At 55.4% G+C, this 57,671-nt stretch carries 44 protein-coding genes and 1 pseudogene (1 of these 45 running past the window's edge); 36 read left to right on the top strand and 9 right to left on the bottom strand.

All coding sequences use genetic code 11. The features are described 5' to 3' along the window. Window positions 1-989, top strand: the 3' portion of a protein-coding gene (locus tag BR04_RS05225; protein ID WP_496354946.1) for an efflux transporter outer membrane subunit. 445 nt of this gene lie to the left of the window's left edge; only the last 989 of its 1,434 coding nucleotides appear in the window; its start codon lies off the left edge, out of view; it ends in the stop codon at window positions 987-989. Window positions 990-1,482: 493 nt separating this feature from the next. Here the strand turns inward: BR04_RS05225 and BR04_RS05220 are convergent, their stop codons facing one another. Then, window positions 1,483-1,632, bottom strand: coding sequence for a hypothetical protein (locus BR04_RS05220; protein ID WP_496354945.1), 150 nt, complete (start codon window positions 1,630-1,632; stop codon window positions 1,483-1,485). A 260-nt stretch (window positions 1,633-1,892) separates the two neighbouring features. Between BR04_RS05220 and BR04_RS05215 the strand changes: the two genes are divergently transcribed. Then, on the top strand, window positions 1,893-3,779 hold the full coding sequence (locus BR04_RS05215) for a TonB-dependent receptor plug domain-containing protein (RefSeq protein WP_496354944.1): 1,887 nt from the start codon (window positions 1,893-1,895) through the stop codon (window positions 3,777-3,779). A gap of 126 nt (window positions 3,780-3,905) precedes the next feature. Then, window positions 3,906-4,526: a DUF4405 domain-containing protein gene (locus BR04_RS05210; RefSeq protein ID WP_496354943.1), complete on the top strand. Its 621-nt coding sequence runs from the start codon at window positions 3,906-3,908 to the stop codon at window positions 4,524-4,526. A gap of 413 nt (window positions 4,527-4,939) precedes the next feature. On the opposite strand, the gene serC is transcribed toward BR04_RS05210, so the two are convergent. Continuing rightward, window positions 4,940-6,028: a 3-phosphoserine/phosphohydroxythreonine transaminase gene (gene serC / locus BR04_RS05205; RefSeq protein WP_496354942.1), complete on the bottom strand. Its 1,089-nt coding sequence runs from the start codon at window positions 6,026-6,028 to the stop codon at window positions 4,940-4,942. Between the two features lie 312 nt (window positions 6,029-6,340). Between serC and hisD the strand changes: the two genes are divergently transcribed. The 3 genes from hisD (at window position 6,341) to prmA (ending at window position 10,522) form a co-directional block, all read left to right on the top strand. After that, window positions 6,341-7,684 carry a histidinol dehydrogenase gene (gene hisD / locus BR04_RS05200; RefSeq protein WP_496354941.1) on the top strand — a complete coding sequence of 448 codons (1,344 nt, stop codon included), beginning with the start codon at window positions 6,341-6,343 and terminating at the stop codon, window positions 7,682-7,684. Window positions 7,685-8,079: 395 nt separating this feature from the next. After that, on the top strand, window positions 8,080-9,261 hold the full coding sequence (locus BR04_RS05195; protein WP_496354940.1) for an MFS transporter: 1,182 nt from the start codon (window positions 8,080-8,082) through the stop codon (window positions 9,259-9,261). Window positions 9,262-9,604: 343 nt separating this feature from the next. Next, a complete protein-coding gene (gene prmA, locus BR04_RS05190; protein ID WP_496354939.1) occupies window positions 9,605-10,522 on the top strand; it encodes a 50S ribosomal protein L11 methyltransferase in 918 nt (305 codons plus the stop codon). A gap of 76 nt (window positions 10,523-10,598) precedes the next feature. Here prmA and BR04_RS05185 read toward each other — a convergent pair whose 3' ends face one another. Next, window positions 10,599-11,942 carry a trypsin-like peptidase domain-containing protein gene (locus BR04_RS05185; RefSeq protein ID WP_496354938.1) on the bottom strand — a complete coding sequence of 448 codons (1,344 nt, stop codon included), beginning with the start codon at window positions 11,940-11,942 and terminating at the stop codon, window positions 10,599-10,601. Window positions 11,943-12,116: 174 nt separating this feature from the next. On the opposite strand from BR04_RS05185, the gene BR04_RS05180 reads away from it, so the two are divergent. The 8 genes from BR04_RS05180 (at window position 12,117) to mnmE (ending at window position 21,888) form a co-directional block, all read left to right on the top strand. Beyond that, the gene (locus BR04_RS05180; RefSeq protein WP_496354937.1) at window positions 12,117-14,645 is read left to right on the top strand and encodes a TIGR03960 family B12-binding radical SAM protein; all 2,529 of its coding nucleotides are present in this window, start codon (window positions 12,117-12,119) and stop codon (window positions 14,643-14,645) included. A gap of 8 nt (window positions 14,646-14,653) precedes the next feature. After that, entirely contained in the window at window positions 14,654-16,186 is a 1,533-nt protein-coding gene (locus BR04_RS05175; protein ID WP_496354936.1) for an Rne/Rng family ribonuclease, read from the top strand. A 133-nt stretch (window positions 16,187-16,319) separates the two neighbouring features. Beyond that, complete coding sequence (gene rpmH, locus BR04_RS05170; RefSeq protein ID WP_496354935.1) at window positions 16,320-16,454, top strand: 50S ribosomal protein L34; 135 nt, start codon at window positions 16,320-16,322, stop codon at window positions 16,452-16,454. Window positions 16,455-16,584: 130 nt separating this feature from the next. After that, window positions 16,585-17,121: a ribonuclease P protein component gene (rnpA, locus tag BR04_RS05165; protein WP_496354934.1), complete on the top strand. Its 537-nt coding sequence runs from the start codon at window positions 16,585-16,587 to the stop codon at window positions 17,119-17,121. Continuing rightward, complete coding sequence (gene yidD / locus BR04_RS05160) at window positions 17,118-17,330, top strand: membrane protein insertion efficiency factor YidD (RefSeq protein WP_496354933.1); 213 nt, start codon at window positions 17,118-17,120, stop codon at window positions 17,328-17,330. The genes rnpA and yidD overlap by 4 nt, the downstream gene beginning before the upstream one ends. 133 nt (window positions 17,331-17,463) lie before the next feature. After that, window positions 17,464-19,113 carry a membrane protein insertase YidC gene (gene yidC / locus BR04_RS05155; protein ID WP_496354932.1) on the top strand — a complete coding sequence of 550 codons (1,650 nt, stop codon included), beginning with the start codon at window positions 17,464-17,466 and terminating at the stop codon, window positions 19,111-19,113. A 12-nt stretch (window positions 19,114-19,125) separates the two neighbouring features. Then, entirely contained in the window at window positions 19,126-20,391 is a 1,266-nt protein-coding gene (jag, locus tag BR04_RS05150; protein WP_496354931.1) for an RNA-binding cell elongation regulator Jag/EloR, read from the top strand. Between the two features lie 102 nt (window positions 20,392-20,493). Then, entirely contained in the window at window positions 20,494-21,888 is a 1,395-nt protein-coding gene (gene mnmE / locus BR04_RS05145) for a tRNA uridine-5-carboxymethylaminomethyl(34) synthesis GTPase MnmE (protein ID WP_496354930.1), read from the top strand. A 150-nt stretch (window positions 21,889-22,038) separates the two neighbouring features. Here the strand turns inward: mnmE and BR04_RS05140 are convergent, their stop codons facing one another. Continuing rightward, window positions 22,039-23,676 (bottom strand): NAD+ synthase, encoded by a 1,638-nt coding sequence (locus tag BR04_RS05140; protein ID WP_496354929.1) that lies wholly within the window; start codon window positions 23,674-23,676, stop codon window positions 22,039-22,041. A 238-nt stretch (window positions 23,677-23,914) separates the two neighbouring features. Between BR04_RS05140 and BR04_RS05135 the strand changes: the two genes are divergently transcribed. The 3 genes from BR04_RS05135 to BR04_RS05125 are packed head-to-tail and all read left to right on the top strand — an operon-like array spanning window position 23,915 to window position 30,518. After that, window positions 23,915-26,338, top strand: a complete 2,424-nt coding sequence (locus BR04_RS05135; RefSeq protein WP_496354928.1) for a TolC family protein — start codon at window positions 23,915-23,917, stop codon at window positions 26,336-26,338. Further along, entirely contained in the window at window positions 26,335-27,456 is a 1,122-nt protein-coding gene (locus tag BR04_RS05130) for an efflux RND transporter periplasmic adaptor subunit (protein WP_496354927.1), read from the top strand. Before BR04_RS05135 ends, BR04_RS05130 begins: the two co-directional genes overlap by 4 nt. Further along, window positions 27,453-30,518 (top strand): efflux RND transporter permease subunit, encoded by a 3,066-nt coding sequence (locus BR04_RS05125; RefSeq protein ID WP_496354926.1) that lies wholly within the window; start codon window positions 27,453-27,455, stop codon window positions 30,516-30,518. Before BR04_RS05130 ends, BR04_RS05125 begins: the two co-directional genes overlap by 4 nt. A 90-nt stretch (window positions 30,519-30,608) precedes the next feature. On the opposite strand, the gene BR04_RS05120 is transcribed toward BR04_RS05125, so the two are convergent. Next, the gene (locus BR04_RS05120) at window positions 30,609-31,958 is read right to left on the bottom strand and encodes an acetyl-CoA hydrolase/transferase family protein (protein ID WP_496354925.1); all 1,350 of its coding nucleotides are present in this window, start codon (window positions 31,956-31,958) and stop codon (window positions 30,609-30,611) included. Window positions 31,959-32,564: 606 nt separating this feature from the next. On the opposite strand from BR04_RS05120, the gene BR04_RS05115 reads away from it, so the two are divergent. Next, window positions 32,565-34,754 carry an acetyl-CoA hydrolase/transferase C-terminal domain-containing protein gene (locus BR04_RS05115; protein ID WP_496354924.1) on the top strand — a complete coding sequence of 730 codons (2,190 nt, stop codon included), beginning with the start codon at window positions 32,565-32,567 and terminating at the stop codon, window positions 34,752-34,754. A gap of 130 nt (window positions 34,755-34,884) precedes the next feature. Here the strand turns inward: BR04_RS05115 and BR04_RS05110 are convergent, their stop codons facing one another. The 3 genes from BR04_RS05110 to BR04_RS05100 all read right to left on the bottom strand — a co-directional run bounded on the left by BR04_RS05110 (window position 34,885) and on the right by BR04_RS05100 (window position 38,145). Continuing rightward, window positions 34,885-36,150: a diaminopimelate decarboxylase gene (locus BR04_RS05110; protein ID WP_496354923.1), complete on the bottom strand. Its 1,266-nt coding sequence runs from the start codon at window positions 36,148-36,150 to the stop codon at window positions 34,885-34,887. A gap of 23 nt (window positions 36,151-36,173) precedes the next feature. Further along, window positions 36,174-36,650 carry an Lrp/AsnC family transcriptional regulator gene (locus BR04_RS05105; RefSeq protein WP_496354922.1) on the bottom strand — a complete coding sequence of 159 codons (477 nt, stop codon included), beginning with the start codon at window positions 36,648-36,650 and terminating at the stop codon, window positions 36,174-36,176. Between the two features lie 70 nt (window positions 36,651-36,720). After that, entirely contained in the window at window positions 36,721-38,145 is a 1,425-nt protein-coding gene (locus tag BR04_RS05100) for a DEAD/DEAH box helicase (RefSeq protein ID WP_496354921.1), read from the bottom strand. Between the two features lie 226 nt (window positions 38,146-38,371). Between BR04_RS05100 and BR04_RS05095 the strand changes: the two genes are divergently transcribed. The 16 genes from BR04_RS05095 to BR04_RS05020 all read left to right on the top strand — a co-directional run bounded on the left by BR04_RS05095 (window position 38,372) and on the right by BR04_RS05020 (window position 54,526). Next, window positions 38,372-39,979, top strand: coding sequence for an HD domain-containing phosphohydrolase (locus BR04_RS05095; protein ID WP_496354920.1), 1,608 nt, complete (start codon window positions 38,372-38,374; stop codon window positions 39,977-39,979). A gap of 61 nt (window positions 39,980-40,040) precedes the next feature. Continuing rightward, entirely contained in the window at window positions 40,041-40,397 is a 357-nt protein-coding gene (locus BR04_RS05090) for a PilZ domain-containing protein (protein ID WP_496354919.1), read from the top strand. A gap of 81 nt (window positions 40,398-40,478) precedes the next feature. Further along, complete coding sequence (locus tag BR04_RS05085; RefSeq protein ID WP_496354918.1) at window positions 40,479-40,940, top strand: chemotaxis protein CheX; 462 nt, start codon at window positions 40,479-40,481, stop codon at window positions 40,938-40,940. 133 nt (window positions 40,941-41,073) lie between these two features. Continuing rightward, window positions 41,074-41,451, top strand: a complete 378-nt coding sequence (locus tag BR04_RS05080; RefSeq protein ID WP_496354917.1) for a chemotaxis response regulator CheY — start codon at window positions 41,074-41,076, stop codon at window positions 41,449-41,451. 217 nt (window positions 41,452-41,668) lie between these two features. Next, entirely contained in the window at window positions 41,669-42,655 is a 987-nt protein-coding gene (locus BR04_RS05075) for a sigma-54 interaction domain-containing protein (protein ID WP_496354916.1), read from the top strand. A gap of 333 nt (window positions 42,656-42,988) precedes the next feature. Further along, window positions 42,989-45,478 carry a tetratricopeptide repeat protein gene (locus tag BR04_RS05070; RefSeq protein ID WP_496354915.1) on the top strand — a complete coding sequence of 830 codons (2,490 nt, stop codon included), beginning with the start codon at window positions 42,989-42,991 and terminating at the stop codon, window positions 45,476-45,478. 86 nt (window positions 45,479-45,564) lie between these two features. Beyond that, window positions 45,565-46,920, top strand: a complete 1,356-nt coding sequence (locus BR04_RS05065) for a sigma-54-dependent transcriptional regulator (protein ID WP_496354914.1) — start codon at window positions 45,565-45,567, stop codon at window positions 46,918-46,920. 201 nt (window positions 46,921-47,121) lie between these two features. Then, window positions 47,122-47,529 (top strand): flagellar basal body rod protein FlgB, encoded by a 408-nt coding sequence (gene flgB / locus BR04_RS05060; protein WP_496354913.1) that lies wholly within the window; start codon window positions 47,122-47,124, stop codon window positions 47,527-47,529. A 2-nt stretch (window positions 47,530-47,531) separates the two neighbouring features. After that, a complete protein-coding gene (gene flgC, locus BR04_RS05055) occupies window positions 47,532-48,029 on the top strand; it encodes a flagellar basal body rod protein FlgC (RefSeq protein WP_496355056.1) in 498 nt (165 codons plus the stop codon). 50 nt (window positions 48,030-48,079) lie between these two features. Then, entirely contained in the window at window positions 48,080-48,388 is a 309-nt protein-coding gene (gene fliE / locus BR04_RS05050) for a flagellar hook-basal body complex protein FliE (protein ID WP_496354912.1), read from the top strand. A gap of 113 nt (window positions 48,389-48,501) precedes the next feature. Then, window positions 48,502-50,103 (top strand): flagellar basal-body MS-ring/collar protein FliF, encoded by a 1,602-nt coding sequence (gene fliF / locus BR04_RS05045; RefSeq protein WP_496354911.1) that lies wholly within the window; start codon window positions 48,502-48,504, stop codon window positions 50,101-50,103. 31 nt (window positions 50,104-50,134) lie between these two features. Next, window positions 50,135-51,160: a flagellar motor switch protein FliG gene (gene fliG, locus BR04_RS05040; RefSeq protein ID WP_496354910.1), complete on the top strand. Its 1,026-nt coding sequence runs from the start codon at window positions 50,135-50,137 to the stop codon at window positions 51,158-51,160. Next, a complete protein-coding gene (locus BR04_RS05035; RefSeq protein WP_496354909.1) occupies window positions 51,147-52,136 on the top strand; it encodes a FliH/SctL family protein in 990 nt (329 codons plus the stop codon). The genes fliG and BR04_RS05035 overlap by 14 nt, the downstream gene beginning before the upstream one ends. A 1-nt stretch (window position 52,137) precedes the next feature. Further along, complete coding sequence (locus BR04_RS05030; protein ID WP_496354908.1) at window positions 52,138-53,481, top strand: FliI/YscN family ATPase; 1,344 nt, start codon at window positions 52,138-52,140, stop codon at window positions 53,479-53,481. Beyond that, window positions 53,478-53,927, top strand: coding sequence for a flagellar export protein FliJ (locus BR04_RS05025; protein ID WP_496354907.1), 450 nt, complete (start codon window positions 53,478-53,480; stop codon window positions 53,925-53,927). The genes BR04_RS05030 and BR04_RS05025 overlap by 4 nt, the downstream gene beginning before the upstream one ends. Then, window positions 53,924-54,526 carry a MotE family protein gene (locus BR04_RS05020; RefSeq protein WP_496354906.1) on the top strand — a complete coding sequence of 201 codons (603 nt, stop codon included), beginning with the start codon at window positions 53,924-53,926 and terminating at the stop codon, window positions 54,524-54,526. Before BR04_RS05025 ends, BR04_RS05020 begins: the two co-directional genes overlap by 4 nt. 97 nt (window positions 54,527-54,623) lie before the next feature. On the opposite strand, the gene BR04_RS05015 is transcribed toward BR04_RS05020, so the two are convergent. Next, the gene (locus BR04_RS05015; protein WP_496354905.1) at window positions 54,624-56,420 is read right to left on the bottom strand and encodes an Ig-like domain-containing protein; all 1,797 of its coding nucleotides are present in this window, start codon (window positions 56,418-56,420) and stop codon (window positions 54,624-54,626) included. A 180-nt stretch (window positions 56,421-56,600) separates the two neighbouring features. On the opposite strand from BR04_RS05015, the gene BR04_RS05010 reads away from it, so the two are divergent. Continuing rightward, the gene (locus BR04_RS05010; protein ID WP_496354904.1) at window positions 56,601-57,056 is read left to right on the top strand and encodes a helix-turn-helix domain-containing protein; all 456 of its coding nucleotides are present in this window, start codon (window positions 56,601-56,603) and stop codon (window positions 57,054-57,056) included. 11 nt (window positions 57,057-57,067) lie between these two features. After that, a pseudogene (locus BR04_RS05005) lies at window positions 57,068-57,664 on the top strand (IS630 family transposase); the annotation flags it as partial. Between the last annotated feature and the right edge of the window lie 7 nt (window positions 57,665-57,671).

The raw sequence follows: 57,671 nt of genomic DNA, 5'->3' as shown, positions 1-57,671 counted from the left end.
TGGCTGCGGATGTGCGGGCTGCGGATGCCCTTTTCAGCGCTGCTGCCTTTGATGGGGAGGCTGTGCGTCTCAGTCTGATGACAGGTGTTGCGGCGGGGTACTTTCAGGTGCTTGCCCTTGAAAAGCGCCTGGAGATTGCCCGGAACAACCTTGAGATCGCTGGAAGGGTGCTGGACGTTGTGACCTCCCGCCACCGCCACGGCAGCGCCACGGAGCTGGATCTGCGGCGTCAGGAGTCCGCCGTTCTGGCCCAGAAAGCCTCCCTTCTTTCCCTTGAAGAACAGCGCCGCCAGCAGCTTTCCGCCCTGGCCATTCTGGTGGGCCGTGCCCCCCAGACCTTTCGGCTTCCTTCCGAAACCTTCGGAAAACTTACGATTCCCGAAGTGGGGGCCTTTCTTCCTTCCGACCTTCTTGTGCGCAGGCCGGATATCGCCAGGGCGGAGGCCCAGATCGCCGCATCCGAGGCCAGTGTCACCGTGGCGCGAACCGCATTTCTGCCTACCTTCCAGCTTTCCGGTTCCGGAGGTCTGGCCAGTACAACCCTGCTGTCCCTCTCCAATCCCCAGAGCAGTCTTGGCCTTTCCGCAGCCATCGTCCAGACCCTTTTTGATGGCGGACGCAGAAAAAATCAGATTCTTGTTGCGGAATCCCAGCTCCGGGAACAGGTGGAAAGCTACCGTAAAACCATTCTCACGGCCTTGAAAGAGGTGGAGGATGCGCTGAACCGGACGGATTTTTCCGCCCGCCAGATGGCATTGCAGGAGGATGTTGTGGAAAAGACCTCCCGCAGTCTTTTCCTTGCGGAACTGCGCTACAGGGAGGGAGCCGATGACCTCCTGACCCTTCTGGAAGCCCAGCGCAGCCTGTTTCAGGCCGAAGATCAGGCGGTGCAGCTCAGACTTGGCCGTCTCCATGCGGCTCTGGATCTGTATCGGGTGTTGGGCGGGGGGTGGCAAAGGGATGGAGGAGAGGAATATGCTCCTTTATAGGGCGGTATACTTTATACTCCGCACGGTCACTTTTGAGATACTGGCCCAAATTGGAACTGCATTTTTCAAAAAACAGCAAATGGCTTTGTGCGGTTTAAAAATTTTCCTGATTACCATCTTGCTTCAGTTATCGTTCCCATGCTCCAGCGTCGGAACGCTGGGCTCAATGCTGTATGGGTCAAATGAACGGCTGTTCTCACCTTTCAGGAAAAGGGCATGGAGGCAAAGGCAAGACCTGATGCGGCATGGCTGAGCCAGGAGAGTAAGCAGAAAAATTTTGCGACAAAGCCATGAACATTGTGGTTGTTTATTTCTTTCTCCCCTCACCCCCGGCCCCTCTCCCACTCATCTTTACCCAGTTGGTTTTCAGAATTTTTGCTTTGGAATAAATGGCGTACGCTGAGGCTCTGCCTCTGTTTTTTTGCCTACTCCCCGGTTTCCGTCCTGCCCTGCCTTCTCTGATTCCGGATATTTTTGGTCATTTCCGCCTCTGTCATCCCTTTTTCTGTATGGCTGTGATGGGGGCCATTTTTCGGATGCTTTCCGGATATTGCTGCTCTTTGGTACTGAGGCCTGCGGGGAGGATCAGGCAGATCAGCAGACCTGTGAGGATTTTCAGATTCCGTACGCTGGAAGTTTTCATTTCATATTCCTTTCGCTTTCCAATCTGTTTTTTTAGTCCTTTTTAAAAATTTGGCCCCCACCTATCTTTGAATATTTCCAAAATCAAATGTCTCAGTATGTTTTTTTAGGCTTAGCGTAATTTGTATTGACAGTATAAGTCTGCCGAACTATCAAAACCCCCATAATGAGGCATATCCCTGAACCCTTTCAGGTTTTTTTAAAAAAATCATGGGTGACGGGTTTATTCAATTTTCAGGAATGTAAAAAGGAGAAGAGACCATGAAGGGAACAGGCTTAACATCCGGCATCCTGTGCCTTGTTTTTCTGCTGGCCGCAGGTGGACTTCAGGCCAGGGAGTCAGGGGATACGGAACTGGGTCAGGTGGTGGTCAGTGCCAGCCGTACGGAGCAGCGCCTTTCGGATACGCCCCGGCCCACCTATGTGATCACCGCAGAGGAGATTGCCGCACGCCAGCCCCAGAATATTCAGGTGCTTTTAAGGGAAATTCCCGGTTTGCAGGTGGTGGAGCGCACGGGGTCGTGGGGTGGAGGCGGCAGTGTGCGGCTCATGGGGCTGGATGCCCATCATACCCTGGTGCTGGTGGACGGGCAGCGATTCATCGGTGGCAATGACGTGGTGGATATTGCCAGCATTCCCGTGGAAGCCATAGAGCGCATCGAGGTTGTAAAGGGGCCGGGTTCCGCCCTTTACGGCAGTGATGCCCTGGGCGGTGTGGTGCAGATTTTCACCAAAAGGGCAAAGGAGGGCACAGCCCTTCGCGCGGGGGTGGCCGCAGGCAGCAGCAATCGTTTCCGGGGACATGTTGGTGCGGATTACGGAACAGAAAACTCCGGTATCCGTATGGACTATACCCACCGTAAGGATGACGGCATCACCCAGCCCAAGGATGAGAGTCGCTGGGAGGCCCTTTCCGCAACCCTTCACCACAAGCCTTCCGATACCCTTCAGCTCAGTCTGACGCCCCTTTTTACCCGTCAGGTCTCGACGGATGATTCGCAAAAAAAAAGTGGCCAGACCGTCATTCAGGAAAGAATTCAGGAGCGAAGCGCCATCAACGCCAGGGCGGATTTCAGCCCCAGCCCTTTAACACGGATGCATACCCGGGCCAGCTACATCGCCCACGACCACCGCAGGGAAGACGGCTCCCTGGAACAGCTGGCCCAGTCCATGGAATTTGAGGCCGGGGTATCGGGGATGTTCAGCCTCCATACCCTGAGTGCGGGCTATGCCTATCTGGGGGAAAAGGTGGAAGACAAGGCCACCCATATTCCGGCAAAAGAGAAGACCCACAGCATCCCCGGTGATTCTGCGGATCAGCAAACGCACAGTCTGTACCTTCAGGATGAAATGGATTTTGGCCGCACCCTCCTTACCCTCGGGGGCCGGGTCAGCCATCATGAGGACTGGGATACGGAATTCAATCCCCAGGCAGGTCTTGTGTTCCGGGCCACAGACACCCTGCATCTGCGGGCATCCCTGGGAACGGCCTTTGCCGCACCCTCCCTTCAGAAAAGATATGCCGAAATGCCCCGGAACAAGCGTCAGTTCATTGTGCAGCCCAATGCGGATTTAAAGCCGGAAAAGTCCCTCTCCTGGCAGGCGGGGCTGGACTGGGAAGCCACCTCCAGTCTTCTGTTCCGGGCCTCCTTTTTCCGCAACGAGATTGAGGATCTCATTGCAACGATCCCCGTGGATTACAAAAAGACTCCCAAGCTTGAGACCTATGCCAATATCGGTGAAGCCCTCACCCAGGGCGTGGAGTGGAGTGCCTCCTGGCGGGCTTTTCAGGGATTCAGGGCCACCTTGAGCCACAGCTACACCGAAACCGAAGACAAAAGCACAGGAAAGCGGCTTCTTGAAAGGCCGGAGCATCGGGCGGGTCTGGATCTCGACTATCACCTTTCCCGTCCGGATCTGCGTTTTCGCCTTACGGGTTCCTGGATCGGAGAGCGGGACATGATGGACGGCAACAAGCGAAAAACCCTTTCCGACTATGGCACCCTGGATCTTGCCGTAACCTGGCAGGCCAGTCCGCAGATGGAGGTTTTTACCCGTATTGAAAATCTTACTGATGAAAAGGCCAGGGAGGATGAATGGCGGCTTGACGGTGTGGCCTGGATGGCGGGGATGAAGTTTACGTTCTGAAAACAGATTTTATCCACAGGCCCTGGCAGAAGATAAAAAAACAACACACCAGGAAAGAACCTGAAGGCTGGTCTGAACACGAGACTTCAGGTTCTTTCACGTACTGTTTTCTTTCCGGAGAGATCCATGACGCATTTCAGTTTTAAAAAATGGATCAGCCTGACCCTCTTTTTCGCCTTCATCACCGCCAGCATCAGCGGGGTTGTGCTCTGTATCATGCCACCGGGCAGAATCGCCTACTGGCTGAACTGGAAATTCATGGGGCTGACCAGGGAGGGATGGGAAACCCTCTATCTGCCCTTCGCCATCTTCATTCTGATTCTGGGAACCCTGCACCTTTTTGCGTACAACTGGAAGCTTTTTGTCTCCTATTTCAAAAAAAGGGACAAGATGGAGGGTGACTCCGGAAAGGGGCTTTCCAGGGAGTTTTACGGAGCCTTTGTACTGACACTCTTTTTCTTATTCTCGTCTCTGAGCCATACCCCGCCCGTATCCTGGCTCATGAATGGGGTGGAACAGGTCAAGGATGCCTGGATTACGGAGGACAGACTGCCTCTCTTTCCCAGGGCGGACAGCGTAAGCTTAAGGGAAATCTGCCAGAGGGAGGGAATTCCCCTGGAAACGGCTCTGGAGAGAATAAGGGAGAGAGGGCTTTCCCTGCGTAAACCGGATCAGACCCTTGCTGCCATTGCCAGGATCAATGGGCTGAACCCAAGGGATGTCTATCTTGTACTGAAGGGGGAATGAGGTCTGGCCCGAAGTATTGGCACTGGGTTCACACCATTCCAGTATACAACATAGTGTGCTTTGAATTGTTAATAAACTACCACATATTGTTAATTTTTGTAGTTTGGAACGGTGTGAACTCAGTACCGGGCTGCACGGCAGGGCTTTATTGTCCGGGCAGGTGGCGCAAGGCCTGGCTCTGCAATTTGGGAAAAATCTCCCGGATCTTAATTTTAAAGAACCGGGAGAATGGGGGGGGAAGATTTTGAAAAAAAGGCCTGGTGATGACCAGGTGTTCGGGAAAATGTATTCAGGGCAGGATGGGGAAAGCTCCGATTCAGGAGCCCCACTGATCCGGAACCCCCAGGATTCTTCCGGCCTGATCCGGCCGCAGCTAGAGACGCAGGCCACTTTTCATGGCCATCCACCTGTTCTCAGCCCATGCGTTTTTCAAAATCCTGCATAAAGGCAACAAGGCTTTCCACGGCATCCATGCCGGTGGCGTTGTAAAGGGAAGCCCGGCATCCGCCCACACTTTTATGCCCTTTGAGTCCGCCAAGCCCTGCGGCCAGGGCCTCTTTGATGAAGAGGGGCTCCAGATCGTGATTTCTGAGGCGGAAGGTCACGTTCATCAGGGAACGGTCTTCTTTCGCCGCCGTGCCTTCATAGAACTCCGTGGCGTCCAGGGTTCCGTAGAGACGATCCGCCTTGGCCCGGTTCAGGGCCTCCATGTTTTCAAGACCGCCGATGTCCTTTTCCAGCCAGGCCAGCACCTTTTCCGCCACATAGATGCCGAAACAGGGTGGGGTGTTGTACATGGAATAATGATCCGAATAGGTCTTGTACCGCAGCAGGGTGGGCATGACGGCATCCGGATTCCAGTCCAGAAGATCTTCCCGGATGATGACCAGGGTCAGCCCCGCAGGCCCCATGTTTTTCTGGGCACCGGCGTAGATCAGTCCGAATTTTTCCACGGGAACGGGGCGGCTGAAAATGTCTGAGCACATGTCGCAGACCAGGGGCACGCCATGGGTATCCGGATAGGTCTGCCACTGGGTGCCCCGGATGGTGTTGTTGGAGGTGAGGTGCACATAACGGGCGTTTGGGTCAAAATCTGCGGTTTTGGGGATAAAGGAAAAGGCCTTGTCTTTGGAAGAGGCGGCGTAGCGGACCTTTTTACCCAGAAGGGTGGCCTGTTCAAAGGCCTTGGTGGCCCAGGTGCCGGTGTTGATGTAATCGGCGCTGTCCTTTTCGTCCAGAAGGTTCAGGGGAGCCATGGCGAACTGAAGGCTGGCCCCGCCCTGGATGAAAAGCACGCGGTAGTTGTCGGGCAGGCCGAAAAGCCGTCTGGCCCGGTTGCGGGTTTCGGTCAGCACTTCACCGAAAAGATCGGATCTGTGGCTGATTTCCAGAATGGACATGCCCGATCCCCTGAAGTCCAGCATTTCCGCCTGTACTTCCTCCAGTACGGACAGGGGCAGGGCCGCAGGGCCGGGGTTGAAATTGTGGATGCGTCTGGTCATGGCAAACCCCCTTTCGGGATGGAAAACTGTTTTGAAGGATGGCGGTCTTGGGATGGGGTTTGAAGCGGTGCGGAGTCTTTATGCCATATCCGCAGAAATCGAAAACGGTTATCTACGCAAGGGGAAATCTTGTCAATATCCAGCCGGGTCAATATCCGGCCTGGATTGATGGGGGGGCGGATCTCATCCGATGCACAACGGGGTGCTCAGAGATCTCGACTGGATCTGAAGAGGAAAAAAATGCCCTGTGCTTACACAAAAACCATTGTTGTGGTATGAAGGGCCTCGTTTGATCGGATTTGAGGAAGGCAGATGACAGACCAAAAACCAACCCATCCAGGTGAGATGATTCCTATGGACATGTTGAAATATCCCTCAAAAGAGGCAGAAGCCCGACTTCAGGCCATTGTGGCCAGAGGGCTTGGTGAAACGGAAGACATGACGGCCCAGGTGGCCCGGATTCTTGAAGAGGTTCGAACCCGTGGAGATGCGGCGGTTCTGGAATATACCCGCCGTTTTGATGCCCCGGATCTGGCGGAAGATGCCCTTGCCGTGAGCGCGGCGGAGATGGATGCCGCGGAAAAGGCCGTCAGCCCCGATTTTATGAAGGCCCTGGATCGGGCCGTGGAACAGATTGCCTCCTTCCACAGAAGGCAGGTGCAGAATTCCTGGATTGACACCCCGAGGGACGGGGTGATGCTGGGTCAGCTTGTGAAACCCGTGGATGCGGCGGGGGTGTATGTTCCCGGCGCCACCGGCGGCATGACCCCCCTTGTGTCTTCCGTACTCATGGGGGGGATCCCGGCCCGCATCGCAGGGGTGAAAAAGGTCATCATGACCACGCCTCCCATGGCGGACGGCTCCGTGAACCCGCATCTGCTGGTGGCGGCCCGGAAGGTGGGCATCGACACGGTGATCCGGGCGGGCAGCGCCTGGGGGATTGCGGCCATGGCCTGGGGGACGGCCCAGGTGCCCAGGGTGGATGTCATTGTGGGGCCGGGCAATATCTGGGTGACCCTGGCCAAGAAGCTGGTATCCGGCACCGTGGGCATTGACATGATTGCAGGGCCTTCGGAGATTCTGGTCATCAGCGATGGCTCTGCCCCTGCGACCTATGCGGCGGCGGATCTTCTGTCCCAGGCCGAGCACGATACCCTGGCTTCTGCCATTCTGGTTACGCCGGATGCGGATTTTGCCCAGAAAGTGAAGGCCGAGCTGGAGATCCAGGTGGCCCGTCTGCCGCGACGGGAAATTGCCGAGGCGTCTTTGCGGGATTTCGGAGCCATTCTGGTGGTGGATACCCTGGAGCAGGCCTTTGAAGTGTCCAACCGCCTTGCGCCGGAGCATCTGGAGCTGCTCATGGAAGAGCCTCTCTCCTGGATCGGAAAGGTGCGCAACGCAGGAGCCATTTTCTGCGGCAGCCATACGCCGGAACCCATGGGCGACTATATCGCAGGGCCCAACCATGTGCTGCCCACCGCAGGCACGGCCCGTTTTGCCTCGGCTCTGGGTGTGGATCATTTTGTGAAGAAGACCAGCCTCATTTCCTATACGCGGGAGGCTTTTCTGAAGGAGGCTTCCGACGTCATGCACCTTGCGGGCATTGAAGGGCTTGAGGCTCATGCCCATTCCGTTCGGGTACGGCTCGAAAATTAGGGGCGTGGTGAAGAAAAAGAGTCCTTCGGATGGTATGTGTGCAGGCTGTGTCCCAACGGGGGCTGAAAACGGAAAAATTTTATAGCAGTCTGATAAAAAAAGATTCCACCGGCAGGTGTTTTGTTGAAGCACAGGTTCGTTCTCTGCCGTCATCGGGGAATTCATAAAACCACAGGGCGTATTACAATGTTCCTATCCGCCGTACAGCTTCTTCCTCCTCCATCTCTGGAACCCGCTGTTTAACAGGGTTCTGTCAGGGGATAGCCGGAATACATCCTTTCTGAGGTGAGTACACGTCAGGAAAAAGGTGCTTTGCGTCCTGAGTGATGGTTCCGGTTTTCCTTGTCCTGAACAGAAGAAAAATTTCTTCTCTGAAGGTCACGGAGGAATAGGATATGGAGCGTTTTAAAACGGTGGTCATGCTGAACGGCTGTGTGTTTTTTCTGATGATGGGCATCGGAGCCACGGTAGCCCTGCTGCCCGCGAAGGTGCTTTGTTTGTCGGGTTCGTTTATGGAGGTGGGGCTTTTGGCATCCGCCTTTGCACTGCCCTTTGTTGTTTTTCAGCTTCCCGTCGGCTGGTTTGCGGACAGGTACGGATTTCGGTGGTTTCTGGCAGCGGGGTATGCATGCTGTTGTCTGGCGGGGCTTCTGTATGCCTTTGCCGGAACCCCCGCACTGATTCTGACGGGCAGACTGCTTCAGGGGATGGGTGAAGTTCCCGTATGGGCTTTGGCTCCGGCGATGCTGTCGGCTCTGTATGAGGACGGGAGAGGAACTGCGACCGGGGTCTACAATGCCTCAATCCATCTGGGGCTTACGGCAGGTGCTGTTCTGGGCATTGCTGTACCTGAAGCCTCGGGTGGCACCGGAGCCTTCGCGCTTCTTTTTCTGGGAGGATTCTGTGGGGCACTGGTGACGGGAATGTGCATTCAGGAGCCCCGTCAGGCCCCTGTTCTGAAAAATTCTCAGGGGAGCATCCTGTTTCTTGTGACACAGTACAGGGTCGGAGGGATTCTCATGGGAGTGGTCTTGTACGGGTGGGGCTATGGGCTGTTTCTGACCCTTATTCCTGCGGTTATGCTCCCTGCTCAGGGACCGGAGGCGATTTCCGTAAGTGTTTTTTTTGTTTTATTTTATGTTGCGGTGGGGCTTTCCCAGATCCTGGGAGGTCGCCTGTCGGACGGGATCGGAAGTTTACGGACAATGTTGCATGGTATTCTCCTCGCTGCGGTGGGCATGCTCCTTGCCTCGGTGTTGACACATATCTGGGTTTATGTTTTTTTGGCCCTGGCAGCCTTCGGGCTGGGGATATTTTGTGTGGCATCCATGGTTTTTCTGGGGACATCTCTCCCTACAGATCTGAAGGGAACGGTTTCTGCCACTTTCTATCTGTTCTGGGGGCTGGGTTTCTTTGCAGGCCCCATACTTTCAGGAAAACTGGCGGATTCTGGTCATTTTTACATGGGCATCCGGTGTTTTGCCGCACTTCTTGCCCTTGAGGCTGTCTGGGTTGGAAGTTTCAGGTTCTGGCCGTCCCGGTCAGGTGAACCGGTGACGGACTTTTTGCGGGAATAAAGAAGTACGCTGAAGAGAGCCTTCGTATGCTGGTATGTGGAACCTCCCTGATGTCAGGGAGGTTCTTTTATGTGGGGTATCGCTGGTTTTGAGGAACAGGGAGCCAGAGGATCCGTCTGTCGCGGCTGAATATTCGTACAGGGGCTGCCTGTGGGGCTTCCGTGTATTCTTGGGCTTGATTTTTTGAAGCCTCTTTTCCGTACGGGTGTGGCTTGAAAAACAGGGCGGAGGTTTTTGGCTGAGGAAGCCGTTTCCCGGTTCTGTGGGGCACGGGTAAGGATTGTAATGGCAGGGGAAGGATGCTCCTCCCCGTTTCAGAGAGGCCCTGTATGGAGGATGGCGTATGAAGTGGATTGCCTTAAAAATTGTCTTTGAAGGTGAAAACCCAGCCCAGATGGAAGATCTTCTGGCCGCAGTCTTTGCCAGCCACGGAATTGCCGGGGTGAGCATTGACCAGCCGGATCTGGAGCCGGAAGAGGGCTGGGGGGACGATGCCCTGCCCAGACCGGAATTTCCTGCGGTGACGGGCTATCTTCCGAAAAATGAAGACGCGGCGGGCCGGATGGAGGCCATCGGGCAGGAGGCGGAGCGTCTGGCGGTGGAATGGGGTTTTCGTCTGCGTATCCTTCCTGTGGAAATTGATGAGGAAGACTGGGCCGAAAGCTGGAAGGCCTTTTTCTGGCCGGAGAAGATCGGGCAGCGCATTGTGGTGAAACCCACCTGGCGCAGTTATGTGGCTGAGGAGAAGGATATCGTACTGGAAATTGATCCGGGTATGGCCTTTGGAACGGGAACCCATCCCACAACGGCCCTCTGTATCCGGGCCATTGAGACCTGGATGCAGCCGGGAGATGCGGTACTGGATGTGGGCACAGGCTCGGGTATTTTGCTCATGACCGCAGGAGTTCTGGGTGCAGGGCGTCTTGTGGGGGTGGACAATGACGGGGTTGCCATTGAGGTGGCAGGCCAGAATCTTTCTTTAAACGGATTTGGCCCGGACCGGCGGGAACTTTTCGTCGGCAATCTGGCCGATGCGGTGACAGGGCCTTTTGATCTGGTGGTGGCGAATATCCTCGCAGAGGTGGTGGTGCAGCTCATTCCGGATATCCGGCGGGTGCTGCGGCCCGGTGGGCGGGTGATTCTTTCCGGCATTATTGAGGAAAAACTTCCCATGGTCAGGGAAGCCCTGGCGTCCCATGATTTTACTGCAAAGGAAAACCGGGTGGACAGGGGCTGGGCCGTGTGTGTGGCAGAGGCCTGATCCAGGATCTGAGCTGTTGTCCGGAGGGAAAAGTTCAGAGCTTCAGTCATGGCGGCGTTAAGCCGCCATTTCCGCGTCAGGAACCCAGGGGGATGGTGAGGGTATAGGCCCGGTTTCCTCGCTGGATACGGATACCGGTTTCCCTGTCCATATGATGGCGGACAAGGGCCATTTTCAAGTCTCCCAGATTCCGGATTTCCCGGTTTCCCAGGCTGCGGATGCGGTCTCCGGGCTGGGCACCGATACGTTCCAGGTTGCTCCCTTTGTGCACCCTGGTGATGAGAACCCCTTCTCTGCCCTGGGGATCCTCTGCCACCTCAATCCCCAGAAGGGTTCCGGGAAGGGCAGGCACCTTCTCCATGGGGAAGGTCTCTACGGTGAGGGAAAGGGTAAGGGGCTTTTCTTTGCGCATCAGGCGGAAGGGAACCGGGCTTCCGGCCGGAATCATTTCCAGCTGCTCCCTGTAGTCGGAAAGCCTCTGGAGGGGCTGGTCGCCCATGGTCAGCAGCAGATCTCCGGGCCGTATTCCCGCCCTGGCTGCGGGAGAGTCTTTTTCCACATGGCGGACGAGAAGACCGTCGCCTTCTTCCTTGCCCATATAGGTGGCCAGGCCCCTGTCCATTTCCTGCACGCCCAGCCCTGTCCACATGGGCACCACCATGCCATGGCGGATCAGGTCTGTGGCAATTTTCCGGGCCAGGTCAACGGGAATGGCAAAGCCGATCCCCTGGGCTTTGGCGTGGATGGCAGTGTTGATGCCGATCACCTCGCCGAGAATGTTGAGCAGGGGGCCGCCGGAGTTGCCCGGATTGATGGAGGCATCGGTCTGGATGAAGCGTTTGAAAAGCTGGTGTTCACTGCGGACATGGCGGTTGACGGCACTGACCACACCCGTGGTCACGGTATGGGAATAGCCGAAGGGGTTGCCGATGGCAATGACACTTTCGCCGATCATGAGATCGGTGCTGCTGCCAAGGACAGCCTGGGGCAGGGGCTCGGGACTGTCGATGCGCAGCACGGCAAGGTCGCTTTCCGTGTCCGATCCCACAAGGCCTGCGGGAAGTTCCCGGCCATTCTCCAGGGTGACGGTGATGCTTTCTCCCCTGGCCACCACATGGGCGTTGGTGAGCACATAGCCCTTTTTGCCGTCTATGATGACACCGGAGCCGAGGCTGCTGCGCTGCTGCCGTCTTCCGGGGGTGCCTTCGAAAAAATCCCTGAAAAATTCTTCGAAAAAGGGGTCACTGAATCCCGTTCTGTGGCGGGTTTCCGTGTAGGTGGTGCTGATGTTCACCACCGCAGGGGCCACACTGCGCACGGCCCGTACCACGGGGGTTTCCCGTTGGGAGAGGCTGGCATAGGCCCTGATGGAAAAAAGAAAAAGTATGCAAAAAAGAATCCATTTGCCCTTGGGTATCACTTCTGGTATCCTCACTTTTTTATATTGTACTGATTTTGTGGTGTTCTGGTTTGCGCGCTCCGGAAGAGATTGATTCGGTCAGGCCTGTCCATGGTTTCCTTGCCCTGAAAGCCTTTTCCCTCCTTGATTTTCTGCCACCGGGCCCTTTTTACGACCCTTGAATCCGGTAATATCATGTCCTCATACAGCCTTCAATTTGAATCCCTGCTTGGCAGGGTGGAAAAACCCAGCCGTTATCTTGGAACTGAAGTGAACAGCATCCGCAAGGAAGGTTCCCGATTTTTCCGTGTGGGCCTTGCCTTTCCCGATATGTATGAAATCGGGGCTTCCCATTTCGGTCTTCAGATTCTCTATGACATCCTGAACAGGGAAGCGGAGATGGCAGCGGAGCGGATTTACGTGCCCGCACCGGATATGGCCGCTGCCCTCAGGGAGGCGGGGCTTCCCCTGCTGACCCTGGAAACCCGTACCCCCCTGGGAACTCTGGATATCCTGGGGTTCAGCCTGCTCTATGAGCTGAACTATACGGGGGTTCTGGAAATTCTGGATCTTGCCGGTCTGCCCTTTTACAGTCATGAAAGGGACGACAGCCATCCCTTGATCATTGCGGGCGGCCCCTGTGTCTGCAATCCGGAACCCATGGCTCCCTTTTTTGACGCCATGCTCATGGGAGACGGGGAGGAACAGCTCCTGGATCTCTGCCGCCTGGTGCAGGCATGGAAAAAAGAGGGGGAAGGGGATCGCAGAGTCCTTCTTAAAAAACTGGCCGAACTTGACGGGGTCTATGTCCCCGCCTTCTTTACCCCTTCCTGGGATGAAACCGGTGTGCAGCATCTCACGCCGGAAAAGGGACAGGCTGCCGTCATCGTCAAGGCGGTTTTGCCCTCCCTGGAATCCGCAGCCGTTCCTTTAAGGCCCGTTCTGCCCTTTACCAATCCTGTGCATGACAGGCTGCGTCTTGAAATTGCCAGGGGCTGTACCCGGGGCTGCCGTTTCTGTCAGGCGGGGATGCTGTACCGGCCCGTGCGGGAGCGTTCCGTGGAAAGACTGATGCAGATCACGGAAGTGGCACTGGCGGCAACGGGCTATGACGAAATGTCCCTCCTCTCCCTGTCTACGGGAGATTATGGCTGCCTTGCGGATCTCATGGAGCATCTCATGGATCGCTATGCGGGGGAGCAGCGGGCCATCAGTCTGCCGTCCATTCGTGCGGGCCGCTTGACGCCCAATCTGATGGAACAGATTAAAAAGGTGCGCAAGACAGGGTTTACCATTGCACCGGAGGCGGGCAGTCAGCGGCTCCGGGATGTCATCAATAAAAATATTACGGAAGAAGAGATCATCACCACGGTGCGGGATGCCATTTCCCTGGGCTGGAATCAGATCAAGCTTTACTTTATGGTGGGACTTCCCACGGAAACCCAGGAGGATCTGGAGGCCATCTGTGAGCTTGCCGACAAACTGCGCCGTTTCCGGACACCCCAGGGAAAATGGGGGCAGGTGACGGTGAGTGTGGGAACCTTTATTCCCAAACCCCATGCCCCCTTTCAGTGGGCGGGGATGATTCCACTGGATCAGGCCAGGGAGAAATTTCGTTTTCTGAAGGATCGCCTGAAAATGCCCGGAGTGCAGCTCAAGTGGCAGGACCCGAAGATGAGCCGTCTGGAAGCCCTTTTTTCCCGTGGAGACCGGCGTATGGCCTCCCTTCTGGTACGGGCATGGGAAAAGGGCTGTGTTCTGGATGGCTGGTCGGACTATTTCAGGGAAGATCTCTGGAACGCGGCCATTCAGGAAGAGGCGCTGGATGTGGATTTTTATGTGTTCCGCGAGCGTCCCCTGGAGGAAGCACTGCCCTGGGATGTGATGGATATCCGGGTCTCCAGGGATTTTCTTAAAGAGGAATGGCGGAAGGCTTTTCTGGGGGAAAGCACGCCGGATTGTCGTGATGGGGCCTGTTCCGCCTGTGGGGTCTGCGATTTTGATACCATTGCCCCCCAGCTTTTTCCCGTATCCCGACAGGAAAAGGCAGCTCCGCCCAGACGGCCCCAGCACTTCAGAAGCCTGCATGCAGATTTTGAAAAAACAGGGCCTGCCCGTTTTTTCGGGCATCTTGAAATGATACAGATTTTTTTGAAAGCCCTGCGGATGGCGGGCATTTCCATGAAATTTTCCATCGGTTTTAATCCAAAGCCGGAAATCCGTTTCGGCGATACCCTCCCTCTGGGCATGGCCAGCCTCTGCGAATCCTTTACGGTGAGCGTGGGGGCGGAGGTTTCCGCATCCACCTTTGCGGCACTTGTGAATCCCTGTCTTCCAGAGGGGCTGCGCATTACCCATTGCCGGGAAGCCCTTTCCGGAGAAAAGGAGGCTCCCGTGCTGCATTATACGGTGCACAGTCCTGTGGCCCTGGATGGGGAAAGGCTGCTTGCCTTTGAGGGTGCGGAGGAGTGGATGCTGGAAAAAACGGGGAAAAAGGGAAAGACGGTTCTTCTGGATGTGAAAAAATTTGTCCGGAAAATAGTCCTTGCAGATGAAAAAATGCTTTGCCTTTCCCTGGGATCCTGGGAGGAGAGAACCCTGCGGCCTGCCCAGGTTCTCACGGCTGTCTGGGGGCTGGATAGCGCTCAGATTCTGGATCTGGATATTCTGAAGGTCAGTGCCGATGATGGGGAGGAAAGAGGGGGAGGGTGCGAAAGGAGCTGATTGTTAATGTGGCCCCAGGGGAAACCCGTGTGGCGCTTCTTGAAAACGGAAGCCTTGCGGAATTTTTTGTGGAGCGGGGCGATGAGGAAAATGTTACGGGAAGCATCTATAAGGGCCGGGTGCAGCGGGTACTTCCGGGTATGCAGGCGGCCTTTGTGGATATCGGTCTGAAACAGGCCGCGTTTCTGTATGTGGATGATGTCATGTCCGATTCCGCTTCCCTGGAGCTGCTGGATGCTGAAGAGGAAGGGGAGGACGCTCCCCTGTACAGAAAAAATGGCCGTGAGAACCGGCACCGTATTGAGACTCTGCTCAGGGAAGGGCAGGATATCATGGTGCAGGTGATCAAGGCACCCGTCAGCACCAAGGGCGCCAGGGTGAGTACCCAGGTGTCCCTGCCCGGCCGTTTTCTTGTACTCATGCCCACGGTGCCCCATCTGGGTGTTTCCAGAAAAATCCTTTGTGATACGGAAAGACAGCGTCTCAAGGATCTCATGGAAGCTCTGAGAAAACCGGGACACGGGTATATCCTGCGTACTGCGGCAGAGGGGGTGGATGAAGAGGCTGTGACCCGGGAAATTGCCGTGCTGGACAGGCTCTGGGATCTGATTCAACAGCGGTATAAGAATCAGAAGGCTCCGTCCCTGATTCACCGGGATCTTTCCGTTACCTTCCGTTCCTTACGGGATCTTCTGACCCACGATGATACCCGGCGGCTGGTGATTGATTCCAGGGAAGGCTGCAATGCCGTACGCCATTTTCTGACCCGCACCATGCCGGATCTGGAAGTGGACGTGGCCCACTATCAGGGCAGGGAACCCATCTTCGATGTCTACAATATTGAGGCGGAAATCCAGCGGGCCATGCGGAAAAAGGTCTGGTTGAAATCCGGTGGGTATATTGTCATCGAGCAGACCGAAGCCCTTGTGGCCATTGATGTGAATACGGGCCGGTATGTGGGCAAGGAAAATTTTGAGGAAACCATCCTTCTCACCAACCTGGAGGCGGTGCGGGAAATTGCCTGTCAGATTCGCCTGAGAAATCTTTGTGGGATTATCATTGTGGATTTTATTGACATGGCCCGTCCCGTGAACCAGGAAAGGGTTTACCAGGCTTTCCGGGATGCGGTGCAGGGAGATCGGATCAAGACCAATATTCTGCCCATGAGTGAGCTGGGACTGGTGCAGATGACCCGGAAAAGAACCCGTAAATCCCTTTCCCGTATCCTCTGTACCCCTTGTCCCTGTTGTGAGGGGAGGGGGCATGTGGCCTCACCGGAAACCCTCTGTCTTCAGATTTATCGGGATCTGATGCGGTATGCCCAGGATCTGGCGGGGAATGCCTTTAAGGTATGCTGCCATCCGGAAATTGCAGAGCAGCTTCTGGGGGCTTCCAGGGCCATTGTCGAGCGGGTGGAAAAGAAGACCGGGGTACCGGTGCATGTGATTCCCGATCCGGCCTACCATCCGGAGCAGTTTGATATTGTTGAAAGTATACGGAAGCCTCGGGAGAATCCGGTTGACAGTCCTGGGGAAATATGATTCCCTGACGCGATTTGTCCGGAGCAGAAGGCATGCTTCGGAAGATGCCAGTACAAGAGCCGCCCCCCGGAGGGGCGGGATTTGTTGGAGCATAACACAACAACAGACCAATATGATGTAAGGGATTAGGATCATGAAAAGAACATTTCAGCCAAGCCGTATCAAGCGGGCAAGAACCCATGGATTCCGCAAAAGAATGTCCACCGTTGCCGGTCGTCGTATCCTGAAGGCCAGAAGGGCCAGAGGCCGCCAGCGTCTTTCTGCATGAGAATTCTTTTTTCTTGGTACCGCTGCCCGAACGAAGACTTCTGCTTCCATGCCCGAGAGTCCGCTTTGTTTTTGGCTTCTTTCATGGTAAGTGCTTGAAAATTTGGGCTCTTGCGTGTTTTCGATCCTGTATGCTTTTTTATTTTTTCGCCTGCCTGGGCATTCTGTCGGACAGAAAGTCCCCTTTGATATGTGCACGCCCCCGATACCGGTGTTGTTGTGGTGTCCCGGACTTTTCAGAGCCGGATCGGGGGAAAAGGGCGTTTCTTTCGGATGGAAAGGGGGGAAGTTTGCAGGCACAGCGTTTCAGTAAGGCAGATCGTTTACAAAAGCGAGGAAGCTTTGTTCGGCTTTCAAAAACAGGAAAAAAGGTTCATTCCCGGTATTTTCTCGTGCTTTTTTCTCAAAATGACCTGTCCCGTATCCGCATAGGGATAACCGCATCCAGAAAAGTAGGAAATGCCGTACAGCGTAACCGTATCAAGCGTCTTGTGCGGGAATTTTTCCGCACCCGGGGGAAGTTTTTTACCCTTGGGGCCCTGGATCTGAATATCATTGTCAAGCGTGAGGCTGTGGAACAGGCTTCGGATCATATTTTTGCCTCCCTTGACGATCTCTTTGCCAAGCTTGCGGGAAGATCCGGCAGGGAAGATCGGGTGCTTAAGTGATTCAACGTCTGCTTCTTTTGCTGATTCGGGTATACCAGCTTTTTGTTTCCCCTTTTTTAGGGCCCGTGTGCCGTTTTTACCCCTCCTGCTCCGCCTACGCCTATGAGGCGGTGCAGCGTCATGGCGTTGTCCGGGGTGGATTTCTGGCCGTCAGGCGTATTTTAAAGTGCCATCCGTTCCATCCGGGCGGTGTGGATCCTGTCCCCTGAAGGGAAGTATCCTCCCGCCCTTTGTCTTTTGAACGGAAAGGAAGATTGCTACGGCCTGTGCCGGTTTCGACTTTTCCAGCCCGTGTCCGGATAGCGGGCATCCGCGCACCCATGTGAGTTTTAGGAGCCATTCATGGAGCAGCTTCGTTTTCTCGCAGCCATCGTGTTGTCGTTTCTTGTTTTTATCGTGTGGAATTATTTTTTTATGCCCACGCCCCCTCCGCTTCCCGTGGAAAAACCGGCAAACCTGGCCTTTGCCCCGGATTCTGCTGTTGTGCCGGATGAAACTCCCGCCACAGCAGGGGAGAGGATGGCGGTACCGCCTCCGGTCTCTTCCGTTCTGCAAGGAAAGGTCGCCCGACTGTATACGGTGGAAACACCCTTGTATACGGCCGTTATTTCCGGAACGGGTGCCGCTTTCAAGGGAGTTTCCCTGAAAAAGTACCGGGAAGAACGCACGCCGGACAGTCCGGAAAAGGAGGTTCTCCCTTCAGATCTCGGTCTGAATTTTGTCCTGTCCACGGAAGGCGGCAGTATACCCGATCTGGAAACGGCTGTGTTCAGCGGGCCGGAGCAGGAGAAACAGGTTCTTCGGGAGGGAGCGGCGACCCTGGTCTTTTCCTGGATGTCTCCCACGGGCATTGCGGTGGAAAAGCATTACACCTTCCAGCCGGAAAGTTACCTCATCACCTGCGAAGTCCGTATTCGGAATACGGGTAGCGGTATGATTGCGGATCGTCTGGGTTTTTCCCTCATTTCCACCCTGCCGGGAAGCAAGACCATTGGTTTTGAAGGGCCGACGGCATTTATCGGCAAGGAAGTGGAACAGATCACGATCAAGGATATCCGTAAAAAAGACCGTTATATCGGGGATATCCGCTGGGTGGCCATACAGAGCCACTATTTTGCCACGGCGTTGGTACCCTCCGGCGAGGAGCCTGGGATACTGCGCCTGGGGCTGGAAGGCGAGCGTGCGGTTCGCGCCACGTATTATACGGAAACCTTCCAGCTGGGAGCCGGAGCGCAGATCCGCAAGGAAATGCAGTTTTTTGCAGGCCCGAAAAGTGTTGGGATTCTTAAGGAAACGGGGCATGGCCTTCAGGCTCTGGTCGATTTTGGCTGGTTCGACATTCTGGCCCAGCCCTGTCTCTGGCTTCTGAACCAGATTTACAAACTGATTCCCAACTACGGCGTGGCCATTATTCTGCTGACCCTGCTTATCAAGATCGTTTTCTGGCCTCTGGGCAACAAGAGCTACAGGGCGATGAACGAGATGAAAAAACTGCAGCCCCTTATGACGGAACTGCGGGAAAAGTATGGTCACGACAAGCAGCAGATGAACCAGGAAATCATGAATCTGTACCGTACCTACAAGGTCAACCCCATGAGTGGCTGCCTTCCCCTTCTGGTGCAGATGCCTTTTTTTATTGCCCTGTACCGCATGCTCTATGAGTCCATTGAGCTGCGCCACGCTCCCTTCATGGGATGGATACAGGATCTTTCCGCACCGGATCGGCTTTTTGATTTCGGATTTGCCATTCCCTTCATGCAGGAGCCTTACGGTATTCCCGTTCTGACCATTATCATGGGTGCCACCATGTTTTTGCAGCAGAAAATGTCTCCTCCTGCGGGCGATCCCATGCAGGCAAAGATCATGCTTTTCCTGCCGCTGGTCTTTACGGTGATTTTCATTAATTTTCCGGCAGGTCTTGTACTGTACTGGCTTGTGAACAACGTCTTGTCCATCTCGCAGCAGTATTACATCATGAAGACAACGCACTAATGGGGAGGGGGCATGAATACCACCGTGGAATATGAAGGCAAAAGCGTGGAAGAGGCCCTGGAAAGCGCCAGCAGGAATCTGAAGCTTCCCAAGGATAAACTTCAGTATGACGTGATCTCCTATGGATCTACGGGGATTTTCGGTCTTGTGGGTGTCAAGAAGGCAAAAATCCGGGTGAACCTTTCCCAGGGAAAACAGAAAGAAGGGGAACGCAAGGTCAGTGCCCTTTCTCTGGTGGATGAGGCCTTCGGTGCCCTGGATGCGGACAGTGCTTCCGGGAAAAAGCCGAGAAACGGGGAAAAGCCTCCCGGTCGCAATGGCGCAAAACCGCGTCCTGAAGAGCGCAGACCCGCTGTCCGTGAAGGGGGAAAGGGGGAAAGGGCCGTAAAACCGAAGCCCGCTCCTGGGCTGGAAGAAAAGAAGCCTGCTGTACCCGGAAAAGAAGAGGTACTGCTCCAGAAGGATGCCCTTGCTGCAAGTCCGTCCGTGGGGGATGCTTCCCTTGAAACGGCCTCCCTTCCTCAGCCGGCGGTAGCGGAATCCCCGGAGGAAAAAAAGGAAACTCGGGGCAAAAGGCCCGCTTCCCGAGGCCGCTCCCGATCCCGGAACAGCCGGGGAGGTGGACGGAAACCTGCCGTATCCCCTCCGCCTTCAGAGGAAGAGAACACGCTGCCTCTTCCGGATGGGGACGGGGCTGGGGAGACGGATGCCGAGACCCTGGAGGAAATTGGTTTTGCGGACCCGGAAGACACCCCGCCTGAAAACCTGCCTCCCGTGGAAGTGACGCCGGAGATGGTGGCCAGGGGCCGGGAAGTTTTGGAAAAAATTCTGATTCATATCAGTGAGGGGGTCACGATACGGGAAGAGGTTTCTCCCGGACGCATTCTCTACAATCTGGATGGCGGTAATCCCGCCATCATCATCGGTAAACGGGGGCAGACGCTGGAAGCCATTCAGTATGTGGTGGACAAGATTGTCAACCGGGATGCCGAGGGCCGTGTCCGTATTCAGATGGATGTGGAAGGCTACATTGAAACCCGGAAGGAGCATCTCCAGCAGCTGGCCCTGAAGCAGGCGGAAAAGGCCAGACGCACGGGCAAGCCCGCCACCATCGGCCAGATGAATGCCCATGACCGCAGAATCATCCATCTGGCCCTGAAGGACGACAAGGCTGTGCGAACCCAGAGTGTGGGGGAGGGCTACTACCGGCGTCTGGTGATTTTCCCCAAAAGGGTGCGTCGCCGCAGAGCCGATGGAAACGGGAGCGAGGACGCCTGATCCGGGTCTTCTGACAGGAAAGAAACGCTGAAAAAGGCACCGTTTCTCTTTGGGAGGACGGTGTTTTTTTTATGGGGATGCACCATGCAGGAAAGGGTACCCATGTTCCCACAGGATACGGACACCATCGCCGCCATTGCCACGCCTCCGGGGGCCGGGGGGATTGGTATTGTCAGAATTTCAGGGCCCCGGGCATTTTTTCAGGCCTGCGCTCTTTTTCGTAAAGGAAAGGCTCTGAAGCCGCTACGGCCTGAAGAGCTCGTTTCCCATCGCCTGACCCTGGGGGGGCTTCAGAATCCGGATACGGGGGAGGTGGTGGATGAGGTGCTGCTGGTAGCCATGCGGGCACCCCGTTCCTTTACCGGAGAGGATGTGGTGGAGATTCAGGCCCACGGAGGGCCTTATCTGCTCCGCAGTATTTTGGCCCTTGTATTGGGACAGGGCGCGCGTCTGGCTGAGCCGGGAGAATTTACCCGCAGGGCCTTTCTGGCCGGACGTATGGATCTGACCCAGGCGGAAGGGGTGATGGATCTCATTGCTGCCCGAACCGATGCTGCCCGGAAAATGGGATCTGCTCTGCTCCGGGGAGAGCTGGGAAAGGCTGTGCGCAGGATGCGGGAGAGTCTTCTGGATCTGGCCACGCGCATGGCCGCAGAAATTGATTTTCCCGAAGATGTGGGGGAGCTGGTGGACAGCGGGGACATGCGGGCCCAGATTCACAAGGCCTGCCTGCCTGAACTGCGGCGGTGGATCCGGATGGGAGAAGAGGGTATCCGTCTCCGGGAAGGGCTGCGTCTTGTCATTGCAGGGCCTCCCAATGTGGGGAAATCTTCCCTCATGAACCGCCTGCTGGCCCAGGAACGCTCCATTGTCACGGATATTCCCGGCACCACCCGGGATCTGGTGGAAGAATCCCTCAACCTTGCGGGCCTGCCCTTTGTCCTTACGGATACGGCGGGGATCCGGGAGGCTTCCGATCCTGTGGAGGCCCTGGGGATAGAGCGGGCCAGGGCCAGAATCCGGGAGGCGGACAGGGTGCTGCTGGTGCTGGATGCTTCCAGGGGAGCCGATGCCGAGAGCTGTCTGCTGGAGGCGGAAATCCGTGAAACCCCCTATGTGGTGGTGCTGAACAAGAAGGATCTTGTGGAAGATGCTGCGGCCCTTGTCCTGCCCGCCTCCTGGCGGCCCGAAGCCCGGGTGGCCCTTTGCGCCAAAACGGGAGAGGGGCTGGAGATGCTGAAAAAGGTACTGACAGACCTTGCCACTGTTGCGGAAACGGGCCATGCCGCTTTGCCCAATCTGCGGCACAAGGAGGCCTTTGAGCGGGCGGAGGAAGCCCTTCTCAGGGTGGATGAGGGGCTTGAAAACGGCCATTTCTGGGATCTGCTTGCTGTGGATCTTGACGCCGCCATCCGGGAGCTGGGCAGGGTGCTGGGGGAGAATCCGGAACCGGATCTTCTGGACAGGATTTTTTCGGATTTCTGTATCGGCAAATAGAAAAGTCCTGAAGGCCTGCTCCAGAGAGGTCGGTGCTTCCGGTACGGTCTTCCCCCATTGTGAGGAGTTTTTCCCCATGCAGTGATAAGGGCGGGGGAAGATATGTCAGATGCGAATCTTCCTCCACCGTTTCCAGACGGGCCACGGGCTTCAGAGCTTGACTTTGCATGCCATGGGGTAGCGTCTGCCATAGCCGAAATTCTTGGAGGTGATGCGGATTACGGGAGCGGCCTGCTGGCGTTTGTATTCATTGTACTGAATTCTCCGGAGAACATCCCGTACAAAGGCTTCCGGATATCCCCGTGCGATGATGGCATCGGCATCCTCAAATTCTTCCACATGATGGGCCACAATGGCATCCACCACCTCGTAGGGCGGCAGGTCATCCTGATCCTTCTGATCCGGTTTCAGTTCCGCGCTGGGCGCTTTTGCGATGATGCGTTCCGGAATCAGGGGAAATCCGGTCTTTTCATTGATCCGTCGGGCCAGCGCCCAGACCCGGGTCTTGGACACATCCCCTAGCACGGCCAGTCCGCCATTCATATCTCCGTAGAGGGTGCTGTAGCCTACGGCCATTTCCGCCTTGTTGCCCGTGGGCAGGGCCATGGCATTGTAGCGGTTGGCATAGGCCATGAGAAAGGTTCCCCGGATGCGGGCCTGGAGGTTCTGCTCGGTGATGCCGTGGCTTTTGAGATCAAAGATGGGGCTCGCGGCTGCCATGGTCGCCATGCTTTCTTCTATGGGCAGCACATCCAGGCGGATCTTGAGATTTTCCGCAAGCCTTTCTGTATCCTCAAAGTTTTCCTGAGCCGTGTAGGGTCCTGGCATGAAGATGCTGATGACGTTTTCCGCTCCCAGGGCTTCCACGGCAAGGGCCAGTACCAGGGCGGAGTCAATACCGCCGGAAGACCCCACCACAGCCTTTGAAAAGCCGCATTTGTGGAGATAATCCCGGATGCCCGTGACCAGTGCCCGATGGATCTGATCCAGGCCGTCTGCGGGGATGGGACGGATTTCTCCACTCTTCTTTTCCATATCCACCAGCACGAGATCCTCTTCAAAGGCAGCGGCCCTCGCAAGAATTTCCCCCCTGGCATCATAGGCTGTGCTCAGTCCGTCAAAGACCAGGGTGTCATTGGCTCCGGCCTGGTTCACTTCCAGAACGGGGAGGCTGTATTGCTTTGCAATGCCGGAAAAAAGCCGGTCACGGAGTATCCCCTTGTCCACATGAAAGGGGGACGCGGAAAGGTTGAGCAGGATGTCACAGTGGGGAGCGATGGCGGCCACGGGATCGGCGGCATAGCGGTTTGCCGGGGTGACGTGGCCCGTATTCCAGGCATCTTCACACAGGGTGACCCCCAGGCGCAGTCCCTGATACAGGACAGGGGCTGCGGGGCTTCCCGGTGCAAAGTAGCGGCACTCGTCAAAAACATCGTACTGGGGCAGGAGGGTTTTGCGGAATTCCCCCAGAATACGTCCATCCCGGGCCAGAACAGCGGCGTTTTGAAGCCGGGGGCCTTCCGGAGACGGATTTTCCGCCACATAGCCGAAAAGCAGGGCGATCCCCTGGATGTCCTGGATGAGCTGATCCCGCGCTGTGAGATTGGCCTGGATAAAGGCCCTTCTTTCCAGAAGATCCAAAGGAGGGTAGCCCGTGAGCACAAGCTCGGAGAAGAGTACGAGATCTGCCCCCAGTTTTCGGGCCTTTTCACTTGCCTGTCTGATTTTTGCCGCATTGCCCTGGAGGTCGCCCACCAGGGGATTGAGCTGGGCCATGGCGATTTTCATGGATACCTGTGTCTGCTTGGGTTTCAGGGAGGCGCCGGGGGCGCTTTTTCCGGTTTCTGGATGTAGCAGAATATGACAGCCGGGGCAAAGAATCTCTGAACTGGGGAGAGGTGAGTGTTATTTACCTCTTCTTGACAGCCCTGATGAATGGGTGCATGCTACAGACTTCATTCCTGCTGTCAACGAATCGGAAACGGTGTTCTGTTTACGGATGCATGACCTGAAATACGGGGGGAAGATGCTGCGTAAGATGTTTTTATTGCTTGTGCTGGGGCTCTGGATTCCGGGGATTCCGGTGTGGGCGGGCCTGCCTGTGGTGCGTATCGCCATTGTGGAGGACGGGCCCAGCCTGCGCTATGACGGCCTCATGGAGCTGAAAAGGGAAGTTCTGGATCTTGCGGGCAGGGAGTTTGATATCCGTTTTCCCGAGACCCTGCATTTTACGGGAAACTGGGAGGTGGCGGAAATTCGCAGGCAGGTGGAAAAGGCCCTGGAGCGCAGGGATGCGGATCTGGTTATTGGTGCGGGGGTGATCGCCTCTCACCTGCTCTGCCGTATGGGGGATCTGCCCAAGCCTGCCATTGCCGCTGTGGTCATTGCCGCAGATCTCCAGAATCTTCCGGAAAAACAGGGGGTCTCCGGTGTAAAAAATCTGAACTATATCAAATCCTTTCAAAATTTTAACCGGGATATGGCCGCCTTTCGCAAGATGGTGCCCTTTAAGCGGCTGGCCATTATCGGAGATAGCAGCATCGAAGAGGGCATACCGGATCTGAGACGGAGAACCCGGATCTTCGGGGATACCCAGGGCCTTGTCATTGACTTTATTCCGGCAAAGGGGGATGCGGCAGAGGTGCTGGCCCTTCTGGCTCCGGAAACGGACGCCGTTTTTATTACGCCCCTGCAACGCTTTTCTCCGGCAGCCTTTCAGCGTCTAAACGAAGGGCTCATAGAGCGGAAAATTCCTTCTTTTTCCCTGTGGGGGCGGGATGAGGTGGCTGAGGGTGTCTTGGCCGGAATGGCCCCTTCGGATCGGATCTCCCGGCTTTCCCGGCGGGTGGCCCTCCATGTGCAGCAGATTCTTCTGGGAAAGGATGCGGGCAGTCTCGCTGTGGGCTTTCATCCGGAAACGGATTTTACGGTGAACATGGAAACGGCCCGTCGCATTGGCCTGTATCCGGACTGGGATGTGCTGCTGGATGCGGATATTCTCTATGAGGATCCCCTCCCCGAAGGCCCTCCCCTTGCCATCAACACCGTCGTTCAGGAGGCCATGACCGCCAATCTGGAACTGAAAATTGCGGAAAGGGAAAGAAGGATTACCGAAGCGCAGGCCCTCGGCAAACGGGCCCCTTTAAAGCCCCAGGCCCTTGTGGATCTCAGTGCCAGGGTGCTGGACCGGGACAATGCGGCAAAAAGTCTGGGGCGTCAGGCGGAGGAAGAGGTCTGGCTGGAGCTTCTCTTGCGTCAGACCCTTTTTTCTGAAAAAGACCGCAGCCTTCGGGATGTGGCGGATATAGAGGTGAAAAGCCGCAGGCTGATGGAGCGGCAGGTGGGGCTGGATATTGCCGAGTCCGCAGCCCTTGCCTTTCTGGATCTGCTTCGGGCTTCGCGTCAGGCCCAGATCCGTAAAGATGATCTGGATCTGACCCGTTCCAATCTGGAACGGGCCGAGAACCGCAGGGAGGTGGGCTATGCCGGGCCTTCGGAAGTGTATCGCTGGCAGAGCCGTCTGGCATCGTCGCGAAAGGCCCTTCTCGAAGCCAGAGCCCAGGTGCGTCAGGCGGAGATCCAGCTGAACCGGATCGTGAACCGTCCCCTGGATCAGCCTTTGTACCTGGAAGACACCCGCCTTTCCGACTCCCTCTTTTTTGTCAGTGATCCCCGTATCCGCTGGTTTTCGGAAAATCCCAGAAGGATTCGGCATTTCCATGATTTTGTGGTTGCGGAAGCCCGGGATCAGGCTCCGGAGCTGGAACGTCTCTCCCTTGCCATGGAAGCGGCCCAGAGGGGAATTCTTGCGGCAAAACGATCCTACTATCTTCCCGATGTACTGGCCGAAGGCGGTATGCGCCAGCGGCTTGTGTCCGAAGGGGAGGGCAGTGGTAGCGTGGCACTGAGCCTGATGCCGGGGATGCCACCCGTCCATCTTCCGGAAAGTGAGGATTTTGGCTGGCAGGTGGGTCTCAAGGTACGTTACCCCCTTTTTACGGGTGGGGCACGGCCTGCGCTTCTGGATGAGGGCCTGGAGCGTCTGGAATCATTACGCAGTCAGAGGCAGAGGGTCGCCGAAGGGCTGGAGGCCCGGATGCGGGCAGCCCTGCACAGAACCACAGCCTCCTGGCCGGGTATTCGTCTTGCCGGGGATGCGGCGGTGGCGGCCAGAAAAAACCTGGAACTGGTGACGGATGCCTATGAACGGGGCGTGATTTCCGCCATGGAGCTTCTGGATGCCCAGCATGCGTCCCTGGTGGCGGAGCAGGTCTCCGCAGCCAGTGTCTATGATTTTTTAAAGGATCTGATGGTGATTCAGCGGCTTCTCGGGAATGTAGATTTTTCCGCCACCCTGGAAGGCCGGGATGCCATGTTCCGGCGCTTGAAGCAGCATTTTGAGGATGCGGGCATTGCAGTGCCTGTACTGGAGAAAGGGGGGGAGAAATGACAAGCAGGGGGAAACGGCCCTGGCTGCCGGGTCTGCTGATTCTGGTCTGTACCGCACTGGGGATTTTCGGGGGCTGCCGGGAAAAAGTGAAGGAGGTGGCTCCGGAGGTGCTGCGGCCTGTTCGTTTTATGGAAGTGCAGCCCGATACCGGTGTCCGGGTGCGGACATTTACGGGCCTGACCCGTGCGGGCATGGCTTCCCGCATGAGCTTCCGGGTTCCCGGAACCTTGCAGAAGCTCCATGTACGTGTGGGGGACAGTGTGGATACGGGCCGTCTCATTGCCGAGCTGGAAAGGGGAGACTATCAGCTTCGGGTGCAGGAGGCGGAGGCTGCCCTGAGCCGTTCCCAGGCCGAAGCCCGGAATGCCGAAGCCGTGTATGGTCGTGTGCAGGCCCTGTATGAGCGCCGCAATGCTTCCCGCAATGAGCTGGATACGGCCAGAGCCGCCTTTGAATCCACCCAGGCGGCGGTGCGTTCCATTGAAAACCGTCTGGAGCTGGCCCGGCGTCAGCTGGAGTATACCCGTCTTGTGGCACCGGATCGTTGTGCTGTTGCGGCCATTCCCGTGGAAGAAAACGAAAATGTGGCCGCAGGTCAGGCTGTGGTGCTGGTAAACTGCGGTACCCGCGTGGATGTGCGTATTGGTGTGCCTGCCACCCATATTTCCGGGGTTCGGGAGGGCATGGAGGTGCGGGTACGGGTGGATGCCCTGGGGAGCGGGGCGTTTCCCGGTGTGGTCAGTGAGGTGGGGGTGGCCTCTGTGGGGCTTGAAACCACCTTTCCCGTGACGGTAAGGCTTCAGTCCCCGGACGAGCGCATTCTGCCCGGTATGGCTGCCGAAGTGGAGATCCCCATGGAAAAGGACACGCTTGCCCGTATCCGTGTGCCTTTTCGCAGTGTGGGTGAGGATGGGGGAGGGCGTTTTGTCTATTGTCTGGAACGTTTATCTGGAGATATGGCCCTTGTGAAGCGGCGGGAGGTGGTCGTGGGAGGGATCGCCACAGAGGGGCTTGAGGTGAAGGCGGGGCTGGAAGCCGGAGATCTGGTGGTCACCGCAGGCATCGCCCACATCGGTGACGGCCTGAAGGTCCGGCTCTGGCGGGAGGGGAAGCCATGAATCTGGCCCGTCTTGCCATCGAAAAGAACCGCATTTCCATTGTTTTTCTTCTCATCATTCTTGTGGGCGGACTGCTGGCTTACCGGGATCTTCCCAGAGACTATGATCCGGGGTTTGTGCTGAGGGTGGCGCGGGTGGTCACCTATTTTCCCGGAGCGTCTCCGGAGCGGGTGGAGCAGCTGGTTACGGACAAGCTGGAAAAGGTCATTCAGGAAATTCCGCAGCTGGACTATGTGAAGAGCCAGTCCAAGACCGGGGTGTCCATCATTGATGTCTGGGTGAAGGAACGTTACCGGAACATGCGTCCCATCTGGGACAACCTGAGACGCAAGGTGGATCGGGCGGCAGCGGATCTTCCCGAAGGCGTTTACCGCCCCATCGTCAATGATGAATTTTCCGATGTTTTTGGAACGCTTATCGCCATTACGGGGGAGGATTACACCTACAGGGAACTGAAGAGTGTGGCGGATGAGGTACGGGATGCGCTCCTCATGCTGGATGAAGTCGCCAAGGTGGATTTTTACGGTGTTCAGGATGAACGGATCTTTGTGGAGTACAGCAATGCCCGTTTATCGGAAATGGGTATTTCTCCCCATCAGCTCATGGCTATTCTCAAGTCAAGAAACATCATCATTCCCGGCGGGGCCATCAATGTGGAGGATGAGCGCATTGTTCTGGAGCCTTCGGGAAATTTTGATTCTCTGGAGGACCTCCGCCAGACCGTGGTGCAGGTTCCCGGACGTACGGAGATGCTGTTTCTGGGGGATATGGTGGACATCCGGCGGGGCTATGCCGACCCCGCATCCAGCAAGATGCGCGCCAATGGCCTGCCTGCCATCGGCCTTGCCGTATCCATGCGGGAGGGAGGCAATCTCATCCGCCTCGGGGAAGCGGTGACGGGCCTGTTGGGACAGGTGCATGCCCATTATCCCTATGGTATTGAATTTGATCTGGTTAATTTTTCGCCCGGCGAAGTAAAGGAAAAGGTCTCTGTTTTTCAGGAAAATCTTATTCAGTCCGTTTTGCTGGTGCTGGCTGTCACCCTGGTATCTCTGGGCCTGCGGACAGGCTTTGTGGTGGCCACCCTCATTCCCATGACCATGCTCATGGCGCTGATGGTTATGGCGTTTTTCGGGATCGGTATAGACCAGATGAGTCTGGCTTCTCTGGTGATTTCTCTCGGGATGCTGGTGGACAATGCCATCGTTATGGCGGAATCCATCATGGTGCGCATGGAGGAGGGGGAGGAACCTGTGGCTGCGGCCATTGCCTCGGCCCGGGAACTGACAGTACCCCTTCTCACGTCTTCCCTGGGAACGGCGGCCTCCTTTCTGCCCATTTTTCTGGCCAAATCCACCACCAGTGAATACACGGCTCCCCTGTTCAAGGTGGTGACCATTACCCTCGTTGCCTCCTGGTTGATTTCCCTGACCCTCATTCCCCTGCTGGCGACACGGATTCTGAAGGTGAAGCAGGGCCGGATTGGGCAGAAGGTCTATGATACGGGGTTTTATCGTTTTTACCGTAAGACCCTGGGGCTGTCCCTGCGTTACAGAATCTCAAGCATGGTACTGGTTTTTCTGGTTTTTATCGGTGTGATGGCCACGTTCCGCTATTTGCCCGTGATTTTTTTCCCTCCTTCGGATCGTCTTTTTTTCACAGCAGAACTGGAGTTGCCCGCAGGCAGTACCATTGAAAGTACCGAAGCCATGGTAAAGGATGTGGAAGCCTATATGAACCGGAATTTCAGGACTGGGCCGGAACGCGACGAGGGCATCCGGAGCTGGGTGACCCATATCGGGCAGGGAGGGCCGCGTTATCTGCTCACCCACATGCCGGAGCAGGGGGTTCCCCATTATGCCCTGATGATCATCAACATCACGGATCTGAATCTGATCCCCCTTATCAAAGAGGGCATGGAAGCCTATGTGAAGGAAAACTACCTGGATGCCAGCATTGAGCTGCGAAAAATCCAGAACGGCCCGCCCGTACAGGATCCTGTACAGATCCGTCTTTCCGGAAGGGACTCAGACCGGCTCTTTGCCATTGTGGAGAAGGTAAAGGAAAGGCTGGCGAAAGAGGCGGGTGTGCGGAATATTTCCGATGACTGGGGGCGGCGGATCAAGAAATTCGTGGTGCATGTGAACCAGCCGAGGGCACGCATGGCGGGGGTTTCCAGCCAGGATATCGCCGTGAGCCTTCAGACCGGACTTTCGGGCTTTACCCTTACGGAATTCCGGGAAGGCGACAAGATCATTCCCGTCAGCCTGCGCAGTGTGGCCGCAGACCGTAAGGATCTCGGCAAGCTGGAAACCATCCAGGTCTATGCCCAGGCCACGGGGCGTTCCGTGCCCTTAAGCCAGGTGGCGGATATCGAGATTGTCTGGCAGCCTTCGGAGGTTCTGCGCCGGGACAGGCTGCGTACCGTGACCGTGAGTTCCGGTCTTTTGCCGGGATACACGGCTGAAGAGGTGATTCGCAGTCTTCAGCCCTGGCTGGACAGTCAGACACCTTCCTGGGGCATGGGATACCGGTACGCCTTTGGGGGTGAGCGGGAAAAATCCACCCAGGCCAATGCGGCCATTATGGGGCAGGTACCCGTGGGAGCCTTTATCATCCTCATGCTCCTCATGCTGCAGTTCAATTCCTTCCGCAAGACCTTCATCATCATGACCACCATTCCTCTCGGCCTCATCGGCGTGGTGCTGGGTCTGCATCTTACGGGACTGTATTTTGGTTTCATGACCCTTCTGGGGATTATTTCCCTTTCCGGGATTGTGGTGAACAATGCCATTGTCCTGATTGACCGCATCCGCATTGAAATGGTGGAGTGCGGGCGCAGTCCCCAGGAGGCCATTGTGGAAGCGGCCTGTCGTCGTATGCGGCCTATTTTTTTAAGTACAGCCACAACCGCCGTGGGCATGGTTCCCCTGCTCTGGGGCGGAGGTCCTATCTGGGCACCCATGGCTGTGGGGATCATTTTTGGTCTGATTCTTTCCACGGCCCTGACCCTGGGGGTGGTGCCGGTGCTGTATGCCCTTTTTTTCCGGGTAAAATTTTAAAAAGGCTGGTCGTATAAAGAAAAAGAGGGGACGGGTGTGAAACCCGTTCCCTCTTTTTTTGGGATGAAACCGGATGGCACAGCTCTGGGGCTATGCCACTTTTTTATTGGAACGCTTCCAGATTTTCTGGGCTTCGGCTTTCCGGATCAGTTCTTCCCGGAAATCCGGGTGGGCCAGATTGACCATCATTTCCGCCCTTTCCCAGGTGGAACGGGCCCGTACTTCGGCCACACCGTATTCCGTGACAATGGTGTCCACCTGCTGACGGGGGATGGTGGTGATGGAGCAGGGATCAAAGTGGGGAACAATGCGGGAGACCAGCTTGCCATCCTTGCTGGTCACGGTGGAGGCCAGGCAGATGAGGCTTTTGCCGCCCTTGGACCACTGGGCACCAATGACAAAGTCCCACATGCCACCGTTACCGGAAATCTGGTGGATGCCGGAGCTTTCCGCATTCACCTGGGTGTAGAGATCCACTTCCACGGCATTGTTGATGGAAATGAAATTGTCGATATCTGCGATGATTCTGGGGTTGTTGGTGTAATGGGCCGGGTAGGAAGCCACAGCCGGATTGTTGTGAATGAAGTCATAAAGCCGTTTGGGGCCCAGGGCAAAGGTGTAGGGGACACGGCATTTGTCAAAGGGCTTGTGGATCCCCGTCATGCGACCGGATTCAATCATGTCCACGTAGGCTTCGGAGAGCATCTCCGTGTGGCCGCCCAGGTTTTTGAGGTCGGATGCAGCGATCATTTTGCCCACGGCATCGGGCATACCGCCGATACCGAGCTGGATGCAGCAGCCGTCATGGACATAGCGCATGACATTTTCGGCAATTTTACGATCCACATCCGACGGTTCTGCGGCAGGTGCCTCAAAAACCGCCGTGTCGGAGGGCAGCTCCACAATATAATCCACTTCGGAAATGTGGATGGACTCTTCCGAGCCGCCCAGCGCCATGGGCAGATTGGGGTTCACTTCCACAATGACCTTGTGGCAGTGCTGGGCATTGGCCAGACTGGCGGAGTTGGTCAGGGAGAGGTTGAAATACCCATGGGCATCCATGGGGCATACCTGGGCGATATAGACATGGTGCTGGTTGGCTATGTTTTTGCGGAACCAGTTTGCCGCATCGTGGTAGAGGATGGGAAAATAATAGCAGAGGTTGAAATCCCGCTGGATAATGCGGCTCACCTTGCTGAAGTGCAGATCATGGTAAATGAAACTCTGGGGATGTTTTACCACTTCCGGAATGGGCAGGACGGTGATGGCGCCATAAATTTCCACATCCCGCAGCTCTTCATGGCGGGCGGCCAGGGCGGCATCACAGGCGATGGGCTTGGTGGTCATGAAACTGTAATCCACGCGGTCTCCGGATTTGACACACTTGACAGCTTCTTCTGCGGAGACGCGTTTCTGCTGATATTCTTTCTGGTAGTTCATGGCTTTTTCCTTTTCTTAAGATCAAGGATCCGTTTTTTCGTTGGTGGCAGAAAATAACTTCACAAGTTATTTTTGGGTATCCTCGAATTGCTTTTATGATGCTGTTACTGTTTTATGGCTGTAAACGGGGTTATCCAGAATAAACACTTGAAAATATAAGACATATTTCATAAAGCTTGTGTGTCATATAAATAGGGGCTTTATCCTGTCAAGGATAAACTGTGTTTTTCAATGTGGGCGCTGGATTCTTTTCCGGAAGGGTTTAAGGCAACTTTTCAGGTAATTTCAGTTGTTTTCTTTATTTTATGCGTTTTTTTTACCGGAAACCGCCGCATGGTAAGGATGCTGTTTCAGGTTGACGGAGATCTGCATTCCAGAACGGGCTGCCCATGGGAAAACGGGAGAGCAGGGAAATACGGATTTTGAATCGGTACTTACCTGGTCTGGGAATGTTGACTTTTATAGTGGGTGTCACTATAAGGTAATTTCGATTTTTCAAATGAATGGTGTTTTGCCAAAAGAAAGAGGGTTGCCTCAGGCCGCTCTCGGGCAAATGTGTTGTATGCAAACTTCATAACAAACAAGAAAGATCTGCGGGGGGATAGCATGAAGAAACCTGTGATATTTCAAGATCCTGAAAAGATGGTGGATTACATCATTGAAAACGTTGGCAAGGATCTTGTTTTCGGTACACAGCTGGGACTGGGCAAACCCAACAATATTTTGAATGCCGTTTACAGAAGGGCGCAGCAGGATCCCAGTCTGAATCTGCGTATTATTACGGCACTCTCCCTGGAACCCCCCGTACCGGGAAGTGAGCTGGAACGTCGATTTCTGGGGCCCTTGGTGGAGCGTATCTGGGGCGGATACATTCCCCTGGATTATGCCCGGGATGTCCGCCTGAAAAAACTCCCCCCCAATGTGCAGGTGAGTGAATTTTTTTACAAGGCCGGGGCCTTTATGAACAATCCCCATATGCAGCAGAACTATATCAGCTGTAACTATACCCATGCAGCCAGAGATGTGAATGGCAATGGCATGAATGTGGCCGGTGCCCTTCTGGGTAAAAAGGAGATCAATGGCGAGCTCAAGTATTCCGTGGGCTGCAATGCGGATACAGCCATAGATGCTGTTGATATCATGAGAAAAAAAGGTGAAAAGGGCTTTAAGGGCTTTGCTGTGGGAGAGGTGAACAACAACCTGCCCTTTATGTTTGGGGATGCCATAACCGAGCCGGAAATTTTTGATGCTATTCTGGAAAGCCCCCAGAGTGACTACAAGCTCTTTGGCGCGCCCAAGGAATCCATCAACACCACCGATTATATGATTGGTCTTCATGCCAGTACCCTGATCCCCGATGACGGTACCCTGCAGATTGGTATCGGTTCTCTGGGGGATGCCATTACCTATGGTCTGACCGTACGCCATACCCATAACGATCAGTACAGAAAACTGCTCAACGAGACGGGGATTCTGGAAAAATATAAGGGCATGATTGATACCTGGGGAGGGGTGGATCCTTTCAAGAAAGGTCTGTATGGCTCTACGGAAATGCTGGTGGACACCTTTGTGGATCTGTACAAAACCGGTATCATGAACCGCAGGGTCTACGATGATATCCGTATCCAGCGTGTGGTCAGTGCAGGGCTTTGCCCCGATGACCGCAAGGTGACACCGGAAGCCTTCCGTCAGTTGCTGGTAGACGGAGCCGTACACCGTGTCCTGACAGCGGAGGATGTGGTTTTCCTCAAGCGCTATGGGGTGTTGAAGGAGAGTGTGCTTTTCCAGGATGGGAAGCTGGTGGACGGCGGTCATGCCGTGGGTGTTGATATGGGGGATGTGGAAAACCTCAAGGTGGTTGCGGGAACCATGCTGGGGGACACCCTGAAGGAAGGGTTCTGGGCCCATGCAGGGTTTTATCTCGGGCCTCTGAAAATGTACGACACCCTCAATGCCATGAGCGATGAGGAGAGGGCGCTGATCAACATGACCAGCGTACTCAACGTCAACCAGCTGTATGCCAACAACAAATATTCCAGTCAGGAACTTCGGGTTCTTCAGCGGAAGAATGCCCGTTTTATCAATGCGGGTCTGATGGTGACCCTGGGGGGAGCCATTGTGTCCGACGGTCTGGAAGACGGCCGTGTGGTATCCGGTATTGGCGGTCAGTATAACTTTGTTTCCATGGCCCATGCCATGGATGATGCCAGGGGAGCCATCATGATCCGCGCCACCCGTGGTGAAGGCCCCAAAACCGTTTCCAACGTTGTCTTTAATTACGGGCACTGTTCCGTTCCCCGCCATCTTCGGGATATCGTGATCACCGAATACGGGATTGCGGATCTCAGGGGAAAGACGGACAAGAATATTGTGAAAGAGCTTCTCAATGTGGCCGACTCCCGTTTTCAGGAAGGGCTTTTGGAGCAGGCCAAGAAGGCTGGAAAAATTGAGCCGGATTACAGAATTCCCGATGCTTTCCGGAACAATTATCCGGAAAAGCTGGAAAAGGCCATTGCACCTTACAAGAAGGAAGGTCTTTTTGGTCCCTTCCCCTTTGGTACGGCCTTTACCGACGACGAAATAGCTATCGGAAAAGCGTTGAGAACTTTCAAAGCCAAGGCGGAGCTGAGTAAGGCTGCTGCTGCCAAGGGTGTTCTCGGTGCCTTCATGTCCCCCATTCCCACTGCCGCCAAGCCCTATCTGGAGCGGATGCAGCTTGAAAACCCCAAGGATTTCAAGGAAAAGCTGCTTCAGAAAGTGGTGCTCTGCGCACTGAAGGATACGGGTGCGATCTGATATTCTGCCTATGACCCCCCGGCTTTTTTGCCGGAAAGACTGCGGCAGTGTCGGGGGGAGCTAAGATCAAAAAAAGTCCGGTTTCCTTGGGGGGAAACCGGACTTTTTGATTTTTCAGGCTTCGCGGGAGCTATTTTTCGGGGGCAAGGGTGTTTTCAGCAAAATGCAGCGTGGCAAAAAGGTCATCGAGGGTTTCGGCCCTGCGGATGCGGGAGGTCTGGCCGTTTTGCTGGAAGAGCAGCTCCTGGGGGCGGAGCTGACCGTTGTAGTTGAAGCCCATGGCGTGTCCGTGGGCACCGGTATCATGGATGATGAGCAGATCCCCGTCGACAACGGGAGGCAGGGGACGTTCTACCGCGAACTTGTCGTTGTTTTCACACAGGGCACCCACCACGTCCACGGGAGCGTCTTCCGGGCCGGATGCTTTTCCCAGAACATCAATGTGGTGATAGGCGTCATACATCCCCGGTCGCATGAGGGAAGACATGCAGGCATCAACCCCCACATAGGTTCGGTAAGTCTCTTTGCGGTTGATGGCCCGTGTCACCAGTACCCCGTGGGGGCCGGTCATGTAGCGTCCGGACTCCATGAAAAGGGCGGGCATGTAGCCCTGTTTCTCCTCAAAAGCCTTGAAAAGTGCCGTAATTTCAAGGCCCATGGCCTCAATGTCCAGGGGACTGTCCCCGGGTCTGTAGGGAATTCCAAGCCCCCCTCCAATATTGAGAAAGTCAAAGCGGATGCCTAAGGCTTCTCCCGCTTCTGCGGCGAGATCCAGCAGCATGCGGGCCGTTTCCACCATATAGGCATAGTTTTTTTCGTTGGAGCAGACCATGGTGTGCATGCCAAAACGGGTGGCGCCTCTGTCCATGGCCGCTTTATACGCCGGAATCACCTGGTCATGGGTGATGCCGTACTTCGCCTCCACGGGGTTGCCGATGATGGCGTTGCCCGTGCGTCTGGGGCCGGGATTGTAGCGGAAGCAGATGGTTTCCGGCATCCGGGGAACCTTGGGAACGAGGCTGATGTCGTCAAGGTTGAGGATGCAGCCGTCTCCCGCAAGGGCTGCCTCAAAATCCCTTTCCGACGTATTGTTGGAGGTGAAGAGGATGTCTTCCTGTTTTGCCCCTATCCCTCTGGCCAGTGCCAGTTCTGCAATGGAGCTACAGTCAAAACCAAAGCCCATGGCTTGCATCAGCTTGAGAATGCTGGGATTGGGCAGGGCTTTGACTGCAAAATATTCCTTGAATCCGGGAATAGCGCTGAAATTTTTTTTCAGCCTGTCTCCCGTTTCCAGGATGCCCTTTTCATCATAAATGTGAAAAGGGGTACCGAAATGGGATGCCAGAGCAGGCAGACGGGAAAAGAGGCGTTCTTTGAAATCCGGGGACATGGGCATGGGGCACTCCTTGCTGGGGTTGGTCAGGATTCGGATTCGGTGTGTATGGCATCCAGGGGGAGCCGGGTGCATTCCTTGTGGGTGGAAAGGACAATCCGGGTCTGGATCCGGGCAATGCCCGGAAGTATGGCAATTTCTTCCTGCACCATACGATGCATATCGGAGATGGATGCGCTGCGCATTTTCACGAGAAAGGCATCTTCTCCCGATATAAAATGTACTTCCTGGATATCGGGGAGACTGGACAGGCTCCGGGCGACGTCGGAAAAGGCTTCGGGCCGGTCAAGAAGAATTTGCAGAAAAGAGACCAGACTTCTCTGTAGTTTTTCCGGATTCAGCCGGACTTCGTAGCCATCAATATAGCCCTGTTTTTCGAGTTTACGGATGCGTTCCAGTACGGCGGAAGGGGCAAGTCCCACCTGTCGGGCCACTTCCACGTTGGGAATGCGGGCTTTTTCCTGGAGTATTCTGAGAATTTGCAGACTGGTATCGTCAATCATGGGCACCTCGTAGGTTTGAAAAATAAATATTCTTGTTTTTGGACGAGGTCAAGAATTAAATTTTTAATTTTTATTCTTTTTGAGAATTATATTCTGAAAAAACCCGATTCCACCCTTCTTCGTGGTCTGTTTCCCCATAGACCCTGAGGCGGTGCCGGGCCATGGCGAGGAGAACATCCACATGGGCATCCACATAATCAAAAACCCGGGCCTTTTTTTTGTCCGCAGAGGGTCTGAGGATGCGGCCTAAATACTGGAGCAGGCGTCCTGAAAAACGTATGGGGGTGGTCAGGAAAAGGCAGGAGAGATCCTTGCAGTCAAAGCCTTCACCCACCAGCTGTCCCGTGGCCACAAGCACCTGAACCTTTCCTGCGGCCAGGGAGTCCAGGGCTTCCTTGCGCTGGGCGGCTTTCATGTCACCGGTGAGCAGGGTGGCTTCGATTTTGTGGCCAAAGCGGAGCAGGCCGTGGAGAATTTCACAGTGCTGTTTTCTTTCGGAGAGCAGCAGCATGACGGCTTCGGGCTGGATGCGGCACTGGTGGGCCACGTCATCTGCAATCAGACGGTTGCGACCGGGATCGGAGATCAGCTCCCGCATCATTTTGGCATAGGCGGTAACGGGATCGTGGAAGGGGCGGAAGGTGGTTTTCCGGAAAAAGACTTCCACGGCGAGAATGTCACCATTTCGGATCAGCCGGGTTTTGTTGACGGCATGGTGTACGTCTCCGAGATACCAGAAGATGAGTCTGGAGAGATTGTCTCTCCGGAAGAGGGTGGCGGAAAGGCCGAGACAATAGCGGGCTGGGAATGCGGAGACGGCATCCGTAAAGGTCTTGGACGGGGTTCTGTGGCACTCATCCACAATGATGTGACCGATATGGGGACGTACGGAGTCCAGATGTTTGACAAGACTTTGTACCAGAGCCACGGTGATGGCCTTGCCGATCTGGTATTTTCCGGCACCGATCAGTCCGACGTCTTCTTTGGGGATGCCGAGAAACTGTCCGATACGATCTATCCACTGCAGGGCCAGTTCCCGGGTATGCACCAGGATAAGGGCAGGCTGTTTTCTTCTGGCCACAAGGGCCAGGGCCATGACGGTCTTCCCCGCACCCGTCGGGGCATTCAGGGTGCCGAATTCCTTGGCGGCCATGGCGTCCACGGCTTTTTTCTGGAAATCCCTCAGGGTGGCGGAGAACTGAAAGGAAACGTCAGGCAGACGGAGGCGTTCATCCCGCAACTCCCAGCCCAGCCCCCGGCTGCGAAGCAGCAGCATGACGCTGCGGGTGCAGCCCCTTGGGACACAGAGAGCACCCTCCTGTGTCTCAATGCAGAAATCCAGATATTGTGGAGTTTTACCGTTCCAGCGGCCCATGCGCTGGTTTTCCAGCCATTTGGGGTTTTCAAGACGCAGGGAGTTGCGGATCTCTCCGGCAAGATCCGTGGGGAGGTGACGGATTTCCAGGTGATGATTCAGGGTGAAATGGGGAAGCATATGGGGATTCCCAGTTGAAAAAAACAGGGTTGACGTGATAGAGTAAAAATCTGCATTGGGGATTGTCCGTATCCGTGTCCACCCGGCCTGCCCCTTATCCTCAATTTACGAAGATATACCTTGGCCTGTGTGTACCACAGATTGAATCCTGAAGCTGACAAAAAAGTGATTTTTGCTCAGGCCGTACCGGAATATGGGGGAGCTGGTGTGTGTGGGGGCTGTTTTCGTGTCTGACGGGTTATGGAAGGATGGTTCAGGGAGCGCATCGGATTCCCTTGGGCATCCGGGTCGCAGGATCTGGGGAGGAAGTGTGGAGCAGCGCCACATGGAAAAACAGGAGCATCCGGGTACCATCCTTTTTGTGGATGATGAGGCGAGCATCCTTGAAATTGCAAGGGAATTTTTCGAGATCAAGGGCTATCGGGTGCTGACCGCTTCCAATGGTCTGGAAGCACTGGAAGTTTTGAAAATCAATGTGGTTTCCTGCTGCTTTACGGATATCAATATGCCGGAGATGGATGGCCTGGAGCTGGCCGAACATATCCGCCGTATGGACAATACCCTGCCTGTCATTATCATGACGGGTTACCCGTCCCTGGAAAACACCATCCGAACCCTGAAGAATGGTGTGGTGGATTTTCTGATCAAGCCTGTGAACCTGAATCAGATGAATCTCTGTGTTCAGCGGGTACTCCGGGAACGCAGGCTTTTTGTGGAAAACCTGCTGCTCAAGGAAGAAGTGGCCCGCAAGACCCAGCTTGAAAGTCTGAACCGGGATCTTGAAACCCGTGTTTCGGAACTCGGAACCCTGAACCGTATCATGGGAGCCTTCACCAGCATCTCCGAAAGTGGTGATGTGTTCCGCTGCCTTGTGGATATGGCCCAGGAGCTTTGCAGGGCCCACGGTACCTGGTTTTACGTGCTCAACGACCTGTATCCCTTTCCCAGGGAGGTGGCCTCAGCCACTGGGGTCTTGCCCGGATCCGGGGGGCCGGATACCCTGTTATCCACATTTCTGAATGAGGTGGCCCAGGATGGTCTGCCTTTTCTGCTGGGCAGCAACTCCGATGGAAAGCGTCTTTCTGCGGATGTGGTTTCCGCCATGGCCGTTCCCCTGAAAATTCGGGAAAAGGTGTTTGGTCTTTTATATATGGTGAGGGGAGACCGGGGGCTGTCCTTTTCCGATAAAGATCTCTATTATGCCAGTGCCATGGCCTCTCATGCCGCCTATGCCATTGAAAATCTTGCTTTATACGAAAATATCTATGAGAATCTTTTTTCCACGCTCTATGCCTTTGTTTCGGCCATAGAGGCCAAGGATGCCTATACCCATCAGCATTCGGATCGGGTGGCCGAGCTTTCCGTAGCCCTTGGAAAAAGAATGGGGCTGGATGCCGAATCCCTGGATGTGCTGCTTTTTGCAGGACGTCTCCACGATATCGGCAAAATCGGAGTGCGGGATGAAATTCTGCTGAAACCCGGAAGGTTGACGGATGCGGAATATGAGGCCATCAAGGAGCATCCCGTCATTGGTGCAGGGATTGTGGGGAAGCTGGGGCTTTGGAGCCGGGAGCAGGAGATTATTCTGTACCACCATGAACGCTATGATGGCAGCGGTTACCCAAAGGGACTTGCGGGGAAGGAGATTCCCTTTCTGGCCCGGATTCTCAGTGTCGCTGATGCCTATGACGCCATGGCCTCGGATCGTGCCTACCGCAGGCGCATGCCGGAAGAAAAAATTCTTCAGATCATGAAAGAAGCCAGGGGAAAACAGTTTGATCCGGATGTTCTGGATCTTTTTCTGCAGATGGAAGCCGAAGGAACGTTGCCCTGATTCAATACAAGAGGCATTGCGCCGCCGATATGCGGCAAGGATTTTTCGAAAAGGAGATCCTATGGGTGAGTCTATGGACAATATGGGCGAAAGGCGACGGATGCAGCGGGTTGCCTTTGAGACGGAAGTGCGCTTGAATGTGGGGGGCATGGAAATCCGTGTTTTTGGCAGTACCCGTGATCTCAGTCAGAAGGGGGTTTTTGTGGCAACGGAGATCCCCCTCGCCGAAGGTGCGGAATGCCAGGTGGAGATTTTGCTTTCGGGGATGGAAGAGCCTGTCTGTCTTTCCATGAAGGGGCGGATTGCACGGATTGTTTCCGAGGGCGTCGGGGTGGAATTTTTTGAGATGGATCTGGATACCTTTACACATCTTCGGAATGTGGTGCTTTATAACAGCAGGGATGCGGACAGTCTGTAGACGGTCTGTGAATCTGCCATCAGCCCGGGGTCAGGGGCTCTGCCCCGTGGATGGATAATCTGTATCAGAGAGGAATCCTGCATGGATGCAAGACTGATCAATCCTTTTATCAATGCAACCATTAATGTGCTGGAAACCATGGCTTTTGTGAAGTCCAAGCCGGGTAAGCCGTTTTTGAAGAAAGAAGATGTGGCCAGAGGAGATGTCACAGGGGTGATCGGGCTTACGGGAGCCGCCAATGGCACCATTGCTGTCACCTTTGATGAGGGATCCATTTTGAAAATCGTTTCCAATATGTTCGGGGAACCCATGACCGAGCTGAACAGTGAGGTCACGGATGCCGTAGGTGAGATCACCAACATGATTTCCGGGCAGGCACGGCGGGAGCTGGAAGGAATGGGAAGGGTATTCCAGGCCGCCATTCCTTCCGTGGTCAGCGGTAAAAATCACAGCATTACCCATTACACGGACGGGCCTAAAATTGCGATTCCCTTTTCAACGGAGGGCGGGCAGTTTACCATAGAAGTCTGTCTGGAACGCTAGCGTGAGCCGTGGTAGGTTTTGGATCAGGCGACCACCTTTAAGCCCTGGAAGCTATCCGTTGGTGCGGAATTTTTTTACGGGATACCCTTTCCGGGGAAAATTTTACATAAAGGAATAAGGAGTCCTTTAACTTATGGATACATCTATCAGAATTCTTTGTGTCGATGATTTTGCCACCATGCGTCGTATCCTGAAGAATATCCTCAAGCAGCTTGGTTTTACCAACATTACGGAGGCCGATGACGGGACAACCGCCCTGGAAGAATTGAAAAAGGGGCGCTTTGATCTGATCATCTCAGACTGGAACATGCCCAAGATGTCGGGTCTTGAACTGCTGAAAACCGTACGCAGCATGGATGATTACAAGAACATTCCCTTTCTCATGGTAACGGCGGAAGCCCAGAAACAGAATGTGGTGGAGGCGGTGCAGGCCGGGGTCTCCAACTATGTGGTCAAGCCCTTTACTGCGGAAGCCATTTCAGAAAAGATTGAAAAGATTCTCGGCAAGTAGGGGACGCTCGAAAGACAGATAGAAAGTGTCGTTTTCTGGCGGGATATTTTTTCAGGGGCCTTTTTCTGTGGCTGGATGAAGGGGGTTTTCTGGAACATGCGTGAAAGGGGCTGCGGGGTGCCAAAGCCGGAACGGATGTGTGCTGATGGGTCTGGGAGTAATGCAACGGGAGGCAGTGTCTGTGCCGTTCGGCGTTGAAGGAGAAATTTCTTCTTTTATGGGACTGGTGGGGCAGAGCCCTAGGATGCGCAAGGTCTTTGGAACCATACGGAAGGTGGCGGCAACGGACAGTTCCGTTCTGATTACCGGAGAATCCGGAACGGGAAAGGAACTTATTGCAAGGGCCATACATCAGCTCAGTTCCCGCTGTGACGGGCCTCTGGTGATTATCAACTGTGGTGCTATTCCCGGTGAGCTTCTGGAGTCGGAGCTGTTCGGTCATGAAAAAGGGGCCTTTACCGGAGCCCACAGGAGTCGCATGGGCCGTTTTGAAATGGCCGATGGGGGTACCATATTTCTGGATGAAATCGGGGATATGAGTCCCGGACTTCAGGTTAAGCTGCTCCGGGCACTTCAGGAGCAGACCTTTGAAAGGGTGGGGGGAGGGCAGTCCATCCATGTGAATATCCGTGTTCTGTCCGCTACCCACAGGGATCTTATGGCGGCCATTGACAGGGGGGAGTTTCGAGAAGATCTGTATTACCGCCTCAATGTGATTCCCATTGAAGTGCCTCCTCTCAGAGAACGGAAAGAGGATATTCCCCTGCTCTGTCACTATTTTTTAAAGAGACTGGCGGCCCGTTTTGATGAACCGGTGAAATCCGTCGCCCCTGCCGCCGAAGAACTGCTGCTCGCCTATGGATGGCCGGGCAATATCCGGGAACTGGAAAACATGATGGAGCGCATGGCCGTCATGAGTGAAGGTTCTCAGATTCAGGATGAAGACGTGCCCGAATCCTTGAGGGGAATGCGCAGGCCGGAGCGGGTGCTGGCCCTGAATCCCCTGCACAATGGCATGGGCTTTGCCGATGCTGTGGATCTGTATCAGAAAACCCTGATTATTGAGGCTCTGAACCGTTGTGACTGGGTCAAGGCCAAGGCCGCCTCCCTTTTAAAAATGAACCGTACCACCCTTGTGGAAAAAATCAAAAAGCTGAAAATTGAGCGTGAAGACCCGCTGTCTTCGGGGCCGGAATTTTTTTAAGAGGCCATCCGGTGAGGGGAGCTGGCCTGGTCTGCCAGGGCAGGACTTCCGGTATTTTGTTGAAAGTGCGGAATATTTTTGGCAGAGGTGTTGGGATTGTGACACAGGGGCCGGCGGAAGAACCGCCGGTTTTTCTATGGGGCTGAGGAAGGACACGGGGAGTTTTGCTGTCGTAGATGCGCTTGCAATCACAGGAACCGGCCTTTTTCGGTCAGACCTCTCTCATACGGAGGGGCTTGCAGGGATGTCCGTGGGGCCTTTGTTCTCTATGGCATCATCTTTGCTGTTCCTTCCGGGAATGGCAGGGAATCCGTATGAAGCGAGGCGTTGCCCATGGATCCGTTTCCGATGGCCCACTTGATTAAAAAAATACGTTATATCTGGGGAGTCTTCTGCATCTTCCTGATGGGCAGTGAGGTTTCAGTGGCTTCCCTGCTGGAGGGGATTCATCTTTCCGAGAGCCCCCCCCTGATTTCCCTGCGCTTTGACGCGGATGTCCGCTGGCGGGTTTATCAGACAGGGCCACGGGAGCTGCTGATTGCCCTGCAGGATACCAGTGTTGCCCGGGATCTTGCACGGAGTGGCTCCGGAGCACCGGTGATCCAGCGTATTGTCTACAAGCGGACTGCCGATGGCAATGCCACCCTGCTTGTGGAAACGGGTGTGGATGTTCGCGCTGTGGACGCTTCCTGGCGTGCAGGGGTCGGTCTTCTGGAAATCCGTCTGGATACGGATCAGCGTCTGGCCCACAAGCAGCCCCGCGGCAAACTTGAAAAACGCAGGCGGGAAGTCCATGTCGCGGCGGTTCCCCAGGAGAGTCCTCCCATGCGGATACCGGAGCCAGTCAAAACCGTGACGCCTCCTCCTCTTCAGAACATAACGGTGGCTTCCATTTCCGATCCCCCTTCTTCCCACGGAGGGATCGATACCCTTCTGGATGCGGTTCTGGCTTCCCCCTGTGCTGAGGGGATGCATGTGCGCATCGCTGTGCGCAGCATACGGGAGGAAGGGTGTGACCGGGGAATGGATATTCTGGCAGAGGGACTTGCTCCCGGATGTGAGGAACTCTACGATTACCTTGAAAACTGGTGCCGCATGTCCGGAGCTGTAACTCCGGAGCTGCAACTGGGGCTGATACGGGATCTTTCCGGTCTTGTGGTGAAGAATGCGGATTCTGCCTTTGTTCCCTGGGGCTATGCCATGCTGGGGATTCTTTATCATAAAATGGGCAATGATCCTGTGGGGATGGGATATTTCGATCTCCTCCGGGAGGCTTCCCCGAAGTTTCCCGGTATGGCAGAGGTGCTGCTCTACCTTGCCCGTATGCACATGCGCTTGCAGCATATGGATGAGGCCGAGCCTTTGCTCCGGGATATCGTGGCACGTTTCAGTACTACGGTGTATGCCCGGGAGGCCCGCATGGAACTTGGCCGGGTTCTTTTTGCGCGGAAGCGTTATTTTGAAACCATCAAAATGCTGGATGCCGTTGTCGGGGAAGAGCCGGACGCTGTTTTGAGGGAGCCGGATCTTCTTCTGCTTCTGGGAAACAGCCATTTCCATACGGGAGGGTACTCCCAGGCCATTGAAAATCTGATGCGGGTCTATAACGATTTTACGGATATTGCGGAACCGTCTCTGATCCTTACCCGTATTGCGGAATCCTATGCGGCCCTGCCTGAGCCGGAGAAAGCGAGAAAACTGTATGAGCTGGTGCGGGAGCTGTATCCGGGAACGGACGGTTTTGTGGTCAGCTCCATGCGTCTTGCCGAGCTGCTTGAAAAACGGGAAGATCGGGATGCCCTTTTTCAGATGGTGATTCAGGACTATCCCGATCACAGCCTTGCCCGTCTGGCTCTGATGCGGCTTGCGGAATCCAGGTATCAGGCGGAGGACTATGAGGAAACGGTGCGTCTTATCCGACAGCTGCTGTCTGAAGATCCCCGGGCTCTGCGCAGGGATGCCCTGATTCTGATGGGTCGTGCTCTGGAAGCTCTTTTTGAGGGATATCTTGCGGACAATCTCTACCCGGATCTGATTGACCGTTATGATGTGGAGAAGGGGCCTGTCTATGAGATGGAAAACCCCCGTCTTCATGCTCTGGTGGGGCGTGCTTTTTTCAGGGGCCATCTGTATCCCCAGGCTCTGCCGGAATATCAGCGTGCGGAAATGCTCTGGGGAGGAGCCCCCTTGCCTCCGGACTTTCTTTTTGAATACGGGGTTGTGAGCACGGAAACGGGGGGCAGGGACAAGGGGCTGTCCCTGTTGTCCGATTTTTTGAAAGCAGCTCCGACAGATTTTCAGCGCAGTGCGGAAGCTTGGGGGTATATTGCCAGGATTCATTTTGAAGAGGGGCGGCAGGAGGCAGGACTGAAGGCCTATGCAAAGGCAGCGGATCTTGCTCCGGAGGGACGGCGGAAGGTTTTTTTCTGGCAGACTCTTTCACGGCTTTACCGGGACAGAAAAGAGCCGGTAAAGGAAATGGCGGTTCTGGAGCAGGCCCTTGCTTTTCTGGGTAAAGCGGGTCAGGATTCCGACGATTTACGTTTTGTCCTTCTGCGTTCTCTCGGGGAAGCCCAGGTGGGGGAGAAGCGCTTTGCTGCCGCTTTAAGCAGCTATGAAAAGACCGATGGTCTGACGGGTATCCCGACTCCGGATCGGAATGCCGTTCGTTTCCGAAGGGGAGAAGTTCTGGAGAAGCTGGGCAGGCAGGCTGAGGCCAAGGCCCTGTACCGCAGTCTTGTGGAAGAAGGAGATCCCCTTTGGGGGGCACTGGCCGGGGAGCGTCTGGAGGGTCTCCGGATAAAAGAGCAGCTTCTTCAGTGAGTTTGGGGTTCGGACTGGCGGACTGTTTCATGAAGATGGGCTGATGTTTTACCTATGGATTCTTATCAGGAAGGCAGGGGTTTTTCATGACAAGCAAGCCACAAGCCGTGATTTTTGCTTCTGATCCGGGAATCCGTGACGTTCTGGCCCGTCTGCTGGAGGAGTGGCATTGTGCGGTACGGCCCGGCAGGACAGCGGATGAGGCTCTGCAACTGCTGCGCTCCCTGCCTCCCAAACTGGTGGTGGGGGTGTGGCGGGAAGGGGAAGACCCTCTGCCTTTTCTGGCCCAGAGCGTACCTTTGCGTATTCCCGTTCTGGTTCTGTCCGGCAGTGTGGATGTGCATCTGGCTGTGGCCTGCATCCAGGCGGGTGCTCTGGATTTCATGCTTCTTCCCCTGGATGAGCCCCGGCTTCGGAAGATTCTTTCCCGTATTTTCGGAGAAAAGGGGGAGGTTTCCGGAGGGGCATCCATTGTCAGTCAGGATCCGGGGATGAAGCGGCTCATGGATCTCACCCTCAAGGTGGCCTCCAGCCGGGCACCTGTTTTCATACAGGGAGAGTCCGGAACGGGTAAGGAGCTTTTTGCCCGCATGGTGCATGAGAACAGTCCCCGCAGTCAGGGAGCCTTTGTGGCCATCAACTGCGCCGCCCTTCCGGAAAACCTGCTTGAAAGTGAACTCTTCGGCCATGAAAAAGGGGCTTTTACCGGGGCGACTTTCCGCAAGGAAGGAAAATTCGAACTGGCCCATGGCGGTACCCTGCTGCTGGATGAGGTGACGGAAATGCCCGTACACCTGCAGGCCAAGCTGCTGCGTGTTTTGCAGGAGGGGGCTGTGGACAGGGTGGGGGGTACCCGTCCCGTACGGGTGGATGTGCGTATTGTGGCCACCACCAACCGGGATCTCCGGCTTGCCATGGAAGAAGGAGAATTTCGGGAGGATCTTTACCATCGTCTGAACACCATCCCTTTGCGGATTCCACCGCTTCGGGACAGAAAGGGGGACATTCCCCTTCTTGTCCGTCATTTCATTGAAAAATACAATGCAGAGGACGGGAGAAGTGTCAGAGGTTTGACACAGGAGGCCCTGGATAGTCTGAGATCTGCCACCTTCAGCGGGAATGTACGGGAGCTTGAGAACGTGATCCGCAGGGCTGTGCTTCTCTGTGATGGTGTGGAAATCCGGGGGGAGGATCTGCTGCTGGAGGATGGGGGAGGGCCGAAGTCTGTCGTGGATATGGAGGCGGGTGGGGAATGGCTTTTACCCGAAAGCTTTGTGGATATCCCCCTGAAAGAGGTGGAGCGGCAGATGATTTTCCATACCCTGAAACGTTTTGATGGCAACCGTACCCATGCTGCCCAGCTTCTGGGAATCAGCGTGCGTACCCTGAGAAACAAGCTGAATGAGTACAAGGCTGATTCCGGCCTGCCTCCCGAGATCTGAAACCCGCGCAGTCTTCCCTTCTTTGCTCCGTCCTGTTTTATCCTTTCAAGGCATGACTTTTGCATTTTTTTCGATGCTACAGATGTCTGCAGGACGTTTGTCCCTGCTGGGCATCACAGGCGGTCTGGTCATGATCGCGGCCAGTTCTGGAACAAGGGAGGGAAAGAGTCCCTTGTCTGCTGCAATTTTGGGGAGGAGAGGATGGACACACACCGACTTTTTGACAGTACCTACAGGATGATGGGCAAGGGCCTGGATGTTGCCAGTTTTCGCCATGCACTGATTTCCGCCAACGTGGCCAATGTGGACACCATCCATTACAAGCCCAGGGATCTGGATTTTAACCGGACTCTGAACCAGGCTCTGGAGGGGCCACCTCCTTCCCGGGTCGCCATGACCCATCCGAAACATCTGGACAGAAATCCGGTCCAGGATCCCATCCGGGCTTCCGTTTATGACAATGCCGATGGCTACCATCTGGACTCCGTGGACATTGACGAGCAGATGGCCAATCTTGTGGAAAACAATATGCAGTACCGGACAACGGCGGAAATGATGATGCGGAAAATGACCATTCTGCGTCACACCATTGCCGAGGGAGGTAGCTGATGGTGGATCTTCTCAACTCATTTAAGATCAGTGGAACAGCCCTTGCGGCCCATCGCATGAAAATGAATGTCATTTCCCAGAACCTGGCCAACGTGGATACCACCCGGACGGAAGAGGGCGGGCCTTATCGCCGGAAGATGGTGGTGTACGAGGCCCGGAATACCGATGAAATTCCTCTGGGGCTACAGAAGGCAGAGGCCCGTGAACGGTACAGCGATCTCGGTTTTTATGAAATGTTTGAGCGGGAACGGGAGCGTGAGGGGGATCAGCGTGGGGTCAAGGTGACGGAGGTGGTACAGTCCCAGGAGGATTTTCGGCTGGTGTACAATCCCAGCCATCCGGATGCGGATCCTGTGACAGGGTATGTGGCCATGCCCAATGTGGATCACCTGACGGAAATGGCGGATATGCTGGTGGCCCGCAGGGCCTACGAGGCCAGCATCACGGCCATGAACAACACCAAGGCCATGATGATGAAGGCCCTGGAAATCGGTAAATAATCTTTTGAGAGGCTGTTTTTTCTGGCCTTTGAAGTAAAAGGAGACATACCATGGATTCCTTACGCGCTCCCTTTATCCCCCTTGCCGCACCGGGTTCCGGTCAGGCTGCTGGCAAGGCTGCTGCGGTACCGGCGTTTTCCGGAACAAGTTTTGCCGATCGTCTGAACGGGGCGGTTCTTGAGGTGAACGGCCTCCAGAAGACCTCGGATCTTGCGGCGGAAAAGGTGATTCTGGGGGAGCTGGAGATCCATGAGGGAATGATGGCTTTGCAGAAGGCGGATCTTTCCATGCGGCTTCTGGTGCAGGTTCGGGCCAAGTCCCTGGAGGCGTACAAGGAAATCATGCACATGCAGTTCTGATGCAGGCGGCTTTTGACTCTTAAACGGAAAAGCCTTCAGAAGCGGATTGATCCCCTGAAGGATGTGTGGGCCTGGGGAAGGGGACGCTGCTTCCCCGGATTGGAGTGTGGATCATGAATCCGGTCATTGAACAGATACTGGCCATCTGGCGGAATATGCCCCTTCCCCGAAAGGTGATTCTCGGGGCTGTGGTGCTGCTTACGGTGATCGGTTTTGCCTCTCTTTTTCTGGTGGCGAACAAGGTGGAATTTGGCATCCTGTACACCAATCTTGCGGAAAAGGATGCTTCGGAGATTGTGGAAAAGCTCCGGGAAATGCGTGTTCCCTATGAGCTGGAGGGGGGCGGCAGTGCCATCCGTGTACCTGCGGAAAGTATCCATGAGACCCGGCTTTCTCTGGCCGGAGAAGGATTGCCCAAGGGGGGCGGGGTCGGTTTTGAGGTTTTTGATAAAAGTGATTTCGGCACCACGGAATTTGTACAGAAACTGAATCTGCAGAGGGCCATACAGGGGGAACTGTCCCGCACCATACGGCAGTTTCATGAAGTGCTGGATGCCCGGGTTATGGTGGTCATGCCCAAGGAGTCGGTTTTTGTGGAAGAAACCCGTCCTCCCAGCGCTTCGGTTCTGCTGCGTCTGAAACAGGGAAGTGATCTTCCCCAGAGCAAGGTGGATGCGGTGGTACACCTTGTGGCTTCAGCCATTCAGGATCTGACGCCGGAACTGGTGACCGTTGTGGATACCCGGGGAAGGGTGCTGTACCGGGGCCGCACGGAAGCGGAAAAAATGGAGGAGATTGAGGGAACACGGGTCAGAAACCAGGTACAGTACAGGAATATCCGGGAAAAGGAGCTTTCAGAGCGCATTGAAAGTCTCCTGGAACGGGTGGTGGGCAAAGACAGGGCCATTGTCCGGGTGACGGCGGAGATGGATTTTTCCCGTGAGGAAATGAGTGAGGAGATTTTTGATCCCGAGGAAAGGGAGACCCCCTTTGTGCGCAGTCGCCAGAATCTCAATGAAGAAACGGAACGTCTGCGGGGGCCTGCGGGAGCCATTTCCAGCGTGAATCCCGTGGTTCCGCCCGGAACCGATGGAGGGCCTCTGGAGACCCTTGAAAAAGGGAAAAAACAGGATGACGTGGTCAACTATGAGTTGAGTAAAAGGGTAAGGAGCAAGGAGAAACCCTTTGCCGTGATGACCCGCCTGAGTGTGGCGGCTGTGATTGATGGCCGTTATGAGTGGCAGAAGGACGAGCAGGGGGTGCAGACACGGCGCTATGTGCAGCGGACGCCGGAAGAGATGGCCCAGTTTACGGAAGTGGTGAAAAACGCCATGGGCTTTTCGGATCAGCGGGGGGATCAGGTGGTGGTGGAATCCTTTGCCTTCAATCCCGATGAGGAGCCGCCTGCGGATGAGGATACCCTGACGGGGCTTGCCCGTCTGCGCAGGGATTATGGCCGGATTGCCGCCAATATCCTGCTGGTACTCATGCTCTTTTTCTTTGTGCTGCGGCCTATCCATAAAACCGTGAAGGAAATTCGGGAAAGTGCGGAAACACCGGCTCTGCCTGAACCGGCGGGCAGCCTTGTGGATATTACGGACGAAGAGCCTGTGGAGGAAGAGCTTTCTCTGGAGGAGCAGGCGGTTCGGTATGCCCAGGCGGACATGGATCGCACGGCCAATATTCTGAAGGGCTGGCTTCGGAATGAGGAATAGGGATTTTCTGTGAAGAGGGAGGAAGGGACAGATGGCGGAAGCAAAGGATAAAAAAAGCGGAGGCGTGAGTTCCGGAGCCCGGCGAACGGCGATTTTTCTCCTGCTTATGGGAGAAGAGTATGCCTCGGAGATGTTCCGTCGGATGAAGCCCCATGAGATCCGTATTGCGGCTGCGGCCATGGGCAGCATCGACAAGGTGGAGCCGGAAGAGGTCGCCGAGGTCTTATCCCTGTTTGTGGAGACTTATGAAGGGGAAATCAGTCTCATTGTGGAAGGGGATGACTTTTTCAAAAAGACCCTGGAAAAAGCCCTGGGATCAGAGGTGGCACGGGGGATCATCAAGGAAATCGAGGATGCCCGCAGGGAGATTCCCTTTGACTGGAGCCGTCGTATCAACGTGGATACCCTGGCCTCCTATGTGGGGGGGGAACATCCCCAGACCATTGCCATGATTCTGGCCCATCTGCCGCCTGAGGTGGCCTCTGAGATCATGATGGCCATTCCCAATGAAAAGAAGGGGGATATTGCCTACCGTATCGCTCTCTTGGGGCAGGTTCCCGAGGAGGTGGTGCGGGATGTGGACGAGGCCCTGCGGCGGGAGATGGAGGCCGTGGGTTCCAGTGTGGGGAAAACCGGTGGCTTGCAGGTACTGGTGGACATTCTCAATGGGGTGGACAAGAGTACCGAAGAAGTGGTCATGGAACTTATCGAAACCGAGGATGTGGATATGGCCACAGAAATCCGGGAGCTGATGTTTGTGTTCGAGGATCTGGTGCGGGTGGACGACAAGGCCATGCGCGAGATTCTCAAGAAGGTGGAAGGCGGCGAGCTGACCCTGGCTCTCAAGGCCACCAGCGAGGAAATGCGTCAGAAAATTCTGGGAAATCTCTCGGCCCGTGCTGCGGAAATGTTGCTGGAAGATCTGGAGGTTATGGGGCCTGTGAAGCTTTCCGATGTGGAGGAAGCCCAGCAGAAAATCGTAAGGGCGGCCAAGGAACTGGAAGAGACCGGCGTCATTACCCTGGGGGGCAAAGGAAAGGACGATGTCCTTGTCTGATAAAAAAAAATCTCCTGAAGAAGAGTGGCAGCAGATGGATGTGGGGGGACTCCGGAAGTTTGTACGGGAGGATATTCCGGATCGTTCCCTTGCTGCACAGAAGGATGCGAATTTCAGTACCATGTATACCCGGGAGACAAAGCCCCGGGATTCCTTTCTTTCTTTTATGGATCTGGCCAAAGAGCCTTCTCCACCGGCCAGGATTCAGGAAAAACCATCCCCTGCCCCGGGGGAAGGCTTTTCAGCGTCTGCTTTTAACCGGGCGCCGGGATCCCAGACTCCTCCCCCCAGACCGGAACATCGGGTCGCTCAGGGAGAGGGGAATGGCTTGCCTGAACTGGAAAAGGAGCGGGAGCAGGCGCGGGAGGCGGGATTTACCGAGGGACTTGTGCAGGGGCGATCCCAGGGGCAGGGTGAGGGATATGCCGCCGGATACGCAGAAGGTCTGGCGTCAGGGCGGGAAGAGGGGCTGGCCCAGGGGGCTGCGGAAGGATATGACAGGGGCTATGAGGAAGGAAAGGCTGCGGGTGCAGGCGAACTGAGCGCCCAGGCAGAAGAGCTGGCCCTTCTGGTGCAGACCATGGGGCAGCAGTGGCCAGCCATTCTTTCCCGGTATGAAAGGGAGATCGTTGCCCTTTCCCTGGACATTGCCGAAACCCTGGTGTTCGGTACCCTGGCCGTGGATACTGCGGTTGTGGAGCGGGCCGTGATTTCGGCTCTGAACCGTCTTCCCGATCCTCTGAAGGTGACGGTATCCGTGAATCCCGAAGATTATCCGCAGGTGGAAATGGCCAGGGAACGTTTTTTTGAACAGGTTCCGGATCTGCGTCAGCTGGAAGTGGCTGCGGATCCGGGAATCAGCCGGGGGGGATGCCGCATCAGTTCGGCTTCGGGCAGCATACGGGAAGATCTGAAGGAGCGGATGAAGGTGCTGAAGGAAACCCTCCTGCTGGCAGCGGATTCCCGGGGAGGGTGATATGGGGGCAGCCCTGGATTTTCAGATGGATTTTGCTTCCTATCACAGGCTGGTGGAGAAGACACCTCTGACCAGCCTGGAAGGTCGTGTGGTTCAGGTGGTGGGGCTGATTGCCGAGGCGGAAGGCATGGGCCAGGGCATTGGCAGTTTCTGCCGGATTCTGCTGGAGGAGGGAGAGGATCTGCTGGCCGAGGTGGTGGGGTTCCGGAAAAGCCACACCCTGCTCATGCCCTATGGCAGCACCCGGGGGATACGGCCCGGAAGCCGGGTACTGGTGCAGGCTTCACGGCCCCTGGCACCGGTGGGCAATGCCTTTCTGGGCCGGGTGATTGACGGTATGGGCAATCCCCTGGATGGCATGGGCCCCATAGAGGCGGATGCCGCGTATTCCCTTTACGGCCATCCCATCAATCCTTTGGACAGGGATCCGGTGAAGCAGCCCATGGATGTGGGCATCTGCGCCATCAACACCATGATTCCCCTGGGCCGGGGCCAGCGTGTGGCCATTATGGCCGGTTCCGGTGTGGGGAAAAGCGTGCTTATGGGCATGATGACCCGGCACACGGCGGCCGATGTGGTGGTGATCGGGCTGATTGGCGAGCGGGGCCGGGAGGTGAAGGACTTTGTGGAGGACATTCTGGGGGAAAAGGGCCGGGAGAAGTCCGTGGTGGTGGCCGCCACCTCGGATGTGCCCCCCCTTGTGCGCATGCGGGGGGCCTATCTGGCGACCACTCTGGCCGAGTATTTCCGGGATCAGGGCAAGGATGTGCTGCTGCTGCTGGATTCCCTCACCCGTTACGCCATGTCCAGCCGGGATGTGGGACTTGCTGCGGGGGAGCCGCCTACCACAAGAGGCTATACGCCCTCCTTTTTCGTGCAGGTGCCTGTTCTTCTGGAAAGGGCGGGGACACTGAAGGGGAAGGGCAGTATCACGGGGATTTATACGGTGCTTGTGGAAGGGGATGACATGAACGATCCTGTGGGAGACACGGTGCGTTCCATTGTGGACGGGCATATCGTGCTGTCCCGGCAGATCGCCAGCCGGGGCCAGTATCCGGCCATTGACGTGCTGGCCAGTGTCAGCCGTGTGGCCCGGGATGTGAGCCGTCCGGAAAATCTGGCTTTGCGGGAGCAGGCCATCCGTATGCTGGCCACCTACCGGGAAGCCGAAGACATGATCCAGATCGGGGCCTATGTGGATGGTTCCAATCCCCGTATTGACCTTGCCAAGAGGATCGCGCCGAAAATTATGGAATTTTTGCGCCAGCGTGTGGATGTGCGGGTCACTTCTGAGGAGGGGTATGCCGCTCTGGCCGGTATTCTGTCCGGAGACAGGGGCGTATGAAGCGCTTTGTTTTCCGCATGGAAGCGTTGCTGCGCTACCGCAGCTTTCAGGTACAGCAGGCGCTTCAGGCCCTTATGGTGGTGCAGCGTCTGCTGGAGGAGTGTGAAGGGGAGATCCGAACCCTGGAGGGGGAGCGCCAGGTGGCCCTGCTGCTTTTTGAGAAGGAAACCGTGGCGGGCATTTCCGGTGAGCGTTTTCGTCTGCATACGGACTTCATTGCGGATATGGAGCTCCGCCTTGTGAAACTTGAAGAAAAAAAACAGCGGATTTTGTATCAGCTCAAGGAAAAGCAGCATCTTCTGGATCAGGCCAGAATGGCGGAGAAGGCATTGGAAAACCTGAAGGCCCGGCGGAAGGACGAGTATTTCAAGGAAGTGGATTTGCAGCAGCAGAAGGAGGCCGATGATATGGTTTCCATCCGTAAAATCCGGGAGGGCATGTCATGAAAGGAAGGAAGACGGCTGGCTGGCTGACGGGCCTTGTGCTGTGCGGTATTCTGTTTTTTCCGCCAGGAGGGATGGGGGCGGAAGATCCGGCTCCCGCTGCGGAAACTGCGGAAGAGAAAACGGCAGATGGCGATACCGCCGCAGCTGTAGAAAAAACTCCGAATCCTGTGGTGACCGAGCTGGAGGGACTGGCCGAGCGACGGGAGGCTGTTGCCAGGGAAATGCTGGCCCTGGAGGAAGAGCGGAGGCGTCTGACCCTGTTGCGCAGGGAAGTGGAAGAAGAGGTGGCCCGCTTGCAGGAGCTGAACCGTCAGGTGTCGGAGGGCTTGGAACGGCTTTCCCGCAAACGCAGTGAGGCGGAACAGCGGGCGGACGCGGAGGATGCGGCGAAAATCCAGCAGCTGGCCCGTTTTTACGGTGGTATGAAAGCCAAGCAGGCGGCCCCGGTTTTTGACACCATGGAACTGGAAGTGGCGAAAAAAATTTTTCGGGAAATGCGGGCGGAGACGGCTGCGGATATTCTGGGCCGTATGAATCCGGCAAAGGCGGCCCAGATCAGTGAGGCCATGGCGGAAAAGGCGGTACGGATGCGGGAATAAAGGCGTGAAATCCGCCCTTTGGGGTGTCTGACGGATTCCACAGATTCAGGAATGCTGGAAGAAATTGCAGGCGCATGGGATTCCCATGCGCCTTTTTTCATGGCGTGATGATGAGATCAATATCCTGCCAGCCTATTTTTCCATGGAGATCCGTTGCTGTGAGGCGGATGGTATGATTCCCGGCAGTCAGGGTGGAAACGGCAAGATTTTCTCCTGTACCGATCTGCCCATCCCGGTTGGAGGACCAGCGGAGCTGAGTCCCCGTAAGAATGCCATCCTCAGCGTCGTTTCCACTGCCGCGAAACTGGATGAGGCTGCTGATGCGGAAGCTTGTCCCCGTAGCGGGGAGGAGGATAAGGGCTACGGGTGCGGTGTTTTCCACCTCAATGCCTATGGTTGCCGGTGTGCTGGGAATGCCTTGGGAATCCCAGGCCACCAGGCTAAGGGTGTGGACTCCTGTCGTGAGAGTGTTGCTGCTGAAGCTTTCTCCCGTACCGATCTGCTGATCCCGGTTGGAGGTCCAGACCAGATTCGCTCCGGAAAGACGTCCGTCTTCCGTATCGCTTCCCTGTCCGTGAAAGGTGATGAGTTCTCCTGCCTTGAACTTTGCCTGATCCAGGGGCTGGACAATGGTGGCGGTGGGCCGGGTATTGGTTTTGGGGTTGATGGTGATGGCAACGGTTTTGTACCCTTCGATTCCCTGACTGTTTCGGGCGAGAAGGGTGATGGTATGGGCACCGGGGGCCAGATTGGTTTTTCCGAAGCTTTCTCCTGTACCGATGGGATTGGTGGTTTCCCTGCTGGAGTGCCAGGTAAGGAGACCGCCGGAGAGAAGGCCTTCCAGAGGATCTTCGGCCTTTCCACGGAAGAGAATCAGCGTATCCGTTTCAAAGGACTGATTGGCTGTGGGTTCGAGGATGGTCACAGTGGGGGCTGTCTGGGTTCTGGGGGTAATGGTGATGCTGGTGCTGGTCAGGGCCTGTACGCCATGGCTGTTCCGGGCTGTGAGGGTAAGGGTGTGGCTTCCCACAGAAAGATCATCCCGCACAAAGTTTTCTCCCATGCCGATTTCCTTGTCTTTGGAAGAGCGCCAGACAAGGTTCTGGCCCACAAGTCTTCCTTCCACGGGATCGGTGGCGCTTCCCTGGAAGATGATGGTATCGCCCTTTTCAAAGCTGCTTCCCGTAGCAGGGCTGGTGATGGCGGGTACCGGGGGGGCAATGTTTTTGGGGTTGACGGTGATGGTGACACTGCTGCTGTTTTCAATGCCCCTGCTGTTCCGGGCTTTCAGGGTCAGGATGTGGGTTCCGGTGGAGAGGTCATCCCGGCTGAAACTTTCTCCTGTACCGATTTCCTTGTCCCTGGAAGAAGTCCAGGTCAGTGCGGTTCCGGAAAGTCTGCCTTCACTGGAATCGGTTGCCGTGCCTTCGAAGGAGATGAAGTCTCCCTGTTCAAAAATTGCGGCAGCCGCAGGGTTTTTAAGGGTTACCGTTGGCGGTGTGCTGCCCAGAGGGCTTATCACCAGGGTAATGCTGGCGATTCCCTGGCGTCCCTGACGGTTCTCCGCCACCAGGGTAATGGTATGGGTTCCTGGAGAAAGCGTGTTTTTAACAAAACTCGTTCCGGTACCGATCTGCTGATCCCGGCTGGAGATCCAGACCAGTTGCGGGCCGGAGAGCAGCCCCTCTGTGGCATCCTCGGCCTTTCCAGTGAAGGAAACGGTGCTGCCTTCTTCGAAGGTTGTGTTGGTCTGGGGGCTTAAGATGGTTGCCTGGGGGGGATCCGTGGATGCGGTTGTTTTTTCCGAGTCCCCTGTGGCCACGATGAGGACAAAGCCCAGAACCAGCAGGACAAGCTGTAAGAGAGAGCGGCAGGGGGGGGGGAGTGCGGTCATGGTCACCTCATCTTTTCTTGGGATCGTGCTCTGCACCCTGAAAGTGCATGGCTGTCTGTGCGGAACGGCCTGGTTTATACTCCAAACTGTCATTGTTGTTACAACGTCATGGCAGTGCCAGGCTGAAAATGATATGATAGTGCCGTGTTTGACCTTTCAACTTTAAGGAGGACTCCAAGCATGGCACTACAGATCAATTTGAGTGAAACAGAGCAAGTCATTGTTAAGCGTGAACGGCTGGAGCATCCAAATTTGATGGTACGGCGTAAAATGGATGCTCTGTGGTTGTTGCATCATGGACACACACGAGCTGAAGCTGCTGATATCGTTGGCGTTACACGAATGACAGTACAAAGATACGTGAGATACTATAGAGATGGTGGTTTAGAGGCTCTTTTCCGGACGGATCGCATAGTACCTGTCAGTGCAATGGATGAATATCGGAGTACCATTGTCACCTCCTTTCAAAAAAATCCTGTTCGCAGTGTAGCCGAAGCTCGTGAAAGAATAGAATCTCTTACAGGCATACGGCGCAGTTTGTCCCAGGTACGGCAGTTCTTGATCAGACATGGACTGCGTTGGCAACGAATGGGGGCTATTCCTGTTCCCCCTAAAAAAAACTCGAAGAGCATGTAGCTGAACAGAAAAAATTCCATGATGAAGAACTACAACCACGTCTGGATGCTGCAAAAAATGGAGATGGACATGTTTTTTTCGTAGATGCAGCCCATTTTGTTTTTGGAACATTTCTATGCTGCATGTGGTCATTTACACGGATATTTGTTCGTGCAGCATCTGGCCGACAGAGGTTCAATGTTTTAGGCGCATGGAATGCAATCACTCAAGAATTGATTACCGTTACAAATACCACAGTGGTCAACCGGGACACCATGTGTGAATTGCTTCGGAAGATCTCTGACCGGAAGCTGGTTGGCCCAGTTACACTGGTCTTGGATAATGCCCGATACCAGCACAATACCGTTGTGAAAGAACTCGCAGAGGATCTGCAAATAAAACTGCTTTTTTTGCCATCGTACTCACCGAACCTGAATCTTATTGAAAGACTTTGGAAGTTTATCAGAAATGATTGCCTCTATGGGAAATATTACGAAACATTTCAGGATTTTCGAGGTAGCATCGAAGGCTGCATAGAAAAACTTCCAACGACTCATCGAAATGCTATGAAAAAGCTTATGACGCTCAAGTTTCAAACTTTTGAAGATGTCACATTACTGGCCGCGTAGAGTATAA

The sequence above is a fragment of the Desulfobotulus sapovorans DSM 2055 genome (assembly GCF_059569355.1).
This window is presented reverse-complemented; position numbering and strand designations above follow the sequence as displayed.

Coding starts and splice junctions, on each gene's coding strand:
- BR04_RS05025 (WP_496354907.1), top strand. CDS start 53,478: ATGAAGCGCTTTGTTTTCCGCATGGAAGCGTTGCTGCGCTACCGCAGC.
- BR04_RS05075 (WP_496354916.1), top strand. CDS start 41,669: ATGGGACTGGTGGGGCAGAGCCCTAGGATGCGCAAGGTCTTTGGAACC.
- BR04_RS05105 (WP_496354922.1), bottom strand. CDS start 36,650: ATGATTGACGATACCAGTCTGCAAATTCTCAGAATACTCCAGGAAAAA.
- fliE (WP_496354912.1), top strand. CDS start 48,080: ATGGATTCCTTACGCGCTCCCTTTATCCCCCTTGCCGCACCGGGTTCC.
- BR04_RS05030 (WP_496354908.1), top strand. CDS start 52,138: ATGGGGGCAGCCCTGGATTTTCAGATGGATTTTGCTTCCTATCACAGG.
- BR04_RS05020 (WP_496354906.1), top strand. CDS start 53,924: ATGAAAGGAAGGAAGACGGCTGGCTGGCTGACGGGCCTTGTGCTGTGC.
- BR04_RS05220 (WP_496354945.1), bottom strand. CDS start 1,632: ATGAAAACTTCCAGCGTACGGAATCTGAAAATCCTCACAGGTCTGCTG.
- BR04_RS05195 (WP_496354940.1), top strand. CDS start 8,080: ATGGAGCGTTTTAAAACGGTGGTCATGCTGAACGGCTGTGTGTTTTTT.
- BR04_RS05010 (WP_496354904.1), top strand. CDS start 56,601: ATGGCACTACAGATCAATTTGAGTGAAACAGAGCAAGTCATTGTTAAG.
- hisD (WP_496354941.1), top strand. CDS start 6,341: ATGACAGACCAAAAACCAACCCATCCAGGTGAGATGATTCCTATGGAC.
- BR04_RS05085 (WP_496354918.1), top strand. CDS start 40,479: ATGGATGCAAGACTGATCAATCCTTTTATCAATGCAACCATTAATGTG.
- BR04_RS05215 (WP_496354944.1), top strand. CDS start 1,893: ATGAAGGGAACAGGCTTAACATCCGGCATCCTGTGCCTTGTTTTTCTG.
- flgB (WP_496354913.1), top strand. CDS start 47,122: ATGGACACACACCGACTTTTTGACAGTACCTACAGGATGATGGGCAAG.
- BR04_RS05070 (WP_496354915.1), top strand. CDS start 42,989: ATGGATCCGTTTCCGATGGCCCACTTGATTAAAAAAATACGTTATATC.
- rpmH (WP_496354935.1), top strand. CDS start 16,320: ATGAAAAGAACATTTCAGCCAAGCCGTATCAAGCGGGCAAGAACCCAT.
- BR04_RS05015 (WP_496354905.1), bottom strand. CDS start 56,420: ATGACCGCACTCCCCCCCCCCTGCCGCTCTCTCTTACAGCTTGTCCTG.
- BR04_RS05110 (WP_496354923.1), bottom strand. CDS start 36,150: ATGCCCATGTCCCCGGATTTCAAAGAACGCCTCTTTTCCCGTCTGCCT.
- mnmE (WP_496354930.1), top strand. CDS start 20,494: ATGTTCCCACAGGATACGGACACCATCGCCGCCATTGCCACGCCTCCG.
- BR04_RS05210 (WP_496354943.1), top strand. CDS start 3,906: ATGACGCATTTCAGTTTTAAAAAATGGATCAGCCTGACCCTCTTTTTC.
- BR04_RS05125 (WP_496354926.1), top strand. CDS start 27,453: ATGAATCTGGCCCGTCTTGCCATCGAAAAGAACCGCATTTCCATTGTT.
- BR04_RS05140 (WP_496354929.1), bottom strand. CDS start 23,676: ATGAAAATCGCCATGGCCCAGCTCAATCCCCTGGTGGGCGACCTCCAG.
- BR04_RS05135 (WP_496354928.1), top strand. CDS start 23,915: ATGCTGCGTAAGATGTTTTTATTGCTTGTGCTGGGGCTCTGGATTCCG.
- BR04_RS05100 (WP_496354921.1), bottom strand. CDS start 38,145: ATGCTTCCCCATTTCACCCTGAATCATCACCTGGAAATCCGTCACCTC.
- BR04_RS05115 (WP_496354924.1), top strand. CDS start 32,565: ATGAAGAAACCTGTGATATTTCAAGATCCTGAAAAGATGGTGGATTAC.
- yidC (WP_496354932.1), top strand. CDS start 17,464: ATGGAGCAGCTTCGTTTTCTCGCAGCCATCGTGTTGTCGTTTCTTGTT.
- fliG (WP_496354910.1), top strand. CDS start 50,135: ATGGCGGAAGCAAAGGATAAAAAAAGCGGAGGCGTGAGTTCCGGAGCC.
- fliF (WP_496354911.1), top strand. CDS start 48,502: ATGAATCCGGTCATTGAACAGATACTGGCCATCTGGCGGAATATGCCC.
- BR04_RS05035 (WP_496354909.1), top strand. CDS start 51,147: ATGTCCTTGTCTGATAAAAAAAAATCTCCTGAAGAAGAGTGGCAGCAG.
- prmA (WP_496354939.1), top strand. CDS start 9,605: ATGAAGTGGATTGCCTTAAAAATTGTCTTTGAAGGTGAAAACCCAGCC.
- serC (WP_496354942.1), bottom strand. CDS start 6,028: ATGACCAGACGCATCCACAATTTCAACCCCGGCCCTGCGGCCCTGCCC.
- BR04_RS05080 (WP_496354917.1), top strand. CDS start 41,074: ATGGATACATCTATCAGAATTCTTTGTGTCGATGATTTTGCCACCATG.
- BR04_RS05120 (WP_496354925.1), bottom strand. CDS start 31,958: ATGAACTACCAGAAAGAATATCAGCAGAAACGCGTCTCCGCAGAAGAA.
- rnpA (WP_496354934.1), top strand. CDS start 16,585: ATGCTTTTTTATTTTTTCGCCTGCCTGGGCATTCTGTCGGACAGAAAG.
- BR04_RS05090 (WP_496354919.1), top strand. CDS start 40,041: ATGGGTGAGTCTATGGACAATATGGGCGAAAGGCGACGGATGCAGCGG.
- jag (WP_496354931.1), top strand. CDS start 19,126: ATGAATACCACCGTGGAATATGAAGGCAAAAGCGTGGAAGAGGCCCTG.
- BR04_RS05130 (WP_496354927.1), top strand. CDS start 26,335: ATGACAAGCAGGGGGAAACGGCCCTGGCTGCCGGGTCTGCTGATTCTG.
- BR04_RS05065 (WP_496354914.1), top strand. CDS start 45,565: ATGACAAGCAAGCCACAAGCCGTGATTTTTGCTTCTGATCCGGGAATC.
- BR04_RS05180 (WP_496354937.1), top strand. CDS start 12,117: ATGTCCTCATACAGCCTTCAATTTGAATCCCTGCTTGGCAGGGTGGAA.